At 71.0% G+C, this 56,432-nt stretch carries 47 protein-coding genes (2 of these 47 running past the window's edge); 29 read left to right on the top strand and 18 right to left on the bottom strand.

The annotated features are described in order from the left end of the window. The 3 genes in view from ACZ67T_RS09550 to ACZ67T_RS09540 are tightly spaced (at most 31 nt apart) and all read left to right on the top strand, a layout consistent with a single transcriptional unit that may run on beyond the window. Positions 1-184, top strand: the final stretch of a protein-coding gene (locus tag ACZ67T_RS09550) for a DUF5819 family protein (RefSeq protein ID WP_469982782.1). 758 nt of this gene lie to the left of the window's left edge; the window shows 184 of its 942 coding nt (coding positions 759-942); the start codon falls outside the window, past its left edge; the stop codon is at positions 182-184. Beyond that, complete coding sequence (locus ACZ67T_RS09545; RefSeq protein WP_469982780.1) at positions 181-1,371, top strand: HTTM domain-containing protein; 1,191 nt, start codon at positions 181-183, stop codon at positions 1,369-1,371. The genes ACZ67T_RS09550 and ACZ67T_RS09545 overlap by 4 nt, the downstream gene beginning before the upstream one ends. A 31-nt stretch (positions 1,372-1,402) precedes the next feature. Then, positions 1,403-2,185, top strand: coding sequence for a TrmH family RNA methyltransferase (locus ACZ67T_RS09540; RefSeq protein WP_469982779.1), 783 nt, complete (start codon positions 1,403-1,405; stop codon positions 2,183-2,185). A gap of 20 nt (positions 2,186-2,205) precedes the next feature. Here the strand turns inward: ACZ67T_RS09540 and paaN are convergent, their stop codons facing one another. Further along, on the bottom strand, positions 2,206-3,912 hold the full coding sequence (paaN, locus tag ACZ67T_RS09535; RefSeq protein WP_469982777.1) for a phenylacetic acid degradation protein PaaN: 1,707 nt from the start codon (positions 3,910-3,912) through the stop codon (positions 2,206-2,208). Positions 3,913-4,120: 208 nt separating this feature from the next. Here paaN and ACZ67T_RS09530 point away from each other — a divergent pair, with 208 nt between their 5' ends. Then, positions 4,121-5,644, top strand: coding sequence for a 3-hydroxyacyl-CoA dehydrogenase (locus ACZ67T_RS09530; protein ID WP_469982776.1), 1,524 nt, complete (start codon positions 4,121-4,123; stop codon positions 5,642-5,644). Then, complete coding sequence (locus ACZ67T_RS09525; RefSeq protein ID WP_406105311.1) at positions 5,641-6,231, top strand: TetR/AcrR family transcriptional regulator; 591 nt, start codon at positions 5,641-5,643, stop codon at positions 6,229-6,231. Before ACZ67T_RS09530 ends, ACZ67T_RS09525 begins: the two co-directional genes overlap by 4 nt. Positions 6,232-6,252: 21 nt before the next feature. On the opposite strand, the gene ACZ67T_RS09520 is transcribed toward ACZ67T_RS09525, so the two are convergent. Beyond that, positions 6,253-6,831 carry an Lrp/AsnC family transcriptional regulator gene (locus ACZ67T_RS09520; RefSeq protein WP_469982774.1) on the bottom strand — a complete coding sequence of 193 codons (579 nt, stop codon included), beginning with the start codon at positions 6,829-6,831 and terminating at the stop codon, positions 6,253-6,255. Between the two features lie 173 nt (positions 6,832-7,004). Between ACZ67T_RS09520 and pdhA (ACZ67T_RS09515) the strand changes: the two genes are divergently transcribed. The 9 genes from pdhA (ACZ67T_RS09515) to ACZ67T_RS09475 all read left to right on the top strand — a co-directional run bounded on the left by pdhA (ACZ67T_RS09515) (position 7,005) and on the right by ACZ67T_RS09475 (position 17,362). Further along, positions 7,005-8,141, top strand: a complete 1,137-nt coding sequence (gene pdhA / locus ACZ67T_RS09515) for a pyruvate dehydrogenase (acetyl-transferring) E1 component subunit alpha (RefSeq protein ID WP_469982772.1) — start codon at positions 7,005-7,007, stop codon at positions 8,139-8,141. After that, complete coding sequence (locus ACZ67T_RS09510) at positions 8,138-9,142, top strand: alpha-ketoacid dehydrogenase subunit beta (RefSeq protein ID WP_469982770.1); 1,005 nt, start codon at positions 8,138-8,140, stop codon at positions 9,140-9,142. Before pdhA (ACZ67T_RS09515) ends, ACZ67T_RS09510 begins: the two co-directional genes overlap by 4 nt. Beyond that, positions 9,142-10,470 carry a dihydrolipoamide acetyltransferase family protein gene (locus tag ACZ67T_RS09505; protein WP_469982769.1) on the top strand — a complete coding sequence of 443 codons (1,329 nt, stop codon included), beginning with the start codon at positions 9,142-9,144 and terminating at the stop codon, positions 10,468-10,470. Before ACZ67T_RS09510 ends, ACZ67T_RS09505 begins: the two co-directional genes overlap by 1 nt. A 149-nt stretch (positions 10,471-10,619) precedes the next feature. Further along, on the top strand, positions 10,620-11,591 hold the full coding sequence (locus ACZ67T_RS09500; RefSeq protein WP_469982768.1) for an NTP transferase domain-containing protein: 972 nt from the start codon (positions 10,620-10,622) through the stop codon (positions 11,589-11,591). Continuing rightward, positions 11,591-13,111: a molybdopterin molybdotransferase MoeA gene (locus ACZ67T_RS09495; RefSeq protein ID WP_469982766.1), complete on the top strand. Its 1,521-nt coding sequence runs from the start codon at positions 11,591-11,593 to the stop codon at positions 13,109-13,111. Before ACZ67T_RS09500 ends, ACZ67T_RS09495 begins: the two co-directional genes overlap by 1 nt. Next, positions 13,099-14,205 carry a potassium channel family protein gene (locus ACZ67T_RS09490; protein WP_469982764.1) on the top strand — a complete coding sequence of 369 codons (1,107 nt, stop codon included), beginning with the start codon at positions 13,099-13,101 and terminating at the stop codon, positions 14,203-14,205. Before ACZ67T_RS09495 ends, ACZ67T_RS09490 begins: the two co-directional genes overlap by 13 nt. 106 nt (positions 14,206-14,311) lie before the next feature. Next, complete coding sequence (locus tag ACZ67T_RS09485) at positions 14,312-15,292, top strand: NAD(P)H-quinone oxidoreductase (protein ID WP_469982763.1); 981 nt, start codon at positions 14,312-14,314, stop codon at positions 15,290-15,292. A 189-nt stretch (positions 15,293-15,481) separates the two neighbouring features. Next, positions 15,482-16,342 carry a hypothetical protein gene (locus tag ACZ67T_RS09480; protein WP_469982761.1) on the top strand — a complete coding sequence of 287 codons (861 nt, stop codon included), beginning with the start codon at positions 15,482-15,484 and terminating at the stop codon, positions 16,340-16,342. A 477-nt stretch (positions 16,343-16,819) separates the two neighbouring features. Further along, a complete protein-coding gene (locus ACZ67T_RS09475) occupies positions 16,820-17,362 on the top strand; it encodes a bacterial proteasome activator family protein (protein WP_326774897.1) in 543 nt (180 codons plus the stop codon). 124 nt (positions 17,363-17,486) lie between these two features. Here ACZ67T_RS09475 and ACZ67T_RS09470 read toward each other — a convergent pair whose 3' ends face one another. Beyond that, positions 17,487-19,070, bottom strand: coding sequence for a protein kinase domain-containing protein (locus ACZ67T_RS09470; protein ID WP_469982759.1), 1,584 nt, complete (start codon positions 19,068-19,070; stop codon positions 17,487-17,489). A 312-nt stretch (positions 19,071-19,382) separates the two neighbouring features. Between ACZ67T_RS09470 and ACZ67T_RS09465 the strand changes: the two genes are divergently transcribed. Beyond that, positions 19,383-21,035, top strand: a complete 1,653-nt coding sequence (locus tag ACZ67T_RS09465) for a protein kinase domain-containing protein (RefSeq protein ID WP_469982757.1) — start codon at positions 19,383-19,385, stop codon at positions 21,033-21,035. A 29-nt stretch (positions 21,036-21,064) separates the two neighbouring features. Here ACZ67T_RS09465 and ACZ67T_RS09460 read toward each other — a convergent pair whose 3' ends face one another. The 3 genes from ACZ67T_RS09460 to ACZ67T_RS09450 form a co-directional block, all read right to left on the bottom strand. Then, complete coding sequence (locus tag ACZ67T_RS09460) at positions 21,065-22,075, bottom strand: phosphotransferase (RefSeq protein ID WP_469982755.1); 1,011 nt, start codon at positions 22,073-22,075, stop codon at positions 21,065-21,067. 35 nt (positions 22,076-22,110) lie between these two features. Then, a complete protein-coding gene (locus tag ACZ67T_RS09455) occupies positions 22,111-22,566 on the bottom strand; it encodes a pyridoxamine 5'-phosphate oxidase family protein (RefSeq protein WP_469982753.1) in 456 nt (151 codons plus the stop codon). A 76-nt stretch (positions 22,567-22,642) separates the two neighbouring features. Beyond that, positions 22,643-23,305, bottom strand: coding sequence for a response regulator (locus ACZ67T_RS09450; RefSeq protein ID WP_469982751.1), 663 nt, complete (start codon positions 23,303-23,305; stop codon positions 22,643-22,645). A gap of 388 nt (positions 23,306-23,693) precedes the next feature. Here ACZ67T_RS09450 and pdhA (ACZ67T_RS09445) point away from each other — a divergent pair, with 388 nt between their 5' ends. From pdhA (ACZ67T_RS09445) to ACZ67T_RS09435, 3 genes are read left to right on the top strand one after another with little or no spacing between them, the layout of a single operon-like run. Further along, positions 23,694-24,872, top strand: coding sequence for a pyruvate dehydrogenase (acetyl-transferring) E1 component subunit alpha (pdhA, locus tag ACZ67T_RS09445; protein WP_469982750.1), 1,179 nt, complete (start codon positions 23,694-23,696; stop codon positions 24,870-24,872). A gap of 2 nt (positions 24,873-24,874) precedes the next feature. Continuing rightward, positions 24,875-25,855 (top strand): alpha-ketoacid dehydrogenase subunit beta, encoded by a 981-nt coding sequence (locus tag ACZ67T_RS09440; protein ID WP_469982748.1) that lies wholly within the window; start codon positions 24,875-24,877, stop codon positions 25,853-25,855. 10 nt (positions 25,856-25,865) lie between these two features. Continuing rightward, complete coding sequence (locus tag ACZ67T_RS09435) at positions 25,866-27,269, top strand: dihydrolipoamide acetyltransferase family protein (protein WP_469982747.1); 1,404 nt, start codon at positions 25,866-25,868, stop codon at positions 27,267-27,269. 216 nt (positions 27,270-27,485) lie between these two features. On the opposite strand, the gene ACZ67T_RS09430 is transcribed toward ACZ67T_RS09435, so the two are convergent. Next, entirely contained in the window at positions 27,486-28,379 is an 894-nt protein-coding gene (locus ACZ67T_RS09430; RefSeq protein WP_469982745.1) for a D-alanyl-D-alanine carboxypeptidase family protein, read from the bottom strand. 197 nt (positions 28,380-28,576) lie between these two features. On the opposite strand from ACZ67T_RS09430, the gene ACZ67T_RS09425 reads away from it, so the two are divergent. Together ACZ67T_RS09425 and ACZ67T_RS09420 are read left to right on the top strand one after the other, a co-directional pair. Further along, entirely contained in the window at positions 28,577-29,245 is a 669-nt protein-coding gene (locus ACZ67T_RS09425; RefSeq protein ID WP_469982744.1) for a GntR family transcriptional regulator, read from the top strand. Next, a complete protein-coding gene (locus ACZ67T_RS09420; RefSeq protein ID WP_469982743.1) occupies positions 29,242-30,549 on the top strand; it encodes an MFS transporter in 1,308 nt (435 codons plus the stop codon). Before ACZ67T_RS09425 ends, ACZ67T_RS09420 begins: the two co-directional genes overlap by 4 nt. 163 nt (positions 30,550-30,712) lie before the next feature. Here the strand turns inward: ACZ67T_RS09420 and ACZ67T_RS09415 are convergent, their stop codons facing one another. After that, positions 30,713-31,537: a maleylpyruvate isomerase family mycothiol-dependent enzyme gene (locus ACZ67T_RS09415; RefSeq protein ID WP_469982741.1), complete on the bottom strand. Its 825-nt coding sequence runs from the start codon at positions 31,535-31,537 to the stop codon at positions 30,713-30,715. A 177-nt stretch (positions 31,538-31,714) separates the two neighbouring features. Between ACZ67T_RS09415 and ACZ67T_RS09410 the strand changes: the two genes are divergently transcribed. Further along, the gene (locus ACZ67T_RS09410; protein WP_469982740.1) at positions 31,715-32,512 is read left to right on the top strand and encodes a carbon-nitrogen family hydrolase; all 798 of its coding nucleotides are present in this window, start codon (positions 31,715-31,717) and stop codon (positions 32,510-32,512) included. Positions 32,513-32,530: 18 nt separating this feature from the next. On the opposite strand, the gene ACZ67T_RS09405 is transcribed toward ACZ67T_RS09410, so the two are convergent. The 3 genes from ACZ67T_RS09405 to ACZ67T_RS09395 all read right to left on the bottom strand — a co-directional run bounded on the left by ACZ67T_RS09405 (position 32,531) and on the right by ACZ67T_RS09395 (position 35,053). Then, positions 32,531-33,025 carry an LURP-one-related/scramblase family protein gene (locus tag ACZ67T_RS09405; protein WP_469982738.1) on the bottom strand — a complete coding sequence of 165 codons (495 nt, stop codon included), beginning with the start codon at positions 33,023-33,025 and terminating at the stop codon, positions 32,531-32,533. 42 nt (positions 33,026-33,067) lie between these two features. Next, complete coding sequence (locus tag ACZ67T_RS09400) at positions 33,068-33,943, bottom strand: YhjD/YihY/BrkB family envelope integrity protein (protein WP_469982737.1); 876 nt, start codon at positions 33,941-33,943, stop codon at positions 33,068-33,070. Positions 33,944-34,009: 66 nt separating this feature from the next. Then, complete coding sequence (locus ACZ67T_RS09395; RefSeq protein WP_469982735.1) at positions 34,010-35,053, bottom strand: GlxA family transcriptional regulator; 1,044 nt, start codon at positions 35,051-35,053, stop codon at positions 34,010-34,012. 51 nt (positions 35,054-35,104) lie between these two features. On the opposite strand from ACZ67T_RS09395, the gene ACZ67T_RS09390 reads away from it, so the two are divergent. Both ACZ67T_RS09390 and ACZ67T_RS09385 read left to right on the top strand, forming a co-directional pair. Continuing rightward, complete coding sequence (locus ACZ67T_RS09390) at positions 35,105-35,506, top strand: cupin domain-containing protein (RefSeq protein WP_469982734.1); 402 nt, start codon at positions 35,105-35,107, stop codon at positions 35,504-35,506. A gap of 15 nt (positions 35,507-35,521) precedes the next feature. Beyond that, positions 35,522-37,318 carry an NHL domain-containing thioredoxin family protein gene (locus tag ACZ67T_RS09385; RefSeq protein WP_469982733.1) on the top strand — a complete coding sequence of 599 codons (1,797 nt, stop codon included), beginning with the start codon at positions 35,522-35,524 and terminating at the stop codon, positions 37,316-37,318. A gap of 165 nt (positions 37,319-37,483) precedes the next feature. Here ACZ67T_RS09385 and ACZ67T_RS09380 read toward each other — a convergent pair whose 3' ends face one another. Together ACZ67T_RS09380 and ACZ67T_RS09375 are read right to left on the bottom strand one after the other, a co-directional pair. Then, complete coding sequence (locus tag ACZ67T_RS09380) at positions 37,484-38,809, bottom strand: M18 family aminopeptidase (RefSeq protein ID WP_469982732.1); 1,326 nt, start codon at positions 38,807-38,809, stop codon at positions 37,484-37,486. A gap of 170 nt (positions 38,810-38,979) precedes the next feature. Beyond that, positions 38,980-40,806 carry an acyl-CoA dehydrogenase gene (locus tag ACZ67T_RS09375; protein WP_469982730.1) on the bottom strand — a complete coding sequence of 609 codons (1,827 nt, stop codon included), beginning with the start codon at positions 40,804-40,806 and terminating at the stop codon, positions 38,980-38,982. 174 nt (positions 40,807-40,980) lie between these two features. Between ACZ67T_RS09375 and ACZ67T_RS09370 the strand changes: the two genes are divergently transcribed. From ACZ67T_RS09370 to ACZ67T_RS09360, 3 genes are all read left to right on the top strand, one after another. Next, positions 40,981-41,448 (top strand): SseB family protein, encoded by a 468-nt coding sequence (locus tag ACZ67T_RS09370; RefSeq protein ID WP_100596474.1) that lies wholly within the window; start codon positions 40,981-40,983, stop codon positions 41,446-41,448. A gap of 119 nt (positions 41,449-41,567) precedes the next feature. Beyond that, on the top strand, positions 41,568-42,530 hold the full coding sequence (locus ACZ67T_RS09365) for a pirin family protein (protein ID WP_376255499.1): 963 nt from the start codon (positions 41,568-41,570) through the stop codon (positions 42,528-42,530). A 76-nt stretch (positions 42,531-42,606) separates the two neighbouring features. Continuing rightward, positions 42,607-43,704 carry an AI-2E family transporter gene (locus tag ACZ67T_RS09360; RefSeq protein ID WP_469982729.1) on the top strand — a complete coding sequence of 366 codons (1,098 nt, stop codon included), beginning with the start codon at positions 42,607-42,609 and terminating at the stop codon, positions 43,702-43,704. Here ACZ67T_RS09360 and ACZ67T_RS09355 read toward each other — a convergent pair. Then, positions 43,644-45,836 (bottom strand): ATP-binding SpoIIE family protein phosphatase, encoded by a 2,193-nt coding sequence (locus tag ACZ67T_RS09355; protein ID WP_469982727.1) that lies wholly within the window; start codon positions 45,834-45,836, stop codon positions 43,644-43,646. The two genes, ACZ67T_RS09360 and ACZ67T_RS09355, sit on opposite strands and share 61 nt — an antisense overlap. 132 nt (positions 45,837-45,968) lie before the next feature. Here ACZ67T_RS09355 and aspS point away from each other — a divergent pair, with 132 nt between their 5' ends. After that, on the top strand, positions 45,969-47,738 hold the full coding sequence (gene aspS / locus ACZ67T_RS09350) for an aspartate--tRNA ligase (protein WP_469982726.1): 1,770 nt from the start codon (positions 45,969-45,971) through the stop codon (positions 47,736-47,738). Positions 47,739-47,889: 151 nt separating this feature from the next. Beyond that, the gene (locus tag ACZ67T_RS09345) at positions 47,890-48,804 is read left to right on the top strand and encodes an intradiol ring-cleavage dioxygenase (protein WP_469982724.1); all 915 of its coding nucleotides are present in this window, start codon (positions 47,890-47,892) and stop codon (positions 48,802-48,804) included. A gap of 111 nt (positions 48,805-48,915) precedes the next feature. Here the strand turns inward: ACZ67T_RS09345 and ACZ67T_RS09340 are convergent, their stop codons facing one another. From ACZ67T_RS09340 to ACZ67T_RS09325, 4 genes are all read right to left on the bottom strand, one after another. Next, positions 48,916-49,368 carry a hypothetical protein gene (locus tag ACZ67T_RS09340; RefSeq protein ID WP_469982723.1) on the bottom strand — a complete coding sequence of 151 codons (453 nt, stop codon included), beginning with the start codon at positions 49,366-49,368 and terminating at the stop codon, positions 48,916-48,918. 95 nt (positions 49,369-49,463) lie between these two features. Beyond that, positions 49,464-51,176, bottom strand: a complete 1,713-nt coding sequence (metG, locus tag ACZ67T_RS09335; protein WP_469982722.1) for a methionine--tRNA ligase — start codon at positions 51,174-51,176, stop codon at positions 49,464-49,466. Positions 51,177-51,332: 156 nt separating this feature from the next. Further along, positions 51,333-52,346, bottom strand: coding sequence for an alcohol dehydrogenase AdhP (adhP, locus tag ACZ67T_RS09330; protein WP_469982721.1), 1,014 nt, complete (start codon positions 52,344-52,346; stop codon positions 51,333-51,335). Positions 52,347-52,475: 129 nt separating this feature from the next. Beyond that, positions 52,476-54,212: a VWA domain-containing protein gene (locus ACZ67T_RS09325; protein ID WP_469982720.1), complete on the bottom strand. Its 1,737-nt coding sequence runs from the start codon at positions 54,210-54,212 to the stop codon at positions 52,476-52,478. Between the two features lie 227 nt (positions 54,213-54,439). On the opposite strand from ACZ67T_RS09325, the gene ACZ67T_RS09320 reads away from it, so the two are divergent. Next, a protein-coding gene (locus ACZ67T_RS09320) for a PhoX family protein (RefSeq protein ID WP_469982718.1) crosses the window boundary here: on the top strand, positions 54,440-56,432 show its 5' portion. The gene runs 98 nt beyond the window's last position; only the first 1,993 of its 2,091 coding nucleotides appear in the window; it begins with the start codon at positions 54,440-54,442; its stop codon lies beyond the right edge, outside the window.

Here is a 56,432-nt window from a genome sequence, read left to right as displayed (position 1 = left end):
CACCAATGTGGTGCCGCCCCCGTGGAGTGACGAGAAAGTGGATTCCAAGCCTCTCTACCGGGAGGTTCCCTGGTGGACGGTGACGGTCGCGGACCGGGCACTCGACAGCGACAGCCAGAGCGAGAGCCGTAACGGCACCGCCACGCGCGCGCGTGGCGCCACCGACGGGACGGACGCCCGGTGAACCGCATAGACCGGGTCACCGGGTCCGCCCTCGGCCCCTACCAGACCGCCGTCATCCGGATCGGGTTCTCCGCGACCTGGCTGCTCTTCCTGCTGCGTGAGTTCCCCCACCGCCACGAGCTGTACGGGCCCGACGGGCCGTGGAGCTGGGACATGGCGCAGCAGCTCATCGCCGGCAACGGCGCCTTCACCGCTCTGATGTGGTCGGACGGCCGCGTCTGGTTCGAGATCGTCTACGCCGCCGCGGTCGTGACCAGTGCGCTGCTGATGCTGGGCTGGCGCACCCGGGCCATGTCCGTCCTGTTCATGATCGGAGTGCTCTCGCTGCAGAACCGCAGCATCTTCATGGGCGACGGCGGCGACAACGTCATCCACCTGATGTCGATCTACTTGGTGTTCACGCGGTGCGGTCAGGTCTGGTCGCTGGACGCGCGGCGAGCGGCACGCGCGCGTGAGCACTCCGCGCGCGAGAGCGACATCGGACCGCCGGACCGGGTGGGGCCGGTGGTGTGGTGGCTCGCGGGGCTCGGGCTCTCCGCGATCACGTTCATGGGGGTCGTGAGCGGGGGCTGGCTGGTCGTGTTCTGGGGGCTGTGGGCCGTGCAGGGCCTTTGGTGGGCGGTGAACCGGAGGGACCCGTACGGCGAGCCCCGACTGCTGCTCGACGTGATCGCGAACCTCGCGCACAACGCCGCTCTTCTCGTGATCATGGCGGAGGCGTGTCTGATCTACGCGACCGCCGGCTGGTACAAGATCCAGGGCAGTCGCTGGCAGGACGGGACGGCGGTCTACTACCCGCTCCACCTGGACTACTTCTCGCCCTGGCCGGCCCTGGGCGACCTGCTCGCCTCGCACGGGCTGATGGTGATGCTCGTGTCGTACGGGACGGTCGCCGTGCAGGTCGCCTTCCCGTTCACGCTGTTCAACCGGCGCGTCAAGAACGTCCTGCTGGTCGCCATGATGTGCGAGCACGCGGCGATCGCCGTCCTGCTCGGGCTGCCGTTCTTCTCGCTCGCGATGATCGCCGCCGATGCCGTATTCCTGCCGACGTCGTTCCTGAAGCGGCTGGGCGGATGGGTGGCACGCGCGCGTGGAGGCCTGTTTTCCCGTACGGCCGCTGCTCCTGCGGTGCCGGGGCCTCGCGCAGGCGAGAGCCCCGAACAGGCCCACGTAGGCTTCTCGCCATGAGCAGGGCGAACAGCGTGGACGGGCGAGCGGCATGAACAGGGCGGATATCGCCTGCATTGATGAATGGCGCGCCCGTGCAGACACGTCCGTGCTCCTCGACGGGTTCCACGCGCTCAAGCACGCCCTGCGTTTCGGCGCGCGCGTGCCCGTGGCTCTGGCGACCGGCCGGGCCGCCGCGCTCGCCCTGGCCGAGGAGCTCGCCCCGGACGTGCGGGACGCCCTGGACGGGCTCCTGGTGGAGGTGCCGGAGGAGACGCTGCGCGCCCTGGTGCCGCGTCTGCATCCCACGGGGGTGGCCGCGCTGGCGGTGCGGCCGGACCGGGAGGAGAACCTGGCCGCCGTGGCACGCCTGCCGAGGACCGCGCCCGTAGTCGTCCTCGACAACCCCCGCAACCTCGGCAACGCGGGGGCCGTCATCCGGCTCGCCGCGGGCTTCGGGGCGACGGGCGTCGTCATGACCGGCAGCCTCGACCCCTGGCACCCGACCGTCGTCCGCGGTGGCGCCGGCCTGCACTTCGCGACGGTCGTCGAGCGCCTGGCGGTGGAGGAGCTGCCGCCGGGGCCCGTGTACGCGCTCGATCCGGAGGGCGAGGACATCCGGGGGACCGCGCTGCCGGACGACGCGCTGCTCGCCTTCGGCTCGGAGCGCAGCGGCCTGTCACCCGAACTGCGCGCCCGCGCCGACCACTTGGTGTCGCTGCCGATGCGGGCGCAGGTATCCAGCTACAACCTGGCGACGAGCGTCGGCATGACGCTCTTCCACTGGAGCACCTGCGGCACGCCGGGCGGTCCCGCGGGCCGCCCGGCCGCATGAACTGACGTCGGTCGCAGGCCTCAGGCCTCCTTGCGCACCTCCACGACCCGGAAGCGGTTCGCCACGAACGCTCCGTCGCACAGCGCCGCGTTGGCCGCGGGGTTGCCGCCGGAGCCGTGGAAGTCCGAGAACGCCGCCGTCTGGTTCACGTACACCCCGCCCGTGAGGTTGAGGGACAGCTGGGCGCACTCTTCGAGGCAGACCTCCTCGACGGCTTCGGCGACCTCGTCGGAGGTCGTGTACGCGCCGACGGTCATCGCGCCCTTGTCGCGCACCGTGCGCCGCAGCAGGTCCAGCGCGTCCGCCGTGGAGTCGACGGCGACGGCGAAGGAGACCGGGCCGAAGCACTCGCTGAGGTAGGCGGAGTCGGAGTCGGCGCCGTCCCAGAACTTCCGTGCGCCGTCCTGCTTGACGATCGCCGGCGTACGGACGACGGCACCGGGGAACTCCGGGTTGCTGATCTCGCGTGAGGCGAGGGCGACTTCGCCGAGGCCGGCGGCCGCCTCCAGGCGGGACTTCACGTCCGCGTTGACCAGGGCGCCGAGCAGCGCGTTCGCCCGGGCGTCGTCGCCGAGGAGGCCGCCGACCGCGGCCGCGATGTCGGTGACCACCTCGTCGTACGTCTTGGGGCCCTCGTCCGTGGTGATGCCGTCGCGCGGGATGAGCAGGTTCTGCGGGGTGGTGCACATCTGGCCGCTGTACAGGGACAGGGAGAACGCGAGGTTCGCCAGCATTCCCTTGTAGCGGTCGGTCGAGTCGATGACGACCGTGTTGACGCCGGCCTTCTCCGTGTAGACCTGCGCCTGCCGGGCGTGCGTCTCCAGCCAGTCGCCGAACGCCGTCGAACCCGTGTAGTCGATGATCTTGATTTCGGGGCGCAGGGCGATGGTCTTGGCGATGCCTTCGCCGGGCTTCTCGGCGGCCAGCGCGACCAGATTCGGGTCGAAGCCGGACTCGGTGAGGACCTCGCGGGCGACCTGGACGGTCAGGGCGAGGGGCAGCACCGCGCGCGGGTGGGGCTTCACCAGGACCGGGTTGCCGGTGGCGAGGGAGGCGAAGAGCCCTGGATATCCGTTCCACGTGGGGAAGGTGTTGCAGCCGATGAGGAGCGCGATGCCGCGCCCGACCGGCGTGAACTGCTTGCCGAGGACGAGGGGGTCGCGCTTGCCCTGCGGCTTGGTCCACTCCGCCGCGTCCGGTGTGCGCACCTGCTCGACGTACGCGTACGCCACCGCTTCGAGCCCGCGGTCCTGCGCGTGCGGGCCGCCCGCCTGGAACGCCATCATGAAGGCCTGGCCGCTGGTGTGCATCACGGCGTGCGCGAACTCGTGCGTACGCGCGCTGATCCGGGCCAGGATCTCCAGACATACGGCGGCCCGCGCCTCGGCGCCGGCCTCGCGCCACGCGCGCATGCCTGCGCGCATCGCGGGGAGCAGGACGTCCAGGTCGGGGTGCGGGTAGGTGACGCCCAACTCGACGCCGTACGGCGACATTTCGCCGCCCACCCAGTCGTCCGTGCCGGGCTGGCCGAGATCGATCCGGGTGCCGGAGAGCGCGTCGAAGGCGGCCTTGCCCTCGGGCATGCTCAGGCTTCCGTGCTCTCCGTAGGCCTTGGGGTGCTCGGGGTGCGGTGACCAGTACGCGCGCGTGCGGATCGCTTCCAGCGCTTGGTCAAGGGTGGGCCGGTGCTTGGCGATCAGGTCGTGCGCGGTGACTTTGGCGGCCATGACGGACCAACTCCTCGTCGAGGCGGCTCTTCGTCGAGCCGGCGAGCTGGGCAGGAACAGCTGGGCAGGAACAGGCAGACACGGTTAGAGTAACCGAACGATCGGTCGGGACAAGGGGGTCCGTCGAACCTGTGGAAAACTTCGCGCCCGCCTCAGCGCCCCGACCCCCGGGACCCCGGCCGTCGTTCCGTGCGGGAGGATCGCGACCATGACAGCATTCGAGCTCGGCAGCCCCGAACGCCTTGTGGGCGTGGTGGGCACCGGCACCATGGGCCAGGGCATCGCCCAGGTCGCCCTGACCGCCGGCCACCCCGTCCGGCTCTACGACGCCGTACCGGGCCGCGCCCTGGAGGCCGCGGACGCCATCGCCGCACGCCTGGACCGCCTGGTCGACAAGGGCAGGCTCGACGCGGCCGAGCGCGACGCCGCGCGTGCGCGTCTGAGCGCCGCCGGGTCCCTCGAGGAGTTCGCGGGGGCGGCGCTCGTCGTCGAGGCCGTGCTGGAGCGGCTCGACGTGAAGCAGAGGCTGTTCACGGACCTGGAGAAGATCGTCGCGGACGACTGTCTGCTCGCGACCAACACCTCGTCCCTGTCCGTCACGGCCGTCGGCGGCGCGCTGCGGCTGCCGGGGCGCCTCGTCGGCCTGCACTTCTTCAACCCCGCGCCCCTGATGCCGCTGGTCGAGGTGGTCTCCGGCGCGGCGACCGACGTCACGGCGGCCACGCGCGCGTACGAGACGGCCCGCGCCTGGGGCAAGACCCCCGTCGTCTGCGCCGACACCCCCGGATTCATCGTCAACCGCATCGCCCGCCCCTTCTACGCCGAGGCGTTCGCGGTCTACGAGGAGCAGGGTGCTCAGCCCGCCACCATCGACGCAGTCCTGCGCGAGTGCGGTGGCTTCAAGATGGGCGCCTTCGAGCTGACGGACCTCATCGGACAGGACGTCAACGAAGCGGTCACCCGCTCCGTGTGGGAGGCCTTCTTCCAGGACGTGAAGTTCCGGCCGTCCCTCGCCCAGAGGCGCCTGGTCGAGGCCGGCATGCACGGCCGCAAGACGGGCCGCGGCTGGTACGCGTACACGGACGGTGAGGACCGCCCCGAGCCGCACACCGCGCAGCCCGCCCAGGCGCCCGCGTACGTCGTCGCCGAAGGCGACCTGGGGCCTGCCGGTGAGCTTCTCGCGCTGATCCGCGAGGCGGGCATCCCGGTGCGCGAGGAGGACGAGGACAACGGCACGCGCCTGGTGCTTCCCGGCGGCGGTCAGCTCGCCCTCGCGGACGGCCAGACGTCCGTCGAGTACCGGGACGTCGTCTACTTCGATCTCGCGTTCGACTATCGCGCCGCGACCCGTATCGCGCTCGCGACCTCTCAGGAAGCGTCCCCGCAGACCTTGCGCGAGGCCACCGGGCTCTTCCAGGCCATCGGCAAGGACGTCAGCGTCATCGGGGACGTGCCCGGCATGATCGTCGCGCGCACGGTCGCGCGGCTCATCGACCTGGCGCACGATGCCGTCGCCAAGGGAGTGGCCACACCGGAGGACATCGACACGGCGATGCGCCTGGGCGTCAACTACCCTCTGGGGCCCATCGAGTGGAGCAGGAAGCTCGGCAAGAACTGGGCGTACTCCCTCCTCGATGATCTGCACCTGCGCGACCCGTCCGGCCGATACGCGCCCTCGCTCGCGCTCTACCGCCACTCGTACGCCTCCGACAAGCGGGAGGGGTCCGCATGACCACCGCAAGGCGCGACACCTACACGCCCGAGACCCTCCTGTCCGTCGCCGTGCAGGTCTTCAACGAGCGAGGCTACGACGGCACCTCGATGGAGCACCTCTCCAAGGCGGCCGGTATCTCCAAGTCGTCGATCTACCACCACGTCGCCGGCAAGGAGGAGCTCCTGCGCCGCGCCGTCAGCCGCGCGCTCGACGGCCTCTTCGGCATCCTCGGCGAGGAGCACGCGTGCGTGGGGCGTGCCGTCGAGCGCCTGGAGTACGTCACCCGGCGCATGGTCCAGGTCCTGATATCCGAGCTGCCGTACGTGACCCTGCTGCTGCGCGTGCGCGGGAACACCGACGCGGAGCGCTGGGCGATGGAGCGCCGCAGGGAGTTCGACCACCAGGTGGCCGAACTTCTGAAGGCGGCCGCGGCCGACGGTGATGTGCGGGGCGACATCGAGGTACGGCTCGCGACCCGCCTCGTGTTCGGCATGATCAACTCGATCGTGGAGTGGTACCGGCCGGGCGGCCGGGGCATGGACGACCGCGAAGTCGCCGACGCCGTCGTGCAGTTGATCTTCGGAGGGCTGCGCAAGGAGGGCTGACGGCCCCGGGGCGCGGGCGCGTCAGGCGTCCGGCTCCAGGTCCTCCTCCTCGAACACCAGCAGCGTCCGCGTGCTCAGCACCTCCGGCATGGCCTGGAGCTTGGTGAGTACGAGCTCCCGCAGGGCCCTGTTGTCCTGTGTGTGCACCATCAGGAGCACATCGAAATCGCCGCTGACCAGCGCGATGTGCGAGGCCTCCGGGAGCCGGCGCAGCTGCTCGCGAACGGTGCGCCAGGAGTTCTGGACGATCTTGAGCGTGATGTACGCGGAGGCGCCCTGCCCGGCCCGCTCGTGGTTGACGCGGGCGCCGAACCCGCGGATGACGCCGTCGTCGATGAGCCGGTTGATGCGCGCGTAGGCGTTGGCCCGTGACACATGGACGCGCTCGGCGACGGAGCGTATCGAGGCCCGGCCGTCCATCTGGAGCATCTGCAGGATGTCGCGGTCGATGGCGTCCAGCGCGCGAGGCTGGTACCCCGGGCGGCCCTCGGGCGGGCGCGGCGGGGGGCCCGGGCGGCTGTCGGGCCCGCTGTCGGGCGCGCGGGGCGGAGTCTCGGGTCGGTCGCCGCCCGGGCCGTCGGCCATTCGTTCAGATGCCATGTCCCCCCGCCTCCCTACCATGGACGTACTGCGTCCATCCCAGGCTGTGGAGAACCGTTTGTCCACAGCCTGGAGGTGCCTGTAGCCAAAATGTGCCGACGACCGAACAATCGGTAGGTGGGGCGCATCACACCGTCGCGTCTCTCAGCCGCTTCCAACGAGGAGGTGCCGTCATGACGGTCATGGAGCAGCGGGACGCCTACCGGCCCACCCCGCCGCCCGCCTGGCAGCCGCGCACGGATCCCGCGCCGCTGCTGCCCGACGCCGAGCCGTTCCGGGTTCTCGGCACCGACGCCGCGGCCAAGGCCGACGCCCGGCTCCTGCACCAGCTGTACGCGGAGGTGGTGCGCGGCCGCAGGTACAACGCGCAGGCGACCGCCCTGACGAAGCAGGGCCGGCTCGCGGTCTACCCCTCCAGCACCGGACAGGAGGCCTGCGAGGTAGCGGCCGCCCTCGTCCTGGAGGAGCGCGACTGGCTCTTCCCCAGCTACCGGGACACCCTCGCCGCCGTCGCCCGCGGCCTCGACCCCGTACAGGCACTGACCCTGCTGCGGGGCGACTGGCACACCGGGTACGACCCGCGCGAGCACCGCGTCGCCCCCCTGTGCACGCCGCTCGCGACGCAGCTGCCGCACGCCGTGGGCCTCGCGCACGCCGCCCGCCTCAAGGGTGACGACGTGGTCGCGCTCGCCATGGTCGGCGACGGGGGCACCAGCGAGGGCGACTTCCACGAGGCGCTGAACTTCGCGGCGGTGTGGCAGGCCCCGGTCGTCTTCCTCGTCCAGAACAACGGCTTCGCCATCTCCGTACCGCTCGACAAGCAGACCGCAGCCCCGTCCCTGGCCCACAAGGCCGTCGGATACGGGATGCCCGGTCGCCTCGTCGACGGGAACGACGCGGCGGCCGTGCACGAGGTCCTCACCGAAGCCGTGCGCCACGCGCGCGGAGGGGGCGGCCCGACGCTCGTCGAGGCGATCACCTACCGCATGGAAGCGCACACGAACGCGGACGACGCCACGCGCTACCGCGCCGATGCAGAGGTCGACGCCTGGCGCGACCACGACCCGATCCTGCTTCTGGAGCGGGAGCTGACGCATCGCGGACTCCTCGACGAGGAAGGCATACGGGCCGTGCGCGACGACGCCGAGAAGATGGCCGCCGACCTGCGCGAGCGCATGAACCAGGATCCGGTGCTCGACCCCATGGATCTCTTCCGCGACGTCTACGCCGAGCAGACGACGCAACTGCGCGAGCAGGCCGCCCAGTTGCGTGCCGAGCTCGACGCCGAGGCGGACGGGGAGGGCCGATGACCACTGTCGCCGCCAAGCCGGCCACCATGGCGCAGGCCTTCGGCCGCGCCCTGCGCGACGCCATGGCCGCCGACCCCTCCGTGCACGTCCTCGGCGAGGACGTCGGCACGCTGGGCGGCGTCTTCCGAGTCACCGACGGACTCGCCGAGGAGTTCGGTGACGCCCGCTGCACGGACACGCCGCTCGCCGAGGCGGGCATTCTCGGCACCGCGGTGGGCATGGCCATGTACGGCCTGCGGCCCGTCGTCGAGATGCAGTTCGACGCGTTCGCCTACCCGGGCTTCGAGCAGCTGATCTCGCACGTCGCGAAGATGCGCAACCGCACCAGGGGCGCCATGCCGCTGCCCCTCACCGTGCGCGTGCCCTACGGCGGAGGCATCGGAGGAGTCGAGCACCACAGCGACTCCTCCGAGGCCTACTACATGGCCACTCCGGGCCTCCATGTCGTCACGCCCGCCACCGTCGCCGACGCCTATGGCCTGATGCGCGCCGCCATCGCCTCCGACGACCCCGTCATCGTCCTCGAACCCAAGCGGCTGTACTGGTCGAAGGACTCCTGGAACCCTGAGCACCCGACGGACGTCGAACCCATCGGACGGGCGGTGGTCCGCCGGCCCGGCAGCAACGCCACCCTCATCACGTACGGGCCGTCGGTGCCCGTCTGCATGGAGGCGGCGGAGGCGGCGCGGGCCGAGGGCTGGGATCTGGAGGTCGTCGATCTGCGCTCCCTGGTGCCGTTCGACGACGAGACGGTCAGCGCGTCCGTGCGCCGCACCGGGCGGGCGGTCGTCGTGCACGAGTCGGGCGGTTTCGGCGGCCCCGGCGGTGAGATCGCCGCGCGCGTCACCGAACGGTGCTTCCACCACCTGGAGGCGCCGGTCCTGCGGGTGGCCGGGTTCGACATCCCGTATCCGCCGCCGATGCTGGAGCGGCACCATCTGCCGGGAGTGGACCGGATCCTGGACGCGGTCGCGCGGCTCCAGTGGGAGGCGGGCAGCTGATGGCACAGGTCCTCGAGTTCAAACTGCCCGACCTCGGCGAAGGCCTCACCGAGGCGTCGATCGTCACCTGGCTCGTCCAGGTCGGCGACGTCGTGGCGGTGGACCAGCCGGTCGTCGAGGTGGAGACCGCCAAGGCGATGGTCGAGGTCCCGTGCCCCTACGGGGGCGTGGTCACCGCCCGCTTCGGCGAGGAGGGCACCGAACTGCCCGTGGGCTCCCCCCTCCTGACGGTCGCCGTGGGCACAGCGACCGAGGGGGAGGGTGACGACGAGGGATCCGGGAACGTCCTGGTGGGATACGGCACCGCGGCCGCCCCCGCGCGCCGCCGCCGGGTCCGCCGACCGGACGACCTCCCCGTGGCGGAGCCTGTGGCACTCGTCCGCAAGGCCCCGTCCGCCCCGGATCCGGAGGTGCCGCCGCGGAGCGGACCCGTGCCGGTCATCTCCCCCCTCGTGCGCAAGCTCGCCCGCGAACACGGCGTCGACCTGCGCGAGTTGCCCGGGTCGGGACCCGAAGGACTCATCATGCGGGCCGATGTCGAGAGCGCCATGCGGGATTCGGTGCAGGTGCGGGCCCACGTGGCGGAAGCGGAGGTCGCGGCCCCGGCTCCGGTCCGGGCCCCGGCGGCCGGGACCGCCGACGGCATCCGCGTCCCCCTGCGCGGCCTCCGAGGCGCCGTGGCCGACAAGCTCACCCGCAGCCGCCTCGAGATCCCCGACGCGACCTGCTGGGTGGACGCCGACGCCACGGAGTTCATGCACGCGCGCGTGGCCATGAACGCGGCCGGTGGGGAGAAGATCTCCGTACTCGCCCTGCTCGCCCGCATCTGCACCGCAGCCCTGGCCCGCTACCCGGAGCTCAACTCCCGGGTCGACATGGCGGCCCGGGAGGTCGTGCAGCTCGACGCCGTGCACCTCGGGTTCGCCGCCCAGACCGAGCGCGGACTCGTCGTCCCCGTCGTGAAGGACGCACACGTACGCGACACCGAGTCCCTGAGTGCCGAGTTCGCCCGCCTCACGGACGCGGCGAGGGCCGGCCGGCTCACGCCCGGGGAACTCACCGGCGGCACGTTCACGTTGAACAACTACGGCGTCTTCGGCGTCGACGGTTCGACGCCGATCATCAACCATCCCGAGGCGGCGATGCTCGGCGTGGGCCGGATCATCCCCAAACCCTGGGTCCACCAGGGGGAGTTGGCGGTGCGCCAGGTCGTCCAGCTGTCGCTCACCTTCGACCACCGGGTGTGCGACGGCGGCACGGCAGGCGGCTTCCTGCGCTATGTCGCGGACTGCGTCGAACAGCCGGCGGTGCTCCTGCGCACCCTGTGAGGACGAGCCCGCGCGTCCTGTGAGCACGAGCCCGCGCACACTGTGAGCCCGAACGGCCCGCCCCGCCCACCTCGATGTGACGTAAATCCTTGCGGGTGCGGGCCGTTTCCAGGGGTGGCAATGATCCTTCGTGCGCCCATACTCGGGGGATGAACGCTGCTCCCGTGCCGAGCCGCCCCGCCCACGACGCCGTCGTGCTCGCCGGCGGCGCCGCCAGACGGCTCGGCGGCGCGGACAAGCCCGCGGTCCGCGTCGGAGCCAGGCCGCTGCTCGACCGGGTACTGGCCGCCTGCGCCACGGCCGGCACCACGGTCGTCGTCGCCGAACCCCGACCCACCGCGCACCCCGTGCGCTGGACCCGCGAGGACCCGCCGGGCGGCGGACCGCTGGCCGCACTCGACGCCGGCCTGCGCGCCACCACGGCCGACCAGGTCCTCGTCCTCTCCGCCGACCTGCCCTTCCTGAGCGAGCAGACGGTCCGGGGCCTCCTCGACGCCCTTCACGCGGGAACGGCGGACGGGGTCATGCTCACCGACGCCGACGGCCGGGACCAGCCGCTCGTCGCGGCCTACCGCAGCGCACCCCTGCGCCACCACCTCGCCGAACTCGCAGCCGCGCATGACGACGGCCTCTCCGGGCTGCCCCTGCGGCTGCTTGTCGGCCGACTCGAACTCACCCGCATCACCGACCCCGTCGCGTCCTTCGACTGCGACACCTGGGACGACATCGCCGCCGCCCGGTCACGTATCAGGGAGCATGGGCACGTGTTGGATGAATGGATCTCCGCAGCCAAGGACGAACTGGGCATCGAGCTCGACGTCGACACCGGCGTCCTGCTCGACCTCGCCCGCGACGCCGCGCACGGTGTGGCCAGGCCGGCCGCTCCCCTGACGACATTCCTCGTCGGGTACGCGGCCGCGAACGCCGGAGGAGGCCGCGAGGCCGTCGCCGAGGCCTGTGCGAAGGCCGTCGCGCTCGCTGACCGCTGGGCGAAGGAGGCCGCGGACGAGGAGGCGTCGGCACCCGGGACGACGGGTGCCGGCCCGGCCGCCTCGTCCGACGGCCCCGCGTCCGGCGGCGACTCACCCGGTGGCTCCGCGGGCGCGCGGCCGGACGCGTGATGAGCGGTCAGAGCGCGGAGTCGATCGCCGCGCAGGCGCGCGCGGCCGAGGACGGCGCCGTCGACGAGGCGCTCGCCCTGGTCAACGAGGCCCGGGCGGCGGACGGCCGTGGCGCGGGCGGTGCGGGACGCTCCGGCGGGGCTTCCGGTGCGGGACGCCCAGGACACGGTTCGGCCGAGGACGCCCGGCGCACCGGACCCGCCACACCCACCGGCCACCCGGACCACAAGGACCCCGCGCGCAACAGCACTTCCTCCAGCCACCGAACCGACTCCCGGCACCGAGCCGCCTCCTGGTCCGCTGCGCGGGCCGTCGCCGGGCGGGCCGGACGGGCGGCCGCCGCGCTCCGGGGAGGTGCGGCGGAGCGCCGCGTGCCGCTCGACCGGGCGCTGGGCCTGACGCTGGCCGAGCCCCTCGCCGCGCTCTCCGACCTCCCGTCCTTCGACACGTCCGCCATGGACGGCTGGGTCGTTGCCGGGCCGGGCCCCTGGGACGTACGGGCCGAGGGGATACTCGCCGGGCAGGACCGGCCCGAGCCGCTGTCCGACGGTGAGGCCGTCCAGATCGCGACCGGCGCCCGGATCCCGAGAGACGCGACCGCCGTCATCCGCAGCGAACACGGCCGCACGGACGACAAGGGACGGCTGTTCGCCCTGCGCGACGTCGACCACGGCCAGGACATCCGCCCCCGCGGCCAGGAGTGCCGCTCCGGCGACCAACTCCTGCCCGCCGGCGCCCTGGTGACGCCCGCGGTGCTCGGGCTGGCCGCGGCCGCCGGGTACGACGAACTGCTGACGGTTGCGCGGCCGAAGGCCGAAGTGTTCATCCTGGGCGACGAGTTGCTGACCGAGGGCCTCCCCCGTGAGGGCCTCATCCGGGACGCGCTCGGCCCCATGCTGCCGCCGTGGCTGAGGGCGCTCGGCGCGGAGGTCACCTCCGTACGGCGTCTGGGCGACGATCCGAAGTCGCTGCTCAAGGCCGTACGGGCGTCGAACGCCGACCTCATCGTGACGACCGGCGGCACCGCGTCGGGCCCGGTCGACCAGGTGCACCCGACGCTGAGCCAGGTCGATGCGGAGCTGCTCGTCGACGGTGTCGCGGTGCGGCCGGGGCACCCGATGCTGCTCGCCCGCACCAAGGAACGGCAGCACCTCGTCGGCCTGCCGGGCAACCCTCTCGCGGCCGTCTCCGGGCTCCTCACGCTCGCCGAGCCCTTGCTGGGGATCCTCGCGGGACGGCCGGAGCAGGAGCCGTACACGGTGCCGCTCCAGGGGGCTGTGCACGGGCACCCGCATGACACGCGGCTCGTCCCTGTCGTCGTGCGGGGGGATGTGGCCGTGCCGCTGCGTTACAACGGGCCGGCCATGCTGCGCGGGATCGCGGCGGCCGACGGGCTCGCCGTCGTCGCGCCCGGCGGCGCGAAGGCCGGGCGGGAAGTGGAGATCCTCGACCTGCCGTGGTCGTGGAGCGCGACCGGTGGCGACGGAGGCCACGGCGCTGCCGAGAGGTGTTTCACGTGAAACTTCCCGGCCATGACGCGATGGCCCGACAGGACGACGAGAAGGTCGTCGACCGTCAGGTGAAGCTCCCCAAGCGGGTTGTCGAGCGGCCCCTGCGGCAGGTCGCCCGGCGACTGATAGTGGCGCTCGCCGTGCTCGTCGCGACGGCGTTCATCGTCTGGATCGACCGGTCCGGCTACAACGACAGCTCCGACAGCAGCGTCGACCTGCTGGACGCGTTCTACTACGCGACCGTCACCCTCTCCACGACCGGGTACGGGGACATCACACCCGTCAGTGACGGTGCCCGGATCGTCAACATCCTCGTCATCACGCCGCTGCGTGTGCTGTTCCTGATCATCCTGGTCGGCACCACTCTCGAAGTGCTCACCGAGCGCACGCGGGAGGAGTGGCGACTGAACCGCTGGAGGTCCAACTTGCGTGACCACACCGTGGTCGTCGGATTCGGCACGAAGGGCCGGTCCGCGATCCAGACGGTCTGCGCGACGGGCCTGAAGGCGGATCAGGTCGTGGTCGTCGACCCCAGTAGCAAGGTCATCGAGGCGGCCACGGCGCACGGGTTCGCCGGGGTCGTCGGCGATGCCACACGCAGTGATGTGCTGTTGCGGGCCGAGGTGCAGAGGGCGCGGCAGATCATCATCGCCACCCAGCGGGACGACACCGCGGTCCTGGTGACCCTCACCGCCCGCCAGCTCAACCGCGCGGCGAAGATCGTGGCGGCTGTCCGCGAGGAGGAGAACGCCCCGCTGCTGCGGCAGTCGGGCGCCGACGCCGTCATCACCAGCGCCAGCGCGGCGGGCCGGCTGCTCGGACTCTCCGTGCTCAGCCCGAGCGCGGGCATGGTCATGGAGGACCTCATCCAGCAGGGCAGCGGCCTCGACATCGTGGAACGGCCGGTCATAAAGGCCGAGGTGGGGCTGAAGGTCCGCGAGACCGAGGACCTGGTGGTGAGCGTGGTGCGCGGGCACCGGGTGCTGGGTTACGACGACCGGGCCATCGGCACGCTCCAGTTGACGGACCGCCTGATCACGATCGCCCGGGCCACCCCCGGCACCCAGGCCGTCCCGGACACGCGACGGCTGCCGCGGGACTGACAGCCGGGGCTCGCGGGGGACGGGCAGCCGGGGGCCCGTGAGGATTGGCAGTTGGGGCACGCGCCGACCCGTCTCCTGGATTGCTCCGAGGAGTAGCCTCGCCGGCATGTATGCGATCACGATTCCGGAACCCGGTGGACCTGAGGCGCTCGTCTGGGCGGAGGTCCCCGATCCCGTACCCGGTGACGGCGAAGTGCTGGTCGAGGTGGCGGCCGGGGCCGTCAACCGCGCCGATCTGCTTCAGCGTCAGGGCTTCTACAACCCGCCGCCCGGCGCGAGCGACATCCCCGGTCTGGAGTGCTCGGGACGCATCGTCGCCCTCGGCGCCGGTGTGTCCGGCTGGTCCGTCGGCGACGAGGTGTGCGCGCTTCTCTCGGGCGGCGGTTACGCCCAGAAGGTCGCCGTTCCGGCCGGCCAGCTCCTGCCCGTACCCGAGAACACCGACCTCGTCACGGCGGCCGCGCTGCCCGAGGTGACGTCGACCGTCTGGTCGAACGTCTTCATGATCGCCCACCTGCGCCCCGGCGAGACTTTCCTGGTCCACGGCGGCTCCAGCGGCATCGGTACGATGGCAATCCAGCTGGCCAAGGCCGTCGGGGCCAAGGTGGCGGTGACGGCGGGCAGCAAGGAGAAGCTCGACCACTGCGCCGAGCTCGGCGCCGACATCCTGATCAACTACCGCGAGCAGGACTTCGTGGAGGAGATCAAGCGGGCCACCGACGGCGCGGGCGCGGACGTCATCCTCGACAACATGGGCGCCAAGTACCTGGACCGCAACGTCCAGGCGCTGGCCACCAACGGCCGCCTCGCGATCATCGGTATGCAGGGCGGCATCCAGGGCGAGCTGAACATCGCCATGCTCCTCAACAAGCGCGGGGCCATCACCGCGACCTCGCTGCGCGCGCGCCCGCTGGCCGAGAAGGCCGCGATCGTCGCCGCGGTACGGGAACACATCTGGCCGCTGATCGACTCGGGCCGCGTCCGGCCGATCGTCGACCGGAAGCTGCCGATGAGCGACGCGGCGCAGGCGCACCGGGTTCTGGAGGAGAGCGGGCACATCGGGAAGGTGCTGCTCACCGTCGAGTAGATCCATCGGCGGGCGGGGGCGTGGCCCGGGCGAGTCGGTGGCCCTCCAGGCCCCCACGCCCCCAGGCGGCCGGGTGGCGTGGCCGGAGTGGGCGGAGTGACACCAAGGTGCCGGAATTGTTGCGTCATGTGACGCTGATTCCGGGATTCCTCTGATCTTGGTGACTCGATTCCGGGAGGGGCGCGCGGAATGACTCCACGCCTCCGCACCACCGGCCGCCCGCTGCGGCCGCTGCCGCTGCTGCGGCCCCTGCTGTTCCTGGCCCTCCTTCTCGGACCGGCCACCTCAGGGACTTACGCGTACGCCGCCGAACCCGCGCCCCCGCGCGCCCCCACGTCCGGCCCCGCCCCCGCATCTACTCCCGCCTCCACCTCTGCCTCTGCCTCCGGGGCACAGGCCGGCGGTCACTCCGCCAAGGGCCGTACGCCGCCGGGGCGGGCCGAGTCGGAGCCGTCGGCCCACGGCCGCCCCGAACAGAAGCCGTCCACGGGCCGGCCCAGCAAGGAGCACTCTGCGGCCGAGCCCTCCGCGCGCGCCACCGCGAAGCCCTCGGCGAGTACCTCCCTCAAAAGGCCCAGCGCTTCCCACGCCAGTCCGAAGACCTCCCCCGCGAAGACCTCCCCCAAGACGGCCTCCCCCAAGACGGCCTCCCCCAAGAAGGCCTCCCCCAAGAAGGCCTCCCCTGTGGCCCCCTCCCGCAAGGGCCACTCCGCCGGTAAGAGCCACTCCGCCTCGGCGCCCGCCGCCGCGTCGCCGAAACGGTCCCGCCCCCCGTCGGCGGACCCGCCCCGTACCCGCCCGGACCACGACTCCATATCCGTGCCCGTGCCCCCGGAAGAGCCGCAGACCCGCGAGGACGGCTCCGACGAGCAGCAGGTCCAGCCGTCGGCCCGGCCCATCCGCGTCCCCGTGGACACCGCCGGCCGTACCCCGCAGCCGACCGTCGCCGAACCCGTGATCCCCGGCGTGGGCGTCCTGCCGCTGGGCTCCGGCCTGGTTCTCATAGGCCTCAGCGTCGGAGTCCTGGCACTGCGCCTGCGCCGCACGTGAGATCTGCGCCGCACGTGAGATCTGCCCCGCACGTGAGATGCCCCGCACGTGAAATCTGCCCCGCACCTGAAATCGCTGCCGCACCTGAAGTCCCACCGCATATCCCGCCGCCCATGAAATCCGCCCCGATCGAGAAATCTCCGCCGCTCATGACATACGCCCCGCTCATGGCTCACGCGCTCCCTACGGCTCACGCGCTCCCCATGACCCAGTCGCGGCCACACGCGCGACCCACGGCCTACGCGCCCCCCGCGCCCGACGCCTCACGCTCCGCGCAGTCCCGAGACCTCCCGTCCCGACCGGCCCGTGGTCCCCGTTCCACGCCCCGCCCGCCCCGCAAGCCGCCGCCCGCGTCGCGCAGACCCGTACGCGTCGGAAACATCGCCGCTCACGGTGGGAGCACGCCCGAACACGGTGGATCACCCTCGTATGGGGGCACTACCCAGGTGTGATGGTGCGGTGCGAGAGAATGGCGGCATGGAGATGCCGAGGAACGAAAGCTCGCCGCAGAGCCCCCAGGTCCTGGTCGTGGGCCAGGACGGAATGGCGCTCGGCGGCGGTGGAGACGACGACTCCCGCGAGGTTCCGGTGACGGAGATGGTGGAACAGCCCGCCAAGGTGATGCGCATCGGCAGCATGATCAAGCAGCTGCTCGAGGAGGTGCGGGCGGCTCCTCTGGACGAGGCGAGCCGGGTGCGGCTCAAGGAGATCCACTCCAGCTCCGTGAAGGAGCTCGAGGACGGTCTCGCGCCGGAGCTCGTCGAGGAGCTGGAGCGTCTCTCCCTGCCGTTCACCGACGAGGTGATCCCGAGCGACGCCGAACTGCGGATCGCGCAGGCCCAGTTGGTGGGCTGGCTGGAGGGGCTCTTCCACGGGATCCAGACGACGCTGTTCGCCCAGCAGATGGCAGCGCGGGCCCAGTTGGAGCAGATGCGCCGTGCGCTGCCGCCCGGCGTGGGCGGCGGCGAGGAGGGCGACGACCCGCGGATCGCCGGCCGCTCCGGAGGCCCGTACCTGTAAGGACCCCGGCGCCTCTGCCCGGTACCTGTCGTACCCCGAACCGAACCCACAACGTGAAGGCGCCCGGCCGGTCACCATGACCGGCCGGGCGCCTTCGTATGTCGTATGCCGGGAGGGCGGCGGCTCAGGCGCCGCCGTCGGTTCCGGCCGCGCCGTTTCCGCCCGTGTCCCCGCCGGTGTCGCCCGTGGGCGGCTCCTCCGTGGGCGGGCTGGGGTCGCCCCCCGTGGGCGGCTCCTCCGAGGTCGGCTGGCTCTTGGACGGCGTCGGGTCCGACGGCTCGTCGGTCGGCTCGGACGCGCTGCCGGACGGCGTGACCTCACCCGTGCTGGGCTCCTGTGACGGCGTGTAGTCGGTCTCCCCGCCGGTCCCGGCGCCCGGGTCCGCCGGCTCCTCCTCGGTGGCGGTGTCGTCGGAGCTCTTGGTGGGCTCCTTCTCCTTCTGGGAGTGCGACTGCGTGGGCGACTGCGTGGTGCCGGTGCCGCCCTTGTGGTCGTCGCCGCTGGTCATCGCCCAGGCCGCGCCGCCCGCGATGGCGATCACGGCGAGGACCGCGAGGATCCACATCTTGCCGCGGCCGCTGCCGCCGCCCGAGCGGTGACCGCCGTCGAATCCGCCGTCGTCGCTGCCCGGGGGCCGCAGCATCGGCTGGGCCGCCGTACCGGTGTCGCCCGGGTGCGGGAGCGCCGTCGTACCCGCGAGGCCCATGGCCGGGGTGTTGCCGCCGCTGTGCATGTCGGCGGCGACCGGGCCGGTGTTCCACGTGTTGGTGTGGCCGCCCTGGTCGTACAGCATCTGCAGCCCGTACTGGACGAGGCCGCGCATCTCCTCGGCGGTCTGGAACCGGTCGTCCGGGTCCTTGGCCAGGGAGCGCATGACGAGGCCGTCGAGCTCCGGCGGTGCCACGTCCGAGACCTCGGAGGGCGGCACCGGCACGTCCTGGACGTGCTGGTAGACGACGGACAGCGGGGTCTCGCCGGTGAACGGGGGCCGCAGCGCGAGGAGTTCGTAGAGCAGGCAGCCGGTCGCGTACAGGTCGGAGCGGTGGTCGACGGCCTTGCCGAGGGCCTGCTCGGGAGACAGGTACTGGGGCGTGCCCATGACCATGCCGGTCTGCGTCATGGTCGACTGCGCGCCGTGCAGGGCGCGCGCGATGCCGAAGTCCATCACCTTCACCGCACCGGTGTTGGTGATGATCACGTTCGCCGGCTTGATGTCGCGGTGCACGATGCCGTGCTGGTGCGAGTAGGCGAGGGCCTCCAGGACACCGGAGACAATGATCAGTGCCTGCTCGGGTCCGGGCGCCTCGGCGTTCAGGAGGAGGTCGCGGATCGTGCGGCCCTCGACGATCTCCATCACGATGTAGGGGACGACCGAGCGGCCGACGGTGTCCTCGCCGGAGTCGTACACGGCGACGACCGCGTGGTGGTTGAGGCCCGCGACCGACTGGGCCTCGCGCGTGAAGCGGGCCTTGGAAACCGGGTCCTCGGCGAGGTCGGAGCGCAGGAGCTTGACCGCGACGGTGCGTCCGAGCCGGACGTCCTCCGCGGCGAACACCTCCGCCATGCCGCCCCGGCCGAGTCTGTGGGTCAGCCGGTACCGGCCATCGCCGACCAGTCCGCCGTTCCCCCACAACTCCGGCGCATCTGACATACCGCCGCCAGCCGTCTCGGGGTCGGACGGGCCCTGAGCGCGCTGCGTCTGTGCCATCAGTCCTCGCCGTCGTTTCTGTCCGCGTCTGTGTCCGCACTCTCGGATGTACGCGCGGTGGTCGTTACGGTCTCCGTCGGGCCACGCTACAGGCTTCGCCCGGCGCGCCGTCCCGAGATGGACCGGCCATCAAACCTTCTGCGGGCAATGCGATGCAAATCGTCTGGGCAATTCCTGTAACGCTTCCGCGACGCTTCTTGCCCGTACGGTCACGGAACGGGCACCGAGCTTGACGTGCTGGTGCCACGGGGCAGACTTGGCCGGGAATAGTGGTAGTCGATCACGGGCCGCGCCGATGGGGGACGTAGAAACATGAGCCAGGACGGCGCACAGGGCCGGTACGCAGGGCGTGCCGTCGCCGGCGGTCGCTACCAGCTGCGTGATCTGCTCGGCGAGGGCGGCATGGCCTCGGTCCACCTCGCGTACGACACCGTGCTCGACCGCCAGGTGGCGATCAAGACGCTGCACACCGAGCTCGGGCGCGAGCAGGCGTTCCGTGAGCGCTTCCGTCGCGAGGCGCAGTCCGTGGCGAAGCTCACGCACACGAACATCGTCTCGGTCTTCGACACCGGCGAGGACGACCTCGCCGGGATGACCACTCCGTACATCGTCATGGAGTACGTGGAGGGCCAGCCCCTCGGCTCCGTGCTCGACGCGGATGTCGCGCACTACGGCGCGATGCCGACCGACAAGGCCCTGAAGATCACGGCCGATGTGCTCGCGGCGCTCGAGATCAGCCACGAGATGGGTCTGGTCCACCGGGACATCAAGCCGGGCAACGTCATGATGACGAAGCGGAACGTCGTCAAGGTCATGGACTTCGGCATCGCCCGCGCCATGCAGTCCGGTGTCACGTCGATGACGCAGACCGGCATGGTCGTCGGCACCCCGCAGTACCTCTCGCCCGAGCAGGCCCTGGGCCGTGGCGTGGACGCCCGCTCCGACCTGTACTCGGTCGGCATCATGCTGTTCCAACTGGTCACCGGACGGCTGCCGTTCGAGGCGGACTCGCCGCTGGCCATAGCGTATGCGCACGTCCAGGAGGAGCCGGTGGCTCCTTCGTCGATCAACCGGTCGGTGCCCCCGGCCGTGGACGCGCTGGTCGCCCGCGCGCTGAAGAAGAACCCGAACGAGCGCTTCCCGAGCGCCGAGGCGATGCGGGACGAGTGCCTGCGGGTCGCCCAGTCGCTGCAGGCCGCGGCACCCAGCATCGTGCCGGGTGCGCAGACGTCCAGCGGCGCGGGTGTCGGTTCCGCGGTGTTCCCGCCGGTCGACCAGTCGACGGCGGCGCCGACCGGCCCGGTGCAGACGCCGTACCAGCCGGGCCCCTACGGGACGCCCACTCCGGCGCCGGCCACGCCGGGTTACGGATATCCGCAGCAGGGCTACCAGACCCCGCCGCCCACCTCTCCGTACGCGCCTCAGCAGCAGCACCACCACCAGCATCAGCAGACGCCTCCGCCGTACACCATCTCGCCACAGACGACGCCGGGTTCGGCGGGCTCCGGCGGCGGTGGTGGTAAGCGGAACACCGGGGTGATCGTCGGTTCCATCGTCGTCGCGCTGCTCGCGGTCGGCGGTCTGATCACGGCCCTGACGCTGAACGGCAATGACGAGAAGGGCGGCGGTGGCGGCGACGCGACGAAGTCGCCGTCGGTCGTCGCCGGTCACAAGGGTCCCGATCTGACGAAGACGATCGAAGAGGACGAGTGCACGGAGCCCGACACGGGCTACAACGACCCTGACAAGGTCATGCTCCCGGACTTCACCTACAAGAACATCAAGTCGGTCAAGGCCTGTATGCAGGCCGCCGGTTGGAAGTTCGATGTCCGGGACGTCGACGAGAACACCTTCGGTGAGGGCACGGTCATCGTGCAGTACCCCAAGGCGCGCACGGAGATCGACCCGAAGAACCCCGAGTCGATCCAGCTCCAGGTCTCCACGGGCGACCCGGCGACGGGCTGACCCGGCCGGTCCGGCTCACCGACGGCCGCTCACTCGGCGAACGCGTCGCGCACCGCCCCGTACTCCTTCGTCCACCACACGGCGAGCGCCGACGCCGCGGGGAACTGGGGATCGGCGCGAGTGTCGCCGCGTTCGTAGCGCCAGCGCAGTATCCAGAAGTCGTTGAGCCGCTCCCACCACACACGGTGGACGGCGGCCGCGAGTTCGTCCGCGCCGGCGCCCGAGGCGCGGCGGTACGCGCGCGCGTAGGCCCGCACCTTCGGCAGGTCGAGCGTGCCGACGGGACGCACGAAGAAGATCACGGCGGCGCGTACGGCCTCTTCGGCGCGCGGCTGCACCCCGAGCCGGTCCCAGTCAACGATCGCGGCCGGTACGCCGCCCTGGTAGAGCAGGTTGAACGGGTGGAAGTCCCCGTGCACCCAGCCGGTCGCCGAGGCCTGCGAGGGCCGCCGCCCCGCGCAGGACTCCAGGAGTTCGCGGCGCTCCACGAGCCGGTGCCGCGCCAGCTCGTCGAACGCGTCGTGCGGGCGACGGCGGCGCACCCGTTCCAGGAGGGTGTCGATGAGCGCGAGGGTGTCCGCGGGATCGGCACTGTCCCGCCCACGCGCGGGCGCGGCCCCCATGACCTTCTCCAGACAGGCGTGTACGAGTCCCAGGAGCGCCCCGAGCGTGCGGCACTGGGCCGCCGTGAGCTGGGCGCCGCTGCGGTGGCGGCCCTCGACCCAGGGGTGCAGGGCGTAGCTGGCGCCGCCGATGACGGTGACCGTGCGGCCGTCGGCGGCGGGCAGGGGCGGGGCGACGGGGACGCCGAGTGCGGCCAGGCGTTCGGTGGCGCGGTGCTGGCGGGCGATGGCGGCCGGGTCGGCGGTCTCGGGGTCGAAGTGGTGCTTGAGGAAGTAGCGGCCGCGCGTGGTGGCGAGCCGGTAGCCGCGGTTGAGCAGACCCTGGTCGACGGGTTCGCAGGCCAGCGGTGAGCCGGCGTCGTACTGCCGCAGCAGGGCACGGAGCGGTGGGGCGGAGTGAGCAGATGAGCGCGGCACGCGCCAGATGTTAGGGCACCCTGGGTAGCCGGTGGCTACAGAACGTGGCGAAAGGCCCGCTTCGGATGACGGGTGCCGCCCGTCAGTTCGTGCACGGTGACGAACTGGGGCTCGATCCGCAGATAGACGGGGTCGAACGGCTCCCCGTCGGCGAAGCGGGGCGCGGGGCCGAAGGGGCCGAGTTCGCCCGGGGCCGGTTCGACGGCCACGCAGGTGCCGACGAACTGGACCGACCACTGGCTGTCGGCGGGGTCACCGGCGTTGTTCAGGTTGTCGGCGCCGTAAGCGACGACGCTGCCGGCGCAGGCCTGGTGGTAGCCGTAGCCCTTGTGCATACGCAGGACGACCCGGCCGTCCACCACGATGTGGCGGGCCGAGGCGAGGAAGGGGAGCGCGCGCATGCTGGTCGCCACCCGGCCGTGGTCCACGCTGCCGATCAGCTCGAGGGCGCGCCGTTCCCGGGCGCGGTCTTCCTGGAATTCGGAGGGCATGTTTTCACGGTGTGCCACCGGAAGCCCGCTGTGAAAGAGGCTCCGGCCCCCTGTGAAAGGGACGTAGGTCCCGAATTCAGTCGCGCTTCTCGGCCTGCAGCCGCGCGACAAATGCGGCGGCCTGCGAGCGGCGTTTCATGCCCAGTTTCGACAGCAGGCTGGACACGTAATTCTTGATCGTTTTCTCGGCGAGATGCAGGCGTTCCCCGATGACGCGGTTGGTCAGGCCCTCGCCGATCAGGTCGAGGATCCTGCGCTCCTGCTCGGTCAGGTTCGCGAGCCGGTCGTCCTCCCCGCCGCGGCCGCCGCTGCGGAGCCTTTGGAGGACGCGGGCGGTGGCGACGGGGTCGAGCAGGGACTTCCCGGCGGCGACGTCACGGACCGCGTTCAGGAGCTCGTTGCCCCTGATGGCCTTCAGTACGTAGCCGGAGGCGCCCGCCATGATCGCGTCGAAGAGTGCCTCGTCGTCGGCGAACGAGGTCAGCATCAGGCACTTGACCGAGTCGTCCTGGGAACGGATCTCGCGGCACACCTCGACGCCGCTGCCGTCCGGGAGCCGTACGTCCAGGACCGCGACATCGGGGCGCGTGGCGGGGATGCGGACGAGGGCGTCGGCAGCTGTACCCGCCTCTCCGACGACTTCGATGTCCTCTTCCACGGAGAGCATCTCGTGCACTCCGCGGCGTACGACTTCATGGTCATCGAGTAGAAATACGCGAATTTTTCCGTCTTCGGGCACGCGGCCAGTCTCACATACTGGCTCTTCCCGTGCCCGAGGTGACCGGGATAACGTGCCGGTGTTCCGGCTGCCTGCCAGGCTTGTGACCGGTGCTCCGAACGGTGCTTCGACCACCTCTGACCAGCAAGTGTTCCGCAGTTGCTCGATTTACTTGGATATCCAAGCAAAATCGCAGGTCAGATGGGGTTTCGCAGATATGTGGGGCACTGGGTAACGTGCATCGTGCAGGGCGCTCGCCGGGGCACCTGTCACGCCTGTACCCGGCCGAGTCGCACCCACCCCGTGCGCGGGACGGAGCAGGCGAGCCTCCCCGAGGCCCTGTTGAAGGGCTGGGGGGACCCCCAGGCTTCCCGGCGAACCCGGGGGCCGGACCGACGGAGGAGCACACGTGACCGTGGACAGCACTGCCGCCGCGCGTACGCCGCGCAAGCGCACCGCTGCGAAAAAGTCTGCGAAGAAGTCCCCGGGAGTCGGAACATCCGACCTCGTCCAGCTGCTGAGCCCCGAGGGCCGGCGCGTGGAGGACCCCGCGCACGCCGAGTACGCCGCGTTCGTCGAGGACATCACGGCCGACGAGCTGCGCGGCCTGTACCGCGACATGGTCCTCACCCGTCGCTTCGACGCGGAGGCGACGTCGCTGCAGCGCCAGGGCGAGCTGGGCCTGTGGGCCTCGCTGCTCGGCCAGGAGGCCGCGCAGATCGGCTCGGGCCGCGCCACGCGCGACGACGACTACGTCTTCCCCACCTACCGCGAGCACGGCGTCGCCTGGTGCAGGGGCGTCGACCCGACGAACCTGCTCGGCATGTTCCGCGGCGTGAACAACGGCGGCTGGGACCCGAACAGCAATAACTTCCACCTGTACACGATCGTCATCGGCTCGCAGACGCTGCACGCCACCGGCTACGCCATGGGCGTCGCCAAGGACGGCGCGGACAGCGCCGTGATCGCGTACTTCGGTGACGGCGCCTCCAGCCAGGGAGACGTCGCCGAGTCGTTCACGTTCTCCGCGGTCTACAACGCGCCCGTCGTGTTCTTCTGCCAGAACAACCAGTGGGCGATCTCGGAGCCGACCGAGAAGCAGACCCGCGTGCCGCTCTACCAGCGCGCGCAGGGCTACGGCTTCCCCGGCGTCCGCGTCGACGGCAACGACGTGCTCGCCTGCCTGGCCGTCACCAAGTGGGCCCTCGAGCGGGCGCGCAGGGGCGAGGGGCCGACGCTGGTCGAGGCGTTCACGTACCGCATGGGCGCGCACACCACCTCCGACGACCCGTCGAAGTACCGGGCCGACGAGGAGCGTGAGGCGTGGGAGGCGAAGGACCCGATCCTGCGCCTGCGCACCTATCTCGAGTCCGAAACTGACACGGACGAGGGATTTTTCGCGGAACTCGAGGCCGAGAGCGAAGCGTTGGGTCTTCGAGTACGTGAGGTCGTGCGGGCCATGCCGGACCCGGACCCGATGGCCATCTTCGAGAACGCGTACGCGGACGGGCACTCGCTCGTCGACGAGGAGCGTGCCCAGTTCGCCGCCTACCAGGCGTCGTTCTCCGATGCCGAGGGAGGCAACTGATCATGGCGGTACAGAAGCTTCCGCTCGCGAAAGCGATCAACGAGTCGCTGCGCGTGGCGCTCGACACCGACCCCAAGGTCCTGATCATGGGCGAGGACGTCGGCAAGCTCGGCGGCGTCTTCCGCGTCACGGACGGACTGCAGAAGGACTTCGGCGAGGACCGGGTCATCGACACCCCGCTCGCCGAGTCCGGCATCGTCGGCACGGCCATCGGCCTCGCGCTGCGCGGGTACCGGCCGGTCGTCGAGATCCAGTTCGACGGTTTCGTCTTCCCCGCGTACGACCAGATCGTCACGCAGCTCGCGAAGATGCACGCCCGCGCGCTCGGCAAGATCAAGCTGCCGGTCGTCGTGCGGATCCCCTACGGGGGCGGCATCGGCGCGGTCGAGCACCACTCGGAGTCGCCGGAGGCGCTGTTCGCGCACGTGGCGGGCCTGAAGGTGGTCTCCCCGTCGAACTCGTCGGACGCGTACTGGATGATGCAGCAGGCCATCCAGAGCGATGACCCGGTGATCTTCTTCGAGCCGAAGCGGCGCTACTGGGACAAGGGCGAGCTCGACACCGAGGCCATCCCCGGACCGCTGCACGGCGCGCGCACGGTGCGCGAGGGCACGGATCTGACGCTCGTCGCGTACGGGCCGATGGTGAAGGTCTGCCTGGAGGTGGCTGCGGCCGCCCAGGAGGAGGGCAAGTCCCTGGAGGTCCTCGACCTGCGCTCCATGTCGCCGATCGACTTCGACGCGGTGCAGAAGTCCGTCGAGAAGACCCGCCGGCTCGTCGTGGTGCACGAGGCCCCGGTCTTCCTCGGCACGGGCGCGGAGATCGCCGCGCGGATCAGCGAGCGCTGCTTCTACCATCTGGAGGCGCCCGTGCTGCGGGTCGGCGGCTATCACGTGCCGTACCCGCCGGCGCGCCTCGAGGATGAGTATCTGCCGGGCCTCGACCGGGTGCTCGATGCCGTCGACCGCTCGCTTGCGTACTGAGGAGAGGGCCGTGACGACGATGACAGACGCTGCGCTGGCCGAGTTCAAGATGCCCGACGTGGGCGAGGGACTCACCGAGGCCGAGATCCTCAAGTGGTACGTCCAGCCGGGTGACGCGGTCACCGACGGGCAGGTCGTGTGCGAGGTGGAGACGGCGAAGGCGGCCGTCGAGCTGCCCATCCCGTTCAACGGGGTGGTGCGCGAGCTGCGCTTCCCCGAGGGGACGACGGTGGATGTGGGGCAGGTGATCATCGCGGTGGACGTCGCGGGCGGATCCGGCTCCACGGCCGCTGCTCCCGTGTCCGTGTCCGTGCCGGAGCCCGCGTCGCCCGAACCCGAGGCCGAGCCTCAGGGGCGGCAGCCGGTTCTTGTGGGGTACGGGGTTTCCGAGGCGTCGACCAAGCGCAGGCCGCGCAAGGGCGACGTGGTGGCGGCCCCGGCGGCGGTCACGCAGACGGTTCCTGCGCCCGAGCCGGAAGCTCCGGCGAAGGGGAACGGACGGCCGCTGGCCAAGCCCCCCGTGCGCAAGCTGGCCAAGGACCTCGGCGTCGACCTCGGCTCGCTCACGCCCTCCGGTCCCGACGGCATCATCACCCGCGAGGACGTGCACGCGGCCGTCGCCCCGGCTCCCGAGCCGGTCGTGGTGCGGGCGCAGGTACTGGTGCAGCCGCAGGAGCCGATCGCCGCCGCGCCGGCCGTCGTCCAGGACGGCGTCCGCGAGACCCGTGTCCCCGTCAAGGGCGTACGCAAGGCGACCGCGGCCGCGATGGTCGGCTCCGCGTTCACCGCGCCGCACGTCACGGAGTTCGTGACGGTCGACGTGACGCGGACGATGAAGCTCGTCGAGGAGCTGAAGGCCGACAAGGAGATGCAGGGGCTGCGGGTCAATCCGCTGCTGCTCGTCGCCAAGGCGCTGCTCGTCGCGATCAAGCGGAACCCCGAGATCAGCGCGTCCTGGGACGAGACAGCCCAGGAGATCGTCCGCAAGCACTATGTGAATCTGGGCATCGCCGCGGCCACCCCGCGCGGTCTGATCGTGCCGAACATCAAGGACGCGCACGCCAAGACCCTGCCCGAACTGGCGACGGCGCTGGGCGAGTTGGTGTCGACGGCCCGCGAGGGCAAGACGTCGCCGGGCGCCATGCAGGGCGGCACGGTGACGATCACGAACGTCGGCGTCTTCGGCGTCGACACCGGCACCCCGATCCTGAACCCGGGCGAGTCCGCGATCCTCGCCGTGGGCGCGATCAAGCTCCAGCCCTGGGTCCACAAGGGCAAGGTGAAGCCCCGCCAGGTCACCACCCTGGCCCTCTCCTTCGACCACCGCCTGGTGGACGGAGAGCTGGGCTCGAAGGTACTGGCGGATGTGGCAGCGATCCTGGAACAGCCCAAGCGGCTGATCACCTGGGCGTGAGTGCATCACACGGGGCCGCACCTGAGGGTGCGGCCCCGTGTGACGTACGGCTGGTGTGACGTACGGCTGAGGCGTGTCGCTCGACCCGGCTCGACCTGACCCGAGCGGAGTCGGCCACGCCCTGAGAATCCGTCAGGGGTATGCGCCCTGAGAATCCGTCAGGGGTCTGCCGCGCGATGCGGCAGACCCCCTTTGTGCGTGGCGTACCTGTGCGGGCTACTTCTTGAAGCCGTAGTCCATGAGCTTCTTGGCGTCCGCCGTGCGGTTCGTGACGGAGGAAGAGGCGAGGACCGTGCCGATGACCGTCTTGCCGTTGCGGGTGGCGGCGAAGACCAGGCAGTACTTGGCTTCGGGGCCCGAGCCGGTCTTCACGCCGATGGTGCCGGAGTAGCTGCCGAGCAGGTTGTTCGTGTTGGACCACGACATGTAGCGGTAGCCGCCGCTCTTCGTCGTGACCTTCTGCTTCGTCGACGTCGTCTTCACGACCGCGCGGAACGTGGAGTTCTTCATGGCGGACGAGGCGATCTTCGTCAGGTCGCGCGGCGTCGAGTAGTTCGCGCCGCTGCCGATGCCGTCGAACGAGTCGAAGTGCGTGTTCTTCAGGCCCATGTCCGTGGCGGCCTTGTTCATCTTGCCGATGAAGGACTTCACGCGGGCGACGCGCGTGCTGCCGGAGCCGAACTTGTCGGCCAGGGCGTACGCGGCGTCGCAGCCGGACGGGAGCATGAGCCCGTACAGGAGCTGGCGGACGGTGACCTTGTCGCCGACGATCAGGCGGGCCGACGACGCGTTCTTCGCGACGATGTAGTCGCTGTACGCCTTCTGGATCGTGACCTTGGAGTCCAGGTTCAGGTTCGACTGCGCCAGGACGACCTTCGCGGTCATGATCTTGGTGGTGGAACCGGTGGAACGGCGGGTGTCGGCGGCCTTGGTGAACAGGCTCGTACCGGTCCCGTTGTTCATCACGTAGCCGCCCTTGGCGACGATCGTGGGGGTGGGCAGCGTGGCCGCCTGCGCCGAGCCGGCGAAGGCCCCGCTCGCCAGGACCGCACCGGCGGTCACGACGGCGGCGGCGGATACGCGACGAATGCCCTTAATGCGGGTTTTCAAGTTGAACGCTCCAAATGCCCCTGGAATGCGGCCGCATGAGGGTGCCGCTTGTTGAAGAGACTCCTGAGCGCGGTGGATGGATGCACAGGAATGAGGACTATTTGTGGCGAAGATGCGGCGCCCGTCGTTCCGGGGCGCCTCGTCCGCATTCTGGACGGCCGCCGACGATGCGTACGTGTTGTATCTATGATGTGCGCATGCCTTCCGCGCCCCCGTCCCCCACCGCCGTCAAGCGACCGCCGGCAGCCGACCGCGTCTACGACCATGTCAAGCGCAGCGTCCTCGAACGCCGTTACGAGGGCGGGACGTTGCTCACCGAGGGCGAGCTCGCCGAGGCCGTCGGGGTCTCCCGCACCCCGGTGCGTGAGGCGCTGCTCAAGCTGGAGGTCGAAGGGCTGATCAAGCTCTACCCGAAGAAGGGCGCCCTGGTCCTCGCCGTCTCCGCGCAGGAGATCGCGGACGTCATCGAGACCCGCCTCCTCGTCGAGGAGCACTCCGTGCGCAAGGTGGTCCCCGCGCCCGCGAGTCTGATCGCCCGCCTGGAGGAACTGCTCTCGCTCCAGAAGACCCAGGCCGCCGCGGGCGAGTTCGCCGACGCGGCCAGCACCGACCGCTGCTTCCACGCCGAGATCGTCCGTGGCGGAGGCAACGCGATCCTCTCCCGCCTCTACGACCAGCTGCGCGACCGCCAGCTGAGAATGGGCGTCGCCGTGATGCACTCGCACCCGGACCGGATCGCCAAGACGCTCACCGAGCACGCGGAGATCCTCGACGCGCTGCGCGCCGGCGACGCCGAGGCAGCCGTCACCGTGGTCCGCCGCCACGTCGGCTGGTTCTCGAACCTGGCGCGGGGCGAGGTCCGATGAGCAGCTCCGCCGGAACCGTGTCGCTGCCCGGGGATCCGCCCGGCGGCCGCAGGGCCATGGGCGTCTGGTCCATCGGCGTCGCCGTCTACTTCGTCGCCGTCATCTTCCGCACCTCACTGGGCGTCGCCGGCCTCGACGCCGTCGAACGCTTCCACATCAACGCCTCGGCGCTGTCCACCTTCTCGATCCTCCAGCTGCTCGTGTACGCGGGCATGCAGATACCGGTCGGCCTGATGGTCGACCGGCTCGGCACCAAGCGCGTCCTGACGATCGGTGTCGTCCTCTTCACCATCGGCCAGCTCGGCTTCGCGTTCTCGCCCTCGTACGGGACGGCCCTCGTCTCGCGCGCGCTGCTCGGCTGCGGCGACGCGATGACCTTCATCAGCGTGCTGCGGCTCGGCACCCGCTGGTTCCCCGCCCGGCGCGGGCCGCTGGTCGCGCAGCTCGCGGGCCTCGTCGGCATGGCCGGCAACCTGGTGTCGACCCTCGTGATCGCGCGGCTGCTGCACGGCGTCGGCTGGGAGGCCGCGTTCGCCGGCAGCGCGCTCGCCGGAGTCGTCGTCCTCGTCCTGATGCTGCTCTTCCTCAAGGACCACCCGGAAGGCTTCGAACCGGAGCCCGTGCGGCACACCGGAGGGGCCTTCGTCCGCGGACAGATCGTCGCGTCCTGGCGCGAGCCGGGGACACGGCTCGGCCTGTGGGTGCACTTCACGACGCAGTTCCCGGCGATGGTGTTCCTGCTGCTGTGGGGCCTGCCGTTCCTGGTCGAGGCGCAGGGACTCTCGCGCGGGACCGCCGGTGAACTGCTCACCCTCGTCGTGCTGTCCAACATGCTGATCGGGCTCGTCTACGGGCAGATCGTGGCCCGGCACCACATGGCCAGGCTGCCGCTCGCCCTCGGCACGGTCGCCGGTACGGCCGTGACGTGGGCCGTGACGATCGCCTACCCGGGGGACCACGCGCCGATGTGGCTGCTGGTGGTGCTGTGTGTCGTGCTCGGGGCGTGCGGTCCCGCGTCCATGCTCGGATTCGACTTCGCGCGCCCGGCGAACCCGCCGGAGCGGCAGGGAACCGCGTCCGGGATCGTCAACATGGGCGGGTTCGTCGCGTCGATGACGACGCTGTTCGCGATCGGGGTCCTGCTGGACGCGACCGGCGACAACTACCGGATCGCGTTCTCCGCGGTGTTCGTGCTCGAGGCGCTCGGGGTGAGCCAGATCCTGCGACTGCGCCGACGCGCGGACCGGCGCGAGCGGGAGCGGCTTGTGGCCAGCCGGGTGGAGACGGTGCACGTACCGGCGTAGGCGGTTCCGGCGCAAGGCGCACGCGGCTGAGACGTACCCGCGTAAGACATCCCCGACTGAGACATCCCCGCCCAAGACCCGGCCGCGTGATCGACGGGCCCCGGTTGCCGTTCCCGGCACCGGGGCCTTGCCCGTCCGCTCCGCCGCCCTGGCCCCGTAAGGGCTACGGCGTCGTGGACAGCGAGTTCAGGATCGCCCGGGCGAGGTCCAGGTCGCCCTCCGTCTTGACCCGGTCGGACACCGCGTCGGGCGTCACGCGGCCGCAGGCCAGCTTGACGAAGGTCTCCCAGTCGAGGGAGAGCGTGGCGGCCGGGCCCAGCGAGGGGGCGCCGTCGATCGTGCCGCGCCCGTCCGCGTCGACGCGGACCGTGCGCAGGAACTCGACCGGCCCGTGCACATCGAAGACCACCGCGGAGTTCGCGGGCGCCGACGCGTCCTTCGCGACGACCTTCGGCAGGACGGCGAGCAGCATGTCGCGCGTGACGTACGCGCCCGGCGAGTCGAGGTTGCCCGGCCGGCCGACGGCCGCGCGCAGGTCCTGCTCGTGCACCCACACGTCGAACGCCCTCTTGCGCATGGCGAATTCGAGGGTCTCTTCCGTGCCGAGCGGACCGCGCACCAGCGCGCCCGGCTCGCGCGACTCGTTGCGCAGCTGCCGGGAGCGCCGGATGATCGTGTACTCCAGCTCGGACGTCATCTCGGGCGCCGTGTGGTGGCGCCGCACGTCGACCTGCATCTCCATGTACCGCTGGTGCTCGTTCTGCACGTGGTACAGGTCGCGGGGCAGCGTGTGGATGGGCCGCGGGTCGCCGAGCATCTCGCAGTCGAGGCCGATGACATGGGACACGATGTCCCGCACCGACCAGCCGGGGCATGGCGTGGCCCGGCTCCATTCGCCCTCCACCAGGGGCGTCACCAGCTCGGATATCGCTTCGATGGAATGCGTCCAGGCATCGGCGTAGGACTGAAGACTGGGGTGGAGACTCACGGAACGGGACCCCTCGGGCGGTTGTGGCGCGGGCAGTGGGTGTCTTGGAAGCGTCTGCGGGGGTCCGGGGGGAACCCCCGGAAATGCACAGTACGCTGCTGGCAGGCACCCCGGCAGTGCTTTCGTGTGACGATCGTAGGCCCGTGTAGACGGCTCGAATGCCAGGACGGTGGTAGTGTGCGCGCCTCGCTCATCCAGATCCGCGTAGATGATGACGAATCGCCCAATTCCCGTCGACTGCGCGCCGCTTCGATGGTGCGGGATCAAGCCGGGTCCGCCGACCTCGTCGTCCTGCCCGAGCTGTGGACCACCGGCGCCTTCGCCTACGAGGCCTTCGCGACCGAGGCGGAGCCCCTGGAAGGCCCGACGTACGAGGCGATGGCGAAGGCCGCGAGCGACGCGGGCGTCTGGCTGCACGCGGGCACGATCCCCGAGCGCGACCCCGACGGGCCGCTCTACAACACCGCGCTCGTCTTCTCCCCGGACGGCGAACTCGCCGCCGCCTACCGCAAGATCCACCGCTTCGGCTTCGACAAGGGCGAGGCCGTGCTGATGGGCGCGGGCGAGGAACTCGTCACCGTACGCCTGCCGGAGACCGTCCTCGGCGTCACCACTTGCTACGACCTGCGCTTCCCCGAGCTGTACCGGGGCCTCGTCGACCGGGGCGCGGAGACGCTTCTCATCTCCGCCGGCTGGCCCGAGCGGCGCCGCGCGCACTGGACGCTGCTCGCCCAGGCGCGCGCCGTCGAGAACCAGGCGTACGTACTGGCCTGCGGCACCGCCGGTACGCACGCGGGGGTGCCGCAGGCCGGGCACAGCGTCGTCGTGGACCCCTGGGGCCAGATCATCGGGGAGGCGGGCGCCGACGAGGAGGTCCTCACCGTCGAGTTCGACGCAGCGGGCGTCGCCGGGACCCGCGAGCGGTTCCCGGCGCTCAAGGACCGGCGACTGGGGCTGGAGCCGCCTCGGCGGTGAGGAAGCCGTCAGCCGATGTCAGCCGACCCCTCGTTCCTTCTCCGCCAGGTGGATCACGCACACCGCGACGGCGATGATCAGTGCCGGGTCCGCGTCCTCGCGGATGACGTCGACGCCGTACGTGTCGCGGACCCGTAGCCAGCGACGGGAGATGTGGGCGAGCATCTCGCCGTCGTACTCGACGACGAACTCGCGGTCCAGGATCTTTCCGCTGACGTCGAGTTCGGTGCCGTCGATCAGTTCGACCCGGTAGTGGTTCCGCAGCAGCGACAGGCGCTTGCGCTTGATCTTGGCGAGGGCTTCGTCGCCGCGCTCGATGACCATCGTGTCGCGCAGGGCGAACATCTTCTCGTGGATGTCGATGAGCACCCGCCCGTCGGGCCCCTTCAGCTCGAAGGTGTCCCGCAGGCGCATCGCCTTGCCGTCGACGAGGAAGGCCTTGTGGCCCTGCTCGTCCTCGATCCAGTAGTCCTCGCCCACCGCGAAGAGCCGCTCTCGAACTTCGTATCTCATACGTCGAAGGGTGCCCGGCCCGCGCTAGGGAACTCTTCCCTCTCACCCGGGCGGCGGTGTTCCGAAGCGGCGGGCGAGGGGCCGTTCATGGGCGAGGACGTACCCCGTGGCGATCCCCACGCAGACGACCGTGAACAGCACGATGAGCCACGACAGCACGGTGAACACCATGCCGAGGGGGCCGAAGGCGGCCAGGGAACGGTTCAGCGTGAGCGGCATGTAGAAGCGCGACACCCAGGCCAGGACGACCACGCCGATGCCGGTCAGGACGGCGCCCGGCAGCAGTGGGAGCCACGCCACCCGGCTGCCGAGCAGCAGATGCTGCGTCCACCACCACAGCAGGATGCTCGACACGCACGACAGGGGCAGTCCGAGCCAGGCACCCGCTCCGAATCCGTCGCGCACCAGCCCTTGGACCACGAGGGCGGCCAGCCACACCAGGAGCCACACCACCCACCGCCACGCGATGAGACGCAGGCCCGCCGGCGGCAGGTGCCAGGAGCGCTCGCACACGCGTTGCAGGGCGCGGCTGCACGCGGTCGCCGACACCAGTGTGACAAGGATGCCGACGGTCCCGGAGGTCTCGCGCGTGGGGTCGTCGGTCGTCCCGAACGCCAGCCGCACCTGGTCGAGGGACGCCCCGGAGAGCCCGAGCGCATAGGTGGCCGAGTCGATGAGCTGGTCGCGTACGGACGGCGGGGCGAACGCGGCGACGGCGATGAACACCGGGATCGCCGTCAGAAAGGCCTGTGCGGCGAGCCGGGTCGAGGAGTCCAGGAGGCTCACGTCGACCATCTGCCGGGTCAGGCGTGTGATGAACGGCAGCCGTTCGCGCAGTTCGGCGGCCCGCCCGGCGCCCCACCGCGCGACCCTGGTCAGCTTGCCGGGGGGGCCGCCTCGTGAACTGTCGTCCGTCATAGCTGCCAAGCGTCGGCCACGTGCCACCCGCTCCGCCCGCAGACGCGCCGCCGGGACCCGTGGCGGCTATCGGGATGCGGTCCCGGGGTGTGGCAGCGCGGGCTCCGCGGGCCCCCGGCCGAACCTTCTCCGGTACGCCGACGGGCTCAGGCCCGTTTCCCGGCGGAGCCGGCCGCGCAGGTTCGCGGCGGTGCCCAGGCCGCTGCGGGCGGCGACCACGTCGAGGCGTTCCTCGCCGCGTTCGATGAGGCGGCAGGCGAGGGCGACCCGTTCGCCGGTGAGCCAGGCCAGCGGGGTGGTGCCGAGTTCGGAGCGGAAGCGGCGGTGCAGGGTGGCGGGGCTGACCGCGGCGCGCGCGGCGAGGTCGGCGACGCTCAGCGGCTCACCGATCCGCTCCTGCGCCCACGCGAGCAGCGGCGCGAGAGACTCGTCCGGCACCGCGGGCACGGGCCGCTCCACGAACTGCCGCTGGCCGCCGTCCCGGTGGGCGGCGAACACGAGCCGCCGCGACACCGCGTTGGCGATCTCGGCGCCGTGGTCGCGCCGTACGACGTGCAGCCCGAGGTCGAGCGCGGACGCGCTGCCGGACGCGGTGAGGATGTCGCCGTCGTCGACGAACAGCACGTCGGGTTCGAGCCGCACCTCGGGGAAGCGGGTGCGGAAGGAGTCCGCCCACATCCAGTGGCAGGCGGCCCGCCGCCCGTCGAGGAGCCCGGCCTCGGCGATGGTGAACGCGCCGGAGCAGAAACCGATGAGCCGTGCCCCCCGCGCATGCGCCCGGCGCACGGCACTGAGGACGGCGGGCCGCCGCGGCACGTCGGTGTCGGGCCGGTTGGGCACGATCAGCGTGTCCGCGGACTCGGCAGCGTCCAGGCCGGCCACGTCGGTCAGCGTGAAGAACCCGTCCCGCATCACCGTCCGCGTCTGCGGCGAGCAGAGCTGGAAGTCGTACAGCTCACGGCCGAGTTCGGGCCGGCGCAGGCCGAAGACCTCGATGGCGCAGGACAGCTCGAAGGGGTTGGAGTTCTCGTCGACGATCACCACGACGCGGTGTGGAGGGCGCCGCGGCGGGTTCTGCGACGAGGGGCGCTGCGAGGATTCTTTCGCCATATGCGATTTCTAGCACTCGCCGCGGCGCGGCGCCGGGCGCAGGATCGGCGTATGACCACTCGCGAGAACACGCCGATCGCCCTCGACGAGGCCCTGGCCTCCTTCGACGCCCTGTGGAGCCCGCGCATCGTGACGCGCGTCAATGACTACGACGTCCGCGTCGCGAAGGTCGAGGGGGACCACGTCTGGCACGTGCACGACGACACGGACGAGTTCTTCCTGGTCGTGGACGGCGAGCTGATCATCGCCCTGCGCGAGCCGGAGGGCGAGCGCGATGTCGTCCTGCCCCGGGGCTCGGTCTTCACGGTCTTGCGCGGGACGTGGCACAAACCGCGTTCCCCGAAGGGCGCCTCGATCCTTCTCCTGGAACCCACCGGCACCCCCACGGTCGGCGACCACCACGACGAGGTCCCCGATCACGTGGATGCCACTACGGGGCATGCGCTCGCTTAGTGGCACCCTTGACCCATGAACGATGTCGACCCCGCACCCCGTCGCGCCCGTGTCCGTGCCCCCGAACTCATCGGCAAGGGCGGCTGGCTCAATACGGGCGGTAAGCAATACACCCTGGCTGACCTGCGGGGACGCATCGTCATTCTGGATTTCTGGACATTTTGCTGTGTGAATTGCCTGCATGTCCTCGACGAGCTGCGTGAGCTCGAGGAGAAGCACCGGGACACCGTCGTGATCGTCGGGGTGCACTCCCCGAAGTTCGTGCACGAGGCCGAGCACTCCGCCGTGGTCGACGCCGTCGAGCGGTACAACGTCGAGCACCCCGTCCTCGACGACCCCGAGCTGGCGACCTGGAAGCAGTACGCCGTGCGGGCCTGGCCCACGCTCGCGGTGATCGATCCGGAGGGGTACGTCGTCGCGCAGCACGCCGGTGAGGGGCACGCCCACGCCATCGAGAAGCTGGTCGAGCAGCTGGAGGCGGAACACGGCGCGAAGGGGACGCTGCGCCGCGGCGACGGTCCGTACGTCGCGCCCGAGCCGGTCGCGACGGATCTGCGGTTCCCCGGCAAGGCGCTCGTGCTGCCGTCCGGGAACTTCCTGGTCTCCGACACGACCCGGCACCAGCTCGTCGAGCTGGCCGCGGACGGCGAGAGCGTCGTACGGCGGATCGGCTCGCCCGGCGAGTTCAACGAGCCGCAGGGCCTCGCGCTGCTCGACGACGCGACCGTCGTCGTGGCCGACACGGTGCATCACTCGCTGAAGGCCGTGGACCTCGCGAGCGGGGACGTCACGACGCTCGCGGGCACCGGCCGGCAGTGGTGGCAGGGCGCGCCGACCAGCGGCCCCGCCCTGGAGGTGTCGCTCTCGTCGCCGTGGGACGTCGCCGTCTTCGGCGGCAAGGTGTGGATCGCCATGGCGGGCGTGCACCAGCTGTGGACGTACGACCCGGAGACGAAGAGCGTCGCCGTGGCGGCGGGTACGACCAATGAGGGGCTCGTCGACGGGCCGGGGGCCGAGGCGTGGTTCGCGCAGCCCTCCGGGCTCGCGGCGACCGAGGAGCGGCTGTGGGTGGCCGACTCGGAGACGTCCGCGCTGCGGTACGTCGACCTGGACGGCACCGTGCACACGGCGGTCGGTACGGGCCTCTTCGACTTCGGGCACCGGGACGGCGCCGCCGGACAGGCGCTGTTCCAGCACCCGTTGGGCGTGACCGCCCTGCCGGACGGTTCGGTCGCCGTCTCGGACACGTACAACCACGCCCTGCGCCGCTACGACCCGGCGAGCGGTGAGGTCACCACGCTGGCCACGGACCTGCGGGAACCCAGTGACGCGGTGCTGGTGGGGGACGACATCGTCGTGGTGGAGTCGGCGCGGCACCGGCTGACGCGGCTGCGGCTTCCCGAGGAGGCCGTGCGGGTCGAGTCGGTCGCGCACCGGACGCAGCGCGCGGCGACCGAGGTCGCGGCGGGGAAGCTCCAGCTGGACGTGATCTTCCAGGCGCCGGCGGGTCAGAAGCTCGACACGCGGTACGGGCCCTCGACCCGGCTCCTGGTCTCCTCCACCCCGCCCGAGCTGCTGGTCGCGGGGGACGGGGCGGACACGGACCTGGCGCGCGAGCTGGTCCTGAACCCGGAGGTCACGGAGGGCGTCCTGCATGTGTCGGCGATGGCCGCCTCGTGCGACGACGACCCGGCCAACGAGTACCCGGCCTGCCACGTCCACCAGCAGGACTGGGGCGTGCCGGTCCGGCTCACCGAGGGTGGCGCGGACCGGCTGCCGCTGGTGCTCGCGGGCATGGACGACCGGGGCTGATCCGGGGCTGATCCGGGGCTGTCACGGGCTGATCCGGGCGGGGCAGAGACGGCCGGTCAGCCGGCGTACGGGCGCCAGGTGTTCCAGGAGAGCACCCCGGCGCTGTCGGCGCGCCTGCCGTCGTGCTCCACCTCGCCCGGCGTGGCCGGCCGCCTTCCCGTGAGGTCAGCCCTCCAGGAACGCCACCAGCGCGTTGGCGAGGAGGAACGGGTCGTCGGCGGCGCACAGTTCGCGGACGCTGTGCATGGAGAGGATGGCCACGCCGATGTCGACGGTCTTGATGCCGTGGCGGGCCGCCGTGATCGGGCCGATCGTGGTGCCGCAGGGCATGGCGTTGTTGGAGACGAACGACTGGAAGGGCACGCCGGCCTTCTCGCACGCGGCGGCGAACACGGCGCGGCCCGAACCGTCGGTGGCGTAGCGGTTGTTGACGTTGACCTTGAGGATGGGGCCGCCGCCGGCGCGCGGGTGGTGGGTGGGGTCGTGGCGCTCGGCGTAGTTGGGGTGCACGGCGTGCCCGGTGTCGGACGACAGACACACCGTCCCGGCGAAGGCGCGGGCCCTGTCCTCGTACGATCCTCCGCGCGCGAACACCGAACGCTCCAGGACGCTGCCGAGGAGCGGGCCGTCGGCGCCGGTGTCGGACTGCGACCCGTTCTCCTCGTGGTCGAACGCGGCGAGGACCGGGATGCAGGTGAGGTCGTCGGAGGCCGCTGCGGCGGCGAGCGCGGCCGTCGCGGCGTGCACGGACAGGAGGTTGTCCATGCGGGGTCCGGCGACGAGCTCCTTGTCGCGGCCGAGGTAGGAGGGCGCCTCGATGGGGTGCGTCATCAGGTCCCAGCCGGTGACGTCGCCCTCGGCGAGCCCGTGCTCCTCCTCCAGGAACCGGATCAGGTCGCCCTCGTGGACGTCGTTGCCGAGGCCCCAGATGGGCTGCATGTGCTTCTGCTTGTCGAGCTTGAGGCCGTCGGTGTGGACGGAGCGGTCCATGTGGATGGCGAGCTGCGGCACGCGCAGCAGCGCGCGGTCGATGTTCACGAGCCGCGTCGAGCCTCCCCCAGAGCCGGAAGCCTGGGAGGTGCCCCCACGCAGGGTGAGCCGGCCCGCGAGTCCGAGGTCCCGGTCGAGCCAGGAGTTGAGGAGCGGTCCGCCGTAGATCTCGACGGCGACCTGCCGCCAGCCCTGCGAGCCCATGTCGGGCAGCGGCTTGACGCGCAGGTTCGGCGAGTCGGTGTGGGCGCCGACGATGCGGAAGGGGGTGTGCGGCGCGGCGCCCTCGGGCACGTACCAGGCCACGATCGCGCCGCCGCGCGTCACGTACTTGCCGCCCGTCGTCCCGTCCCACGCGTCGGTCTCCGCGACCTGGCGGAATCCGGCCTTCTCCAGGCGCGCGGCCGCGTTCGCGACGGCGTGGTACGGCGAGGGGCTTGCCGCGAGGAAGGACATGAGGTCGTCGGTGTGACCGCGGTCGAAGCGGGAGGGGTTGCTCATGCGGGCCAGCCTAACGAGCCCCCGTCCCGGCGCGCCGGGTGTCCGCACGGGTGCGGTGGGGGACGTTCGGAGACCGTCGATCGCGATGACCGCGCATCCAGCTGACACGACAGCGCCGCCACCCGGGAGTGTCCGGGTGGCGGCGCTGATGACTACGGGCAGGCCGGAGGCTAGAACGCGGCCTCGTCCAGCTCCATCAGGTCGAGGTCGACCTTCTCGGAGAGGCGGCGCTCGAGGCCGACGCCCGGCAGGACGTTAGCGGCGAAGAACTTCGCGGCGGCGATCTTGCCCTGGTAGAAGGCCACGTCCTTGGCGGAGGCGGTCTCCAGCTTCTCGGCGGCGACGGCCGCTCCGCGCAGCAGCAGGAAGCCGACGACCACGTCGCCGGAGGCGAGCAGCAGGCGGGTGGTGTTGAGGCCCACCTTGTAGATGTTCTTGGTGTCCTGCTCGGTGGCCGCGAGGTCGGTCAGCATGACGCCGACGATGGCCTCCAGCTCGACGGCCGCCTTGGCGAGCGCCTCGCGGGCCGGGGCGAGCGCCTCGCCGCCCGTGCCGACCGCGAGGAACTTCTTGATCTCCTCGGCGAGGCCGTTGAGCGCGGCGCCCTGGTTGCGGACGATCTTCCGGAAGAAGAAGTCCTGGCCCTGGATCGCGGTGGTGCCCTCGTAGAGGGTGTCGATCTTGGCGTCGCGGATGTACTGCTCGATTGGGTACTCCTGGAGGTAACCCGAGCCGCCGAACGTCTGGAGCGACTGCGCCAGCTGCTCGTAGGCCTTCTCCGAGCCGTAGCCCTTCACGATCGGCAGGAGGAGGTCGTTGAGGGCGTGGAGCTGCGACGCGTCCTCGCCCGCGGCCTCCTTGACCGCGATGTCGTCCTGGACGGCGGCGGTGTGCAGCACGAGTGCGCGCATGCCCTCCGCGTACGCCTTCTGCGTCATGAGCGAGCGGCGCACGTCCGGGTGGTGCGTGATGGTGACCTTGGGGGCCGTCTTGTCCATGAACTGGGCCAGGTCGGGGCCCTGGACGCGCTCCTTGGCGTACTCCAGCGCGTTCAGGTAGCCCGTCGACAGCGTGGAGATCGCCTTCGTGCCGACCATCATGCGGGCGAACTCGATGATGCGGAACATCTGGCGGATGCCGTCGTGCTTGTCGCCGATGAGCCAGCCCTTGGCGGGGTGCTGGTCGCCGAACGTCATCTCGCACGTGTTGGACGCCTTGAGGCCCATCTTGTGCTCGACGTTCGTCGCGTAGACGCCGTTGCGCTCGCCCAGCTCGCCGGTCTCCCAGTCGAAGTGGAACTTCGGGACCAGGAAGAGGGAGAGGCCCTTGGTGCCGGGGCCGTGGCCCTCGGGGCGCGCGAGCACGTAGTGGAGGATGTTCTCCGACATGTCGTGCTCACCGGACGTGATGAAGCGCTTCACGCCCTCGATGTGCCAGGAGCCGTCCTCCTGCTGGACGGCCTTGGTGCGGCCGGCGCCCACGTCCGAACCGGCGTCCGGCTCGGTCAGGACCATCGTCGAGCCCCACTGCTTCTCGACGGCGATCTCGGCGACCTTCTTCTGCGCCTCGTTGCCCTCCTCGAAGAGGATGCCGGCGAAGGCCGGACCGGAGCAGTACATCCAGATCGCGGGGTTGGAGCCGAGCAGCAGCTCCGCGTAGGCCCAGATCAGGGAGCGCGGCGAGGTGGTGCCGCCGATCTCCTCGGGCAGGCCGAGGCGCCAGTACTCGGAGTCCATGAAGGCCTGGTACGACTTCTTGAAGCTCGCCGGTACCGGAGCGGTGTTGGTCTCGGGGTCGAAGACCGGCGGGTTGCGGTCGGCGTCCGTGAAGGACTCGGCCAGCTCGTTCTCGGCGAGGCGGGCGACCTCGTCGAGGATGCTCTTGGCGGTGTCGACGTCCATCTCCGCGAACGGGCCACTGCCGTACAGCTTGTCGCGCCCGAGCACCTCGAAGAGGTTGAACTCGATGTCGCGGAGATTCGACTTGTAGTGCCCCATGGCGACGGCTCCGTTTGGCTGGAAGCGGGATCTTCGTAAACACGCACTACTCGCAAGTAGCAAGTGCCTACGATGATGCTACCCGTCGGTAATAAGACGCAACCCCTGATCCGCCAATGTGAGCAGGGTCTAACGGCGTCCGCGCTCGGGCCCCGTCTCGGTAGTCTGGCCCTCATGTACGGCTACGACCAGACCGCGGGACCCGGGCAGCAGTACGCGCCGCCGCAGCAGGGCATGCAGGGCGGGTACGGCCAGCAGGCGCCGCCGCTGTATCCGGAGCCGTCGCCTCCGTCGCTGGCGGACGCGGTCCGCGCCTTCACCACGGGCTCGATGTCCGCCGAGGACTTCCAGCAGATCTTCGCGACGTCGAAGGTCTACTGCCCGCGCGGCGACAACCCCGGCTTCCTCGCGCTGCACAACACCCAGCAGCCGGTCATCCCGATGTTCACCTCCCTCAAGGAGCTGCGCAGGTACGCGGGCAAGGAGTCCAAGTACTTCGTGATCACCGGCGCCGAGGTGATCGACCTGCTCCCGACCGGGTACGGCTTCGTCCTCGACATGGAGGGCGAACACCGGATGGTCTTCGACGCCAAGGCGGTCGAGCAGATGGTCGACTTCGCGATGCGCCGCATGTACGGCTAGACGCCGCCGCACCAGCAGGCACCCAGGACGCCCGGAGGGAATTCCCTCCGGGCGTTCCGTGTCCCAGGTGGCAGAAAGTTCTACGTTCAACTAAACTCGGAGCACAAGGAGGTCCCGACATGCCTGCAGTGACCGTCGAAAACCCGCTGACCCTGCCCCGTGTGGCCGCGTCCGCCGACGCCGTGGCCCGCCCCGTGCTGGCCGTGACGACCGCGCCCAGCGGATTCGAGGGCGAGGGGTTCCCGGTGCGCCGAGCGTTCGCCGGGATCAACTACAAGTACCTCGACCCGTTCATCATGATGGACCAGATGGGTGAGGTGGAGTACGCGCCAGGAGAGCCCAAGGGCACGCCCTGGCACCCCCACCGCGGTTTCGAGACCGTCACCTACATCATCGACGGCACCTTCGTTCACCAGGACTCCAACGGTGGTGGCGGCACCATCACCAACGGCGACACCCAGTGGATGACGGCCGGCTCGGGCCTCCTGCACATCGAGGCGCCGCCGGAGGCGCTCGTCATGTCCGGCGGGCTCTTCCACGGCCTCCAGCTGTGGGTGAACCTCCCGGCCGCCGACAAGATGAAGGACCCCCGCTACCAGGACATCCGCGGTGGCCAGGTCAAGCTCCTCACCACCGCCGACGGCGGCGCCCTGCTGCGCGTCATCGCGGGTGAGCTCGACGGCCACGACGGCCCCGGCATCACGCACACGCCGATCACGATGGTCCACGCGACCGTCCGCCCCGGCGCCGAGCTGACGCTGCCGTGGCGCGAGGAGTTCAACGGCCTCGCGTACGTCCTCGCCGGCCGCGGCACCGTCGGCACCGACCGCAGGCCGGTCCACATGGGCCAGACCGCCGTCTTCGGCGCGGGTTCCTCGCTGACCGTCCGCGCGGACGAGACGCAGGACTCCCACACCCCGGACCTCGAGGTCGTCCTCCTGGGCGGCCGCCCGATCCGGGAGCCGATGGCGCACTACGGTCCGTTCGTCATGAACACCCGCGACGAACTCCAGCAGGCGTTCGAGGACTTCCAGGCGGGCCGGCTCGGGGTCATCCCGGGAGAGCGGATCCCGCACACGTAAGCGGTATCTGATTGTCCGTCACTCGCGTGGCCCCGCCCGGAAGGTCGGGGCCACGCGCGCGTGATGCCCTGTGAGGGTGCACACAGGTACAGGTCAGCCGCTTCTTCCCGAACCAGCCCGCCGCACCGCCGCCTGGTGCGTGGTCGCCCTGCTCGTCACCGGGGTCGCGGCCGTCGGTATCTGGCTGTGCACCGTCTTCAAGACGGCCGTCACGCCCCTGCTGCTCGCCCTGCTCGGCACGGCACTGCTCGGGCCGGTGCACGGCTGGCTGATGCGCAGGAGGGTCAACCGGGCGCTCGCCGCCGCCCTCACCTGCGTCGCCCTCGTCGCCGTCGTCGGCGGCGCCGGCTACGTCGTCGTCAAGACGCTCATCGAAACCGGTGACCAGATCGTCGACTCGGTGCGGGAGGCCGGCAACTGGATCAAGAGTCACTTCGGGATCACCGTGGCCGACGACCTCGGATCCGCCGCCGGCAGCCTCAAGAACCTGCTGTCCAAGTGGGGCGCCAGCGCCGCGAGCGGAGTGATCGCCGGGCTCTCCGTCCTCGGCTCGCTCCTCACGACCAGCGTTCTCGCCCTCCTGCTCACGTTCTTCTTCCTCAAGGACTCCGACCGCGCCGCGGGCCTCGCGCACAGCCTCGCGCCCGGACGCGTGGGGGAGATCCTGGAGGCAATGGGGCGGCGTGCCTTCCAGGCCGTCGAGGGCTTCATGCGCGGGACCACGCTGATCGCGCTCATCGACTCGGTCTGCATCACCGTCGGCCTGCTCGTCCTGCGGGTGCCCGGCGCGGTCGGGCTCGGCTCCCTGGTCTTCGTCACCGCGTACATCCCCTACCTCGGGGCGACGATCTCCGGGGCGGTGGCCGTCCTGGTGGCACTCGCCGACCGGGGCTGGGTGACCGCTCTGTGGGCGCTCGGCGTCATCCTGGCCGTGCAGCAGCTGGAGGGCCACATCCTTCAACCGATGATCCAGTCCCGCACCGTGCAGATGCATCCCGCGATGGTGATGCTGGCGATCACGGCGGGCGCCTCCGTCGCGGGCATTCTCGGGATGCTGCTCGCGGTGCCGGTGACGGCGGCCGCGTTCGGGGTGATCGGGGAGCTGCGCACGCGCTACTCCGCGGGCGAGGGGCCGTCCGGGGTTTCACGTGAAACCCCGGCCGAGGGCTCGTAGAGCTCGAACCAGATGCTCTTGCCCTCGCCTCTCGGGTCCACGCCCCAGCGGTCGGCGAGCAGCTCCATCAGGACGAGGCCTCGCCCGGACGAGGCGAGCTCTCCGGGGTGGCGCTTGTGCGGCAGGTCGTCGCTGGAGTCGGCGACCTCGGCGCGCACCCGCCGCGCGGGCCCGCCGGTGACCTCGGCGACCAGCAGCGCGTCGCCGTCCGTGTGGACCAGGACGTTGGTGAGCATCTCCGAGATCATCAGGACCGCCGAGTCGACCTGCTCCTCGTCGCTCCAGTCGTGCAGCAGCTCGCGCAGTTGCTGGCGGGCGGCGGCGACCCGCTCCGGCTCGGCCTGGGCGACGGTCATCGCGGTGCGGCGCGCGGGCACGGGCGCCTCGGGCAGGCCCGTCCTGGCGAGGAGGAGCACGGCTATGTCGTCCTCGCGCCGGTCGGCGAGCGGGCCCGTCGTGTAGTGCGAGGAGGGGCCGTGCACGGCCCGTACGAGCGCGTCGGCGAGGTCCTCCAGGCTGGCGGGGTCGGTGGGCTGCTCCCCGTGCTCCTCGAGGATGCCGCGGATGCGCGCCCAGCCGGTGTCGAGGTCGTGGCCGCCCGTTTCGATGAGGCCGTCGGTGCAGATCAGCAGGGTGTCGCCGGGTTCGAGGGCGAGCCGGGTCGTGGGGTAGTCGGCGTCGGGGTCGACGCCGAGGGGCAGCCCGCCCGCGGTGGGGCGCACCAGGACCGTCCCGTCGGTCATGCGTATCGCGGGGTCGGGATGGCCCGCGCGGGCGATCTCCAGGATTCCCGTTTTCGGGTCGGCCTCCACGTACAGACAGGTCGCGAAGCGCGGGTCGCCCGCCTCCGAGCCCTTCTCGACGCCCTTGCCGGGGCCGCCCGTGGAGCCGTACGTGATGGAGTCGGTGACCCCGCACAGGAAGCGCGAGGCGCGGGAGAGGACGGCGTCCGGGCGGTGCCCCTCGGACGCGTACGCCCGCAGCGCGATCCGCAGCTGTCCCATCAGGCCCGCGGCCCGCACGTCGTGCCCCTGCACATCGCCGATGACGAGCGCGATGCGCCCGGTCGGCAGCGGGATCATGTCGTACCAGTCACCGCCGACCTGAAGGCCGCCGCCGGTCGGGACATAGCGGGCGGCGACGCTCATCCCCGGGATGTCGGGGCCGAGCGTCGGCATCATCGAGCGCTGGAGCCCGTCGGTCAGCTCCCGCTCCGACTCGGTGATCCCGGCGCGCGACAGGGCCTGTGCCAGCATCCGCGCCACCGTCGTCAGGACGGAGCGCTCGTCGGGTGTGAAGGACACCGGGTAGGTGAACGCCGCCATCCAGGTGCCGATGGTGCGGCCGGCGACGATGAGTGGCAGGAACGCCCAGGACTGCCGCTGGAAGCGCCGGGCCAGCGGCCAGGCGGCCTGGTAGCGCAGGCGGTACTGCTCGGGCGACGACAGATAGACGGCGCGGCCGGTGCGCACCACCTCGGCGGCCGGATAGTCGGTGTCCAGGGGCATGTCCGTGAAGGGCCCCTCCTCGCCCGGTTCGTGCCCGTGGTGCCCGATGACGGTGAGCCGGTCGCCGCCGACGCCGAAGACGGCGAGGCCGTCCGGCGAGAACCCCGGCATGGAGAGCCCGGCCGCGACGCGCAGGACCTCCTCGGTGGATCCCGCCTCGGCGAGCGCCCGCCCGGCGTCCAGCAGGAACGCCTCACGGGAGCGCCGCCAGTCGCCGGTCACGGGGGTGAGCGCGGCGGACCCGGGCGTGGGCTCGCTGACCTCCTGGAGCGTGCCGATCAGCTCGAACGCGTGCGGGTCGCCGTGCACGATCGGCTTGGAACGGCTGCGTACGGTCCTGATGACCACGCCCTGGTCGTCCATGATCCTCATCCGGGCCTCGGCGAGGGTGCCCTCGGCGACGGCGAGCTGGACGACGCCGTCGATCTCGTTCCAGTCGACGGGGTGGAAGCGGGACCGTACGGCGGCCTCCGTCAGCGTCACCGGGCATTCGGGCAGGCCGAGCAGCCGGGCCGCCTCCGCGTCGAAGGTGACCAGCCCGGCCCGGTTGTCCCACCGCCACACACCGGTGTCGAGGGCGGCGAGAACGTCCCCCACGGGAGGCAGGGGGTCACCAGTGCGCATGGCCCCACTCTAAGAAGAGGTGATCGTGGACGGCCACCGAGACTATTCGCAGAGCGATCATGAGGCGGCCGGTACCCTGGGGCTTCGGGCATGCCCGGCCAATCCCCAATCGCAAAGACTGGATGAACGACGATGCATCGGTACAGGTCCCACACCTGCGGCGAGCTCCGCGCCTCTGACGTCGGATCCGACGTCCGGCTGAGCGGCTGGCTGCACAATCGGCGCGACCTGGGCGGCATCCTCTTCATCGATCTGCGCGACCACTACGGGATCACGCAGCTCGTCGCCCGTCCCGGCACCGCCGCCGCCGAGGTCCTCGACAAGCTGACCAAGGAGACGGTCGTCCGCGTCGACGGCAAGGTCGTCTCGCGCGGCGCCGACAACGTCAACTCCGAGCTGCCCACGGGCGAGATCGAGATCGAGGCCGCCGAGGTCGAGGTGCTCGGCGCGGCCCAGCAGATCCCGTTCACGATCAACGCGGACGACGGGGTGAACGAGGAGCGGCGCCTGGAGTACCGCTTCCTCGACCTGCGCCGCGAGCGCATGCACCGCAACATCATGCTGCGCTCGTCCGTCATCGCCTCCATCCGCTCCAAGATGGTGGCCCTCGGCTTCAACGAGATGGCGACGCCGATCCTCAGCGCCACCTCCCCGGAGGGCGCCCGCGACTTCGTCGTCCCCTCGCGCCTGAACCCGGGCAAGTTCTACGCGCTGCCGCAGGCCCCGCAGCAGTTCAAGCAGCTGCTGATGATCTCGGGCTTCGACCGCTACTTCCAGATCGCGCCCTGCTTCCGTGACGAGGACGCCCGCGCGGACCGTTCGCCCGGCGAGTTCTACCAGCTCGACGTGGAGATGTCCTTCGTCGAGCAGGAGGACGTCTTCCAGCCGATCGAGAAGCTCATGACCGAGCTCTTCGAGGAGTTCGGCGGCGGCCGGCACGTCACGTCCCCGTTCCCGCGGATCCCGTTCCGCGAGTCGATGCTCAAGTACGGCTCGGACAAGCCGGACCTGCGCGCCCAGCTCGAGCTGGTCGACATCTCGGACGTCTTCGCGGGCTCCGAGTTCAAGGCGTTCGCCGGGAAGCACGTGCGCGCGCTGCCCGTCCCGGACACCGCGTCGCAGTCCCGCAAGTTCTTCGACGGCCTCGGTGACTACGCGGTCGAGCAGGGGGCGAAGGGTCTCGCCTGGGTCCGCGTCGCCGAGGACGGGTCCCTCACGGGCCCGATCGCGAAGTTCCTCACGGACGAGAACGTCAAGGTCCTCACCGAGCGCCTCGGCCTGAAGGCCGGCCACGCCGTCTTCTTCGGCGCGGGCGAGTTCGACGAGGTCTCCAAGATCATGGGCGCCGTCCGTGTCGAGGCCGCCAAGCGCGCCGGGCACTTCGAGGAGGGCGTCTTCCGCTTCTGCTGGATCGTCGACTTCCCGATGTACGAGAAGGACGAGGACACCGGGAAGATCGACTTCTCGCACAACCCGTTCTCCATGCCGCAGGGCGGCCTCGAGGCCCTGGAGACCAAGGACCCGCTGGACATCCTGGGCTGGCAGTACGACATCGTCTGCAACGGCGTGGAGCTGTCCTCCGGCGCGATCCGGAACCACGAGCCCGAGATCATGCTCAAGGCCTTCGAGATCGCGGGCTACGACCGTGACACCGTCGAGGAGCAGTTCGCGGGCATGCTCCGCGCGTTCCGCTTCGGCGCCCCGCCGCACGGCGGGATCGCCCCCGGCGTCGACCGCATCGTCATGCTCCTCGCCGACGAGCCGAACATCCGCGAGACCATCGCGTTCCCGCTCAACGGCAACGCGCAGGACCTGATGATGGGCGCGCCCACGGAGCTCGACGAGACGCGCCTGCGCGAGCTGAACATCCAGCTCCGCAAGCCGGTGGCCGAGAAGAAGTAACGCCCGCCAGTCTCCGAAGGGGCCGGAACCGCTGATCGGTTCCGGCCCCTTCGCTGTGCGCACTCACAGCCCATGCCCATGTCCCTGACAGGTGGCGGTCCTAGCTTCGCTTCCCATGACAGAGACTCAGGGACCAGCGCACAAACGAGACATGACCCGCAGGAAGGTCATCCTCGCGGGCGGAGCCGCCGTGGCGGCCGTCGGCGTCGGGGGCTCCATCGCCGCCAACGCGTTCGCCGGGGAGACGGACACCGCCGACAGCAAGTCCGAGGCGGACTCCTGCTACAAGCTCACCTCGGAGACCACCGAGGGCCCGTACTACATCGACGCGGACAAGCTCCGCCGTGACATCACGGAGGACAAGGAGGGCATCCCGATGGTCCTCCGCCTCAAGGTGATCGACGCCGAGACCTGCAAGCCCCTGCGGAACGCGGCGGTCGACATCTGGCACTGCGACGCGCTCGGGATCTACTCCGGGTACGAGTCCCTCTCCACCGGAGGCGGCGGTGGCACGCCCCCGAGCGGCGCCCCGAGTGACGCCCCGAGCGGCGCTCCGACCGACCAGCCGTCCGGCACCCCGACGGGCGCCCCGCCCGGGGGCGGTGGCGGCGGGCACGAGGAGCCCACCGACGACGAGCGGTATCTGCGGGGCACCTGGAAGACGGACAAGCACGGCAGCGTCGAGTTCAGGACGATCTTCCCCGGCTGGTACCGGGGCCGTGCCGTGCACATCCACACCAAGGTCCATGTGGACGGCAAGTGGACCGACGCCGGCTACGAGGGCGGGCACACCTGCCACACCGGCCAGTTCTTCTTCGAGGAGGCCGCGGTCATCGCCTCCGGGAAGGTCGCGCCGTACTCGACGAGCACGACCGAGCGCACGACGCTGACCGAGGACACGATCTACGACCAGAGCGGGACGACCGGCGGGCTGCTGAAGCTGACGTACGGCAAGGGGCGTATCGCGAAGGGCGTCATCGGGTCGATCACGATGGCCGTGGCACCCGACGAGACGCACGACAGCACGGACACACAGCCGGGCGCTTCCGCGTCGACGGCTTCCTGACGGGCGCCGCCGCGGGCTGCGCTTCCGCGTCGACGGCTTCCTGACGGGCGCCGCCGCGGGCTGCGCTTCCGCGTCCACGGCTTCCTGACGGGCGCCGGCGCGGGCCGCAGCTCAGGTGTCGTACCGGCCGTCCCACGGTTCGCCGAAGCCGAGGCGGTCCGGGTAGAGCTCGGCCCAGCCGCCCTCCTCGTCGTCCTCGGCGATCAGGCCGAACAGCACGCGGTCGACCGCGAGCCGGAAGGGGCGGACGGCGATGTCGGCGTAGGTGCGGCCGGGCAGCGCTGCCAGGAGTTTGTCCAAGTGGGCATGGGCCTGGGCGAGTTCGGCCCCCGCGGCCCAGGTTCCCGCGCACCAGATCTCCGAGTCGCGGTACCGGCCCGAGTCGTCGAACGTGTGGAGCACCGCGTAGAGCCGCTTGTGCTCCTCCCAGCCGTCGTCGGGGCGGTAGCCCTCGGGGAAGGCGTAGGTGACCGTGGCCAGGAACTGGCCGTCCGCGTACCGGCCGATGGTGGCGGTGCGGTGGTCCGGCTCGTGGGCGATCGGGATGGTTGCGGGAACTGGCATGGCGAAACCCTAATCGCGGTCGTGAACATGCCAGTAGCGGGGTACGGCAAAGGGGTGCGAGGACCGGTCCTCGCACCCCTTTCCCGCGGAATGTCTTACTCCGGAGCGCCGCCGAAGCGCTCGCGGTAGGACTCCAGGTCCTCCTCGGTGATCTTCGCGAAGAGCACCGGCGGGACCGTGAAGGCCGTGCCCGCGGGGACGGTGTCCAGGGCCTTGGCCTGATCGGCGGTGACCCACGTGGCCGTGTCGTCGGCCAGCGCGAACGCGCCGCGCATCGCCTTCGACGAGGCCGGGATGAAGGGCTCGGACACGACCGCGTACAGGTGGATGAGGTTCATCGCCGTACGCAGCGTGAGGGCCGCGGCCTCCGGGTCGGTCTTGATCTCCAGCCAGGGGGCCTTCTCCTCCAGGTAGGAGTTGCCCGCGGACCACAGGGCGCGCAGCGCGGACGCGGCCTTGCGGAACTGGAGGGCCTCCATCTGGGCCTCGTACTCGGCGAGCAGCGCGGCGATCTCCGTACCGAGCTTCGCCTCCGCCTCGCCGGCCTCCTTGCCCGCCGGCACGTCGTCACCGAAGCGCTTGCGGGAGAAGGACAGGACGCGGTTCACGAAGTTGCCGAGGGTGTCGGCGAGGTCCTTGTTCACCGTGGCCGCGAAGTGCTCCCACGTGAAGGAGGAGTCGTCGGACTCCGGCGCGTTGGCGATGAGGAAGTAGCGCCAGTAGTCGGCCGGCAGGATCTCCAGGGCGGCGTCCGTGAAGATGCCGCGCTTCTGCGACGTGGAGAACTTGCCGCCGTAGTACGTCAGCCAGTTGAAGGACTTGAGGTAGTCGACCTTCTTCCAGGGCTCCCGCACACCCATCTCCGTGGCGGGGAACATGACGCTGTGGAACGGGACGTTGTCCTTGGCCATGAACTGCGTGTACCGGACGTCGTCGGCCGCGTACCACCACGACTTCCAGTCACGGTTCGCCGGGTCCTGGTCCGCCCACTCCTTCGTCGAGCCGATGTACTCGATCGGGGCGTCGAACCAGACGTAGAAGACCTTGCCCTCGGCGGCCAGCTCCGGCCACGTGTCGGCCGGGACGGGCACGCCCCAGTCCAGGTCACGGGTGATCGCGCGGTCGTGCAGGCCCTCGGTCAGCCACTTGCGGGCGATGGAGGAGGCCAGCTGCGGCCACTCGCCCGCGGTCTGCGCGATCCACTCCTCGACCTCGACCTGCAGCTTCGACTGGAGCAGGAAGAGGTGCTTCGTCTCGCGGACCTCCAGGTCCGTGGAGCCGGAGATCGCCGAGCGCGGGTTGATCAGGTCGGTCGGGTCCAGGACGCGCGTGCAGTTCTCGCACTGGTCGCCGCGGGCCTTGTCGTAGCCGCAGTGCGGACATGTGCCCTCGACGTAGCGGTCCGGCAGGAAGCGGCCGTCGGCAGGCGAGTACACCTGACGGATCGCGCGCTCCTCGATGAAGCCGTTCTCGTTGAGCCGGCGCGCGAAGTGCTGCGTGAGCTCCGCGTTCTCCGGGGACGAGCTGCGGCCGAAGTGGTCGAAGGCCAGGCCGAAGCCGTCGTACACGGCCTTCTGCACGTCGTGCGCCTGTCCGCAGAACTCGGCGACCGGCAGGCCCTGCTCCTTCGCGGCCAGCTCGGCGGGCGTGCCGTGCTCGTCGGTGGCGCAGATGTACAGGACGTCGTGGCCGCGCTGGCGGAGGTACCGGGAGTACACGTCCGCCGGGAGCATGGACCCCACCATGTTGCCCAGGTGCTTGATTCCGTTGATGTACGGAAGGGCGCTGGTGATGAGGTGTCGAGCCATCGGGGGCTGCTCCCAAGTCGCTGCGTGCGGTGACGGTGTACGTCAGTCGAATCAAAGAATCGTAGCCGACACGGCGGGGCCGCCCTGCCCGGTATTTACGGGGTGGACGGCCCCGGGGGGTGCGGAGCGGGCGCGGGCGCGGCGCGTCTGTGGTGTCTAGCGGAAGTCGAAGACCAGCCGGGCCGTGACCCGGCCCGCCAGGATGTCCTCGATCGCCTCGTTGACCTCCTTGAGCCTGCGCTGCTCGCGGATGACACGGGTACGGCCGAGGCGGTGCAGCTGGAAGACCTCGGCGAGGTCCTGCCGGGTGCCGACGATCGAACCGATGACGCTCTTGCCGTCGAGCACGTGCTCGAAGACGGGCAGCTCCAGCTTGCCGCCGGCCGGCAGCGCGACCAGTACCAGCGTGCCGTGCCTGCGCAGCGAGCCGTACGCCGCCCGGAGCGACGCGTTCGAGACGGCGAGCCCGATCGCGACGTCGGCGCCGCCCAGCCCGTGCACCGCCTCGGCGACGTCCTGGCTGCGGGCGTCGATGACATGGTCGGCGCCCAGCTCGTGCGCGAGGCGCAGCTTGTCGTCGGTGACGTCCACGGCGACGGTCTCCGCGCCCGCGATCCGCGCGTACTGGAGCGCGAGGTGGCCGAGGCCGCCGATCCCGGAGATCAGCACGCGCTTGCCGGGGCCCGCGCCCGACACCTTCACGGCCTTGTACGTCGTCACTCCCGCGCAGGTCAGCGGGGCGGCGTCCAGGGGGTCGAGGCCGTCGGGGACCTTCACGACGTAGTCGCCGTGCGCGACCGCGTACTCCGAGAAGGAGCCGTCGACCGAGTAGCCGCTGTTGCGCTGCTTCAGACAGAGCGTCTCCCAGCCGGACACGCAGTGGTCGCAGTGGCCGCACGCCTCGCCCAGCCAGGCGATGGCGACCCGGTCGCCGACGTTGATGTGGCCGACCCGCTCGCCCAGGTCCTCCACGATCCCGATGCCCTCGTGGCCCGGGACGAACGGCGGGGTCGGCTTGACCGGCCAGTCACCGGCGGCGGCGTGGATGTCCGTGTGGCACAGCCCGCTCGCCTCCATACGGACGAGGACCTGGTGCGCCGCCGGCCGCGGGATCACGCGGTGCTGGATCTCCAGGGGCCGGGTGAAGCCGGTGACTACGGCGGCCTTCATGGTGCGCGGTCCTTCCCTCGGTGCCGGAATTCCTCAAGCTTCTCCCGATTCGGGGGGAACGGCGCGGGGGAAACGGCGGCGCCCCCTGTCCCACGGAGGCGGGGACAGGGGGCGCGGAGGGCGCGGGGGTCAGGCCTGCTGCGAGCTCAGCCACTGCGGCAGGTCGGCGAGCAGCCCCTCGTACAGCTCGGTGTCCGTGAGCTCGCGGGGGGTGGGGCCCGCGTGGAAGAACGCGGCGTTGGGGGCCTTCAGCTTGCGCAGGTAGTCGAAGCCCTTGGCGTCGTGCTCGCCGAACGCGACGAACGAGAAGAACAGCGGGTGCCGGGCCGCGTCCGCGAGGGCCTGGTTGGCCGGGCCCTTCGCGTCCGGTGCGCCGTCCGTCTGGAAGACGACCAGGGCGGGCGTCTGCGACTGCGACTTCTCGTGGTGCGCCACGACCTCTTCGATCGCGCGGTGGTAACTGGTACGGCCCATGTGGCCGAGCGACGCGTGCAGCTCGTCCACGCGGCCCTCGTGCCCGTCGAGGGTGAGCTCGCCGGTGCCGTCGATGTCGGTGGAGAAGAAGACGACGTGCACGGTCGCCTCGGGGTCGGTGTGCGCGGCCAGCGCGAGCACCTGTTCACCGAGTGCCTGTGCGGAGCCGTCCTTGTAGTACGGCCGCATCGACCCGGACCGGTCGAGCACGAGATAGACGGTGGTGCGAACCCCCGCGAGGTCCTGCTTCTTGAGCGCGCTTCCGGCCGCCTTGTAGGCAGCGGCGAGCCCGGGGGCCCGCGACTTGACCCGGGTGAGGGGGAGGGCGGGGGCCTCCGGCTCGGGGGCGGCGACAGCCTCCGGCTCGGGCTGGGGGTCGGTGACGGCCTCGGGCTCGGGGGCGGCGACGGGCTCGGCTGCTGCGGCGACCGGCTCGGCGGCGGGCTCGGGCTCGGGGGCGGCGGCGGGCTCGGTGTCGGCTTCCGGCTTGGTCTCGGCGACGGGCTCGGGGGCCGCGTCGGCCTCGGCCCTCGCCTTCGGCTCGGCGACAGGCTCTGCGACAGCCTCCGCGTCCGCCTCGATCTCGGCGGCGATCTCGGCGGCGGTCTCGGCGGCGGTCTCCGGCTCGGTCTCGACGGTGGCCTCAGGAGCCGCGTCCACCTCAACCTCGGCCTTCGGCTCGGTGGGCTCGGCGGCAGCCTTCGCCTCTGCCTCTGCGACGGGCTCCGCGACAGCCTCGGCCTCCGCCTCGACGACGGGCTCCGCGCTCTCGGCGACCGGTTCCGCTTCGGTCTCGACGGCGGCCTCGGGCTCCGGCTCCGTCTCGGCGACGGGCTCGGCGGCAGCCTCCGGCTCGGGCTCTGCGACAGCCTCCGGGGTGGCCTCGGGCTCCGGCTCCGTCTCAGCGACGGGCTCGGCAGCAGCCTTCGGGGCGGCCTCGGTCTCGGCGGTGGCCTCGGGGGCCGCGTCCGCCTCGCTCTTCGCCTCAGCTTCGGCGAGGGGCTCCGCGGCAGCCTCCGCCTCGGCGGCGGGCGCAGCGGAAGGCTCCGCGCGCTCCGCGACCGGTTCCGCCTCCGCGACACCCTCCGGGGCCGTCTCCGTGACCGGCTCGGCGGCGGCCGAAGCCGTCTCCTCGTCCACCGGCGAAGACGGCTTCGGGACCTTTACGTTGTCGAAGGCCGCCGCCACCAGGTCGTCCGCCTCGCGCGTCGAGGGCGCGGGCGTCGGCTCGGCCGACGGTGCGGGCACCTTCGCCTTTGCCTCGGCGGGCGGCGCCGTCTCGCCGGCCGGTGCCGGGACCGTCGCCTCGGGTGCGGCGGTCGCCGCCTCGTCACCCCGCGAGGACTTCCGCGGCCTTCCGAACGCGTTCCGCAGGAGATTCCGAATGCCCATGTGCGCAACCCTTCGCATGAGTTGGTTTCCGTAACCCCTGGCCAGGGCGGACACGTAAGGTTAGCCGCCACGTTCCGTGATCTTGGGCAGGGTCGCCCACCCGGGCGAAGGGCGTCCAACTGCCGCACGCCCGGCACAGGTTCACCGCTCGTTCACCCACCGTCCCCCTCCGCGCTCGGCCACGCCCCTAGCGTCACGCCGGAGTGACCGTAAAGGGGAGGAAAAGAGTGCGTAAAACGCTGCCGCTTCTCGGCTCGCACAATGGGGGCCGTGCCGCGCTGACCTGCCGGTTCCGTTGTGGGGACGCCTGTTTTCAGGAGGTGCCCAACACCAGTTCCAACGAGTACGTCGGTGACGTCATCGCCGGTGCGCTGAGCCGCCGTTCGATGTTGCGCACGGCCGCGGTCGTGACCGTGGCCGCCGCGACGGCCGGCACGGTCGTGGGATCGGGCGCCCCGCAGGCCGCCGCCGCCACGCCGTCGGGGGCGGCAACAGGCGTAGCGCACAAGGGCGAGAAGGGAGCGCGTGGACTACGGTTCACGCCCGTCGCGCCGAACACGGCGGACCGGGTCACCGTTCCCGAGGGCCACGCCCAGAACGTCGTCATCAGCTGGGGGCAGCCGATCCTGCGCGGAGCGCCCGCCTTCGATCCGGACAAGCAGTCCGCAAAGGCCCAGGCGGGACAGTTCGGTTACAACAACGACTTTCTGAGCCTTCTCCCCCTGCGCGGTGAGCACGGGCGTCAGGTCCTGGTGGCGAACCACGAGTACACGGACGAAATCCTGATGTTCAAGGGGTACGACCCCGAGAACCCGACGCGCGAGCAGGTGGAGACCGCCTGGGCGGCGCACGGCCTGTCCGTCGTCGTCGTGGAGGAGTCCCGGCGCAGCGGCGAGCTGTCCGCAGTCACGCGCCACCAGCTCAACCGCCGCCTCACCGCCACCAGTGAGTTCCGTCTCTCGGGCCCGGTCGCGGGCAGCGCGCTCGTGCGTACGAAGGCGGACCCCCGCGGCCGTACCGTCCTCGGCACGCTCAACAACTGCTCGGGCGGCACCACCCCGTGGGGTACGACGCTGCACGGCGAGGAGAACTTCAATCAGTACTTCGCGAACGCCGCGAAGGTGACGGACCCCGCGACGGCCGCCCGCCTCAAGCGCTACGGCGTGACCGGCGAGGCCTCCGAGCGCAAGTGGGAGCGGTTCGACGACCGCTTCGACCTGGCCAAGGAGCCGAACGAGGCGAACCGCTTCGGCTGGGTCGTCGAACTCGACCCGTACGACCCGGAGTCGACCCCCCGCAAGCGCACCGCGCTCGGCCGCTTCAAGCACGAGGCCGCGCAGCCGCGCCTGACGGACGACGGCCGTCCGGTCGTCTACATGGGCGACGACGAGAAGTTCGACTACTTCTACAAGTTCGTGAGCAGCAAGCGCGTCGCCAAGGGCCGCTCGCGCGCCGCGCACGAGCACAACCTGACGCTTCTCGACGAGGGCACCCTCTACGTCGCCCGGCTGACCGGAGACTCCCCGGCCGCCGAGATCGACGGCACGGGCACGCTGCCCGCGGACGGCGAGTTCGACGGCGGCGGCGAGTGGCTGCCGCTCGCCACGGCGGGTCCGCACGGCGCGGTCTCGCACGTCGACGGCATGACGGCGGAGGAGGTCTACCTCTTCACGCGGTTCGCCGGTGACAAGGTGGGCGCCACGAAGATGGACCGCCCCGAGGACATCGAGCCGTCCCCGCACTCCGGCAAGGTGTACGTCGCGTTGACGAACAACTCGGACCGCGGCAAGGCCGGCAAGGCTCCCGTCGACGAGGCGAACCCGCGCAACCTCAACAAGCACGGGCAGATCCTGGAGCTGACCGAGCACCGGGGCCGCGCCGACGCGAAGGCCTTCGGCTGGTCGCTCTTCCTCGTCGCGGGCGACCCGGACGACCCGGCGACGTACTTCGCCGGCTTCCCGAAGGACCGGGTCAGCCCGATCTCCTGCCCGGACAACGTGGCGTTCGACCCGCACGGCAACCTGTGGATCTCCACGGACGGCAACGCGCTCGGCACGCACGACGGCCTCTTCGGTGTCGCGACGCGCGGCGAGCGGCGCGGTGAGCTCAAGCAGTTCCTGACGATGCCGAACGGCGCCGAGACCTGCGGTCCGCTGGTCCAGGACCGCCGGGTCCTCGTCTCGGTGCAGCACCCGGGCGAGGTCGACGGCGCGTCCGTCG

The organism is Streptomyces sp. NPDC107517, from assembly GCF_055582645.1.
Note: the sequence above shows the minus strand (reverse complement) of the source record. Positions and strands in the feature narration are given on the sequence as shown.

What these genes read in the sequence shown, in the direction of transcription:
- ACZ67T_RS09495 (WP_469982766.1), top strand. Translation starts at nt 11,591, where the DNA reads ATGAGCGGTCAGAGCGCGGAGTCGATCGCCGCGCAGGCGCGCGCGGCC.
- ACZ67T_RS09375 (WP_469982730.1), bottom strand. Translation starts at nt 40,806, where the DNA reads ATGGGGCACTACAAGTCGAATCTCCGCGACATCGAGTTCAACCTCTTC.
- paaN (WP_469982777.1), bottom strand. Translation starts at nt 3,912, where the DNA reads ATGGCCGCCAAAGTCACCGCGCACGACCTGATCGCCAAGCACCGGCCC.
- ACZ67T_RS09505 (WP_469982769.1), top strand. Translation starts at nt 9,142, where the DNA reads ATGGCACAGGTCCTCGAGTTCAAACTGCCCGACCTCGGCGAAGGCCTC.
- ACZ67T_RS09485 (WP_469982763.1), top strand. Translation starts at nt 14,312, where the DNA reads ATGTATGCGATCACGATTCCGGAACCCGGTGGACCTGAGGCGCTCGTC.
- ACZ67T_RS09345 (WP_469982724.1), top strand. Translation starts at nt 47,890, where the DNA reads ATGACCCGCAGGAAGGTCATCCTCGCGGGCGGAGCCGCCGTGGCGGCC.
- ACZ67T_RS09370 (WP_100596474.1), top strand. Translation starts at nt 40,981, where the DNA reads ATGTACGGCTACGACCAGACCGCGGGACCCGGGCAGCAGTACGCGCCG.
- ACZ67T_RS09440 (WP_469982748.1), top strand. Translation starts at nt 24,875, where the DNA reads ATGGCGGTACAGAAGCTTCCGCTCGCGAAAGCGATCAACGAGTCGCTG.
- ACZ67T_RS09475 (WP_326774897.1), top strand. Translation starts at nt 16,820, where the DNA reads ATGGAGATGCCGAGGAACGAAAGCTCGCCGCAGAGCCCCCAGGTCCTG.
- ACZ67T_RS09380 (WP_469982732.1), bottom strand. Translation starts at nt 38,809, where the DNA reads ATGAGCAACCCCTCCCGCTTCGACCGCGGTCACACCGACGACCTCATG.
- ACZ67T_RS09455 (WP_469982753.1), bottom strand. Translation starts at nt 22,566, where the DNA reads ATGCCCTCCGAATTCCAGGAAGACCGCGCCCGGGAACGGCGCGCCCTC.
- ACZ67T_RS09465 (WP_469982757.1), top strand. Translation starts at nt 19,383, where the DNA reads ATGAGCCAGGACGGCGCACAGGGCCGGTACGCAGGGCGTGCCGTCGCC.
- ACZ67T_RS09480 (WP_469982761.1), top strand. Translation starts at nt 15,482, where the DNA reads ATGACTCCACGCCTCCGCACCACCGGCCGCCCGCTGCGGCCGCTGCCG.
- ACZ67T_RS09325 (WP_469982720.1), bottom strand. Translation starts at nt 54,212, where the DNA reads ATGGGCATTCGGAATCTCCTGCGGAACGCGTTCGGAAGGCCGCGGAAG.
- ACZ67T_RS09520 (WP_469982774.1), bottom strand. Translation starts at nt 6,831, where the DNA reads ATGGCATCTGAACGAATGGCCGACGGCCCGGGCGGCGACCGACCCGAG.
- aspS (WP_469982726.1), top strand. Translation starts at nt 45,969, where the DNA reads ATGCATCGGTACAGGTCCCACACCTGCGGCGAGCTCCGCGCCTCTGAC.
- ACZ67T_RS09425 (WP_469982744.1), top strand. Translation starts at nt 28,577, where the DNA reads ATGCCTTCCGCGCCCCCGTCCCCCACCGCCGTCAAGCGACCGCCGGCA.
- ACZ67T_RS09530 (WP_469982776.1), top strand. Translation starts at nt 4,121, where the DNA reads ATGACAGCATTCGAGCTCGGCAGCCCCGAACGCCTTGTGGGCGTGGTG.
- ACZ67T_RS09400 (WP_469982737.1), bottom strand. Translation starts at nt 33,943, where the DNA reads ATGACGGACGACAGTTCACGAGGCGGCCCCCCCGGCAAGCTGACCAGG.
- ACZ67T_RS09390 (WP_469982734.1), top strand. Translation starts at nt 35,105, where the DNA reads ATGACCACTCGCGAGAACACGCCGATCGCCCTCGACGAGGCCCTGGCC.
- metG (WP_469982722.1), bottom strand. Translation starts at nt 51,176, where the DNA reads ATGGCTCGACACCTCATCACCAGCGCCCTTCCGTACATCAACGGAATC.
- ACZ67T_RS09395 (WP_469982735.1), bottom strand. Translation starts at nt 35,053, where the DNA reads ATGGCGAAAGAATCCTCGCAGCGCCCCTCGTCGCAGAACCCGCCGCGG.
- ACZ67T_RS09470 (WP_469982759.1), bottom strand. Translation starts at nt 19,070, where the DNA reads ATGGCACAGACGCAGCGCGCTCAGGGCCCGTCCGACCCCGAGACGGCT.
- adhP (WP_469982721.1), bottom strand. Translation starts at nt 52,346, where the DNA reads ATGAAGGCCGCCGTAGTCACCGGCTTCACCCGGCCCCTGGAGATCCAG.
- ACZ67T_RS09355 (WP_469982727.1), bottom strand. Translation starts at nt 45,836, where the DNA reads ATGCGCACTGGTGACCCCCTGCCTCCCGTGGGGGACGTTCTCGCCGCC.
- ACZ67T_RS09340 (WP_469982723.1), bottom strand. Translation starts at nt 49,368, where the DNA reads ATGCCAGTTCCCGCAACCATCCCGATCGCCCACGAGCCGGACCACCGC.
- ACZ67T_RS09365 (WP_376255499.1), top strand. Translation starts at nt 41,568, where the DNA reads ATGCCTGCAGTGACCGTCGAAAACCCGCTGACCCTGCCCCGTGTGGCC.
- ACZ67T_RS09420 (WP_469982743.1), top strand. Translation starts at nt 29,242, where the DNA reads ATGAGCAGCTCCGCCGGAACCGTGTCGCTGCCCGGGGATCCGCCCGGC.
- ACZ67T_RS09525 (WP_406105311.1), top strand. Translation starts at nt 5,641, where the DNA reads ATGACCACCGCAAGGCGCGACACCTACACGCCCGAGACCCTCCTGTCC.
- ACZ67T_RS09500 (WP_469982768.1), top strand. Translation starts at nt 10,620, where the DNA reads ATGAACGCTGCTCCCGTGCCGAGCCGCCCCGCCCACGACGCCGTCGTG.
- ACZ67T_RS09540 (WP_469982779.1), top strand. Translation starts at nt 1,403, where the DNA reads ATGAACAGGGCGGATATCGCCTGCATTGATGAATGGCGCGCCCGTGCA.
- ACZ67T_RS09510 (WP_469982770.1), top strand. Translation starts at nt 8,138, where the DNA reads ATGACCACTGTCGCCGCCAAGCCGGCCACCATGGCGCAGGCCTTCGGC.
- ACZ67T_RS09385 (WP_469982733.1), top strand. Translation starts at nt 35,522, where the DNA reads ATGAACGATGTCGACCCCGCACCCCGTCGCGCCCGTGTCCGTGCCCCC.
- pdhA (WP_469982772.1), top strand. Translation starts at nt 7,005, where the DNA reads ATGACGGTCATGGAGCAGCGGGACGCCTACCGGCCCACCCCGCCGCCC.
- ACZ67T_RS09405 (WP_469982738.1), bottom strand. Translation starts at nt 33,025, where the DNA reads ATGAGATACGAAGTTCGAGAGCGGCTCTTCGCGGTGGGCGAGGACTAC.